The sequence below is a fragment of the Putridiphycobacter roseus genome (genome assembly GCF_003234935.1).
Taxonomy (GTDB): domain Bacteria; phylum Bacteroidota; class Bacteroidia; order Flavobacteriales_D; family Crocinitomicaceae; genus Putridiphycobacter; species Putridiphycobacter roseus.
In genome coordinates, this window is record NZ_QKSB01000002.1 from 403,701 (window position 1) to 461,371 (window position 57,671).

Genomic DNA, 57,671 nt, shown 5'->3' on the forward strand with positions numbered 1-57,671 from the left:
AATTCATTTGCGCTACGACATAAGCAATACTGTCTCTTTCCACTTTTAATTCAGCCTGCAGCAGTTTATTTTTTGCTTGTTGGAGTTTTAAATTTAATTGGCTACCCAAAGCCATTACTTGCTGATTTAATGCACTTGCTTTCTTGTCATACGCATCCGTGGTAGACTCCTTTAAAGTCAATTGATCCTGTGTTCGTGGCAACAATAGAGGGTCAAAATAATTGTCTTTTACTTCCGAGATAAAAGCAATGGTATCGCCCTTTTTTACCAAATCTCCTTCTTGTACATACCATTTTTCGATTCTTCCTGCAATGACGGTATTTATAGATTGCGGTCTCTGGTCAGGTTTTAAAGTGGTTACTTTTCCATTGGTTCTTATATTCTGTGTCCAAGGTAAAAAAGCAATAATAATCAAAAGTAATAAAACAACCAGACTGACCCTTTTTACAAGACGTTTGGAACGTTTGGACTCCACCCGTTTTAACACGTGTAAATGTTTAAAATTTTCGGCTTTAGAAACACTGTTATTTGAAATATTTAGCATGACTTAAAGATTTAAAAAGGGTTTTATATTTTTAAAAGTATCTATCTTTTCTACCTTGCCATTTTTCAGTAAAGCAGTATAATCAAAATAAGAAGCTATGTACTTATTTGAAGAGGCAATCACCAAGGTCCATTGCCTTTCCGCATCTGTTAAAAAACGAATAATTCGGTCACGCTCTACTGGTGAAATAGAAGCAAAAGCATCTTTAATCAATAAAAGTTTAGGCTTATCCGCTATGCTTCTTGCCAATAAAATTTTATCTACTATACCTTTCGAAAAACGTTGCCCTTCAGATTGAATTACTGTATTATATCCCTGAGGAAGTTGCTTTACAAATTCGTCAAGTCCCATATTGCGCATGGCCCATTGTACATTTTCAAAAGTAGCTGCTTTTCTTCCCATGGATACATTTTCCAATAGCGTTCCTTCAAAAAGCAATTCTTCTCTCAAGCAATCCCCAATCAAAGATCTAAGTGCTGGTAAATTTAAATTCCCTTGGGGTAAGTCCTGATAAGACACATAACCGCCTTTAGGACAGTAAAGTCCGGAAATTAAATACATTAAGGTCGATTTTCCAGAATCGCTATCTCCCAAAAGTAAATTACTCGAACCAGCTTCAAAAGTGATACTCAAGTCATCTATTACCGCCACTTGCATGGTTGGATAAGTAAAAGAAACAGCATTTAGTTCCACTTTTAAACCTGCTGTTACCTCCAACATAGAAAGGTCGGTACCCGCTTCGTTTTCTAAAGGCATATCCGTGACTTGACCTATTTTCTCTAAGGAAGTCAACACATCATAAATAGTTTCTAAACTCAATATGAGTTTTTCCACAGAATTTAGCACCAATAAAATAATAATTTCAGCAGCAACAAATTGACCGATATTCATTTGCTGTTCCATGACTAAGATACTACCGATAATCAATAAACCGGCAGTGATAATTACCTTAAAAATGATCATCAGTTTATACTGATAGACCAATACTTTAAAATGACTTTCCCTTGCATCAATATATTTTTCCAATGTCGTATCCATTCGTTCCAATGGTAAATTAGTATTTCCTGCCAGCTTAAAGCTTACCATGGTTCTAGCCAACTCTTCTAACCAATGTGCCACAAAATATTTATGCTTCGACTCGGCTAGGCTGGTCTCTAAACCAACCCTTGCAGTCAACTTAAAAATGACATAAGCCAGTACTACTAAAATTAAGCTAAAAGCAATAAAGAAAGGATGATAAAGTGACAGTAAAATCAATCCGAAAATGACTTGTATGGAAGCCGTAGAAAATTCGATTAGTATTTTTGACAAACCTTTTTGAACCGATACTACATCAAAAAAACGATTCATTAATTCAGGTGCATAATACTGGTACAAAGCTTCTAACTTTATTCTTGGCATACGGTATGCAAATTCAAAAGCAGCCCTGGTAAAAATTTTTTGTTGTAAATTTTCCGTAATCTTCAATTGACTAATCTGCAAAACACCATTTATGATTAAGCCACCAATTACAAAAGAGACCAATACTACCCAAGATGTATTTATATCTCCACCTTGGATCAAATTAATTATGGCCTGAATTCCTAAGGGTAAAGACAAATAAACCATCCCTTGGAAAAAGGCGTAAACATAAACATTTCTAATCTCTGACTGGTCAGGTTTTAACAACAACCAAAACCGTTTAACAGGGTTCATTTTTAAGGAATCAAAATCCATATTACTTGAGCTTTTATCTATAAAATAGAATAACAATACTATTATTGCTGACAAAGATAATAGTAATACTATCAATTAAACAAGTAATGATACCGTTATTTTTAAAAATGGCACAAGAACAGACCTTAGCTAATGCAGAAAAAGCTAGTCTAAATTATTATTAATTAAATATTTAAATGAAATTATTCTATTTCAGAAAGTTGGGTGGAAAATATAAAATTTCCAATCATTACTTTGATTTTTTTGCCATTTATTTCCTGAATGACTCCCGTTTTGTTTTGTTGTTTTAACTTTACTTGATCCCCTACTTTCCATTTTTTTACGACTTTTACAGGTTCAGGCTTATCGACACTCCCAGGTGTTTTTTCCTTAGATTTTGCAATCGGTTTTCCTAGGTCAGGCAATTTCAATTTTGCATTTAGCTCCACGGGATTAACTTTAGCCAATACTTTTGATTTTTCAATTGCCACCATTTTTTTCAGGTCTTCATACAAAGCTTTGTTGGTCTTGTGTTTTTTATATTTTTGAATCATCTCGTACACCTTTTTACCAGTGTTGACAAATTTATTTTGTTGTTCAAAAAATTGGGTTTGCTTTTGCGACTTCTCGGTTAATTGACTAAGCTTTTTCTCAAACAAATCAATCTGTTTTTTTGCTTTGGCATTTGCTGCAAACTGTTCCGTATTTATTTTTTTAAATTTCGATTTTTCTTTTTGTAGCGCAACTGTTAAACCATCAATCTTTATTTTATTATCTGAAACCTTGAGTTTCGCTTTTTCAATCAATTCTTTTTCAATGTGATTAAACTCCGCCACTTCGAAAGTAAAAGAAGAACCTGGTTGTCCCACTGAAAGTTGATATAAAGGGGATAATTTTTTAGTATCAAACAACATACAAGCATTCACTGCATGTGCTAAAGTTGCCGTTAATATTTTAATATTAGTATAATGGGTCGTGATAACCGCATAGGTTTGCTTTGCGTATAATTCCTCGTAAAAAACTTCCGCCAAAGCTCCGCCCAACTCTGGATCTGAACCACTTCCAAATTCATCCAATAAAAGCAAAGTCTCCTTGTCAGCTACTTTTAAAAAGAACGCCATTCTATTCAAGCGATAGCTATAAGTACTCAATTGATTTTCGATCGATTGGTTGTCACCTATGTCCGATAAAATCATTTTAAACTGTCCACAAGTCCCACCTGGTTCAATAGGAATAAACAAGCCACACTGTAGCATCATTTGTAATAAACCTACCGTCTTTAAGGTAATGGATTTACCACCTGCGTTTGGACCAGAAATCACTAAAAACCGTTGTTCCTCATCTAACTCAATATCCTGTCCTTCTGTAGGATAATTTAAACTATTATTTTGTCGCAACAGCAAAGGATGTTTGGCTGCTTTCCAAATAATTTTTTGCTCATTTACTATTTTCGGCTTTACCCCTTGGTAAGATTCTGCCAGCATTACTTTTGCATTGAAGACATCAAACCGGACCAACAAGCGTTGAAAAGCCTCTAAGTTCGACTTTTCACTTCTAAGCTGGTTGGTAATATTTTCAAGAATCAAATAAATCTCATGTCTTTCTTCAATTCTTAATTGATCCTGACTTTCGTTGAGAGGCATATTTTCTTTAGGCTCCACATAGGTGAAATTTCCTTTAGCTGAAATACCGTGTACTTTACCTGGAACCCTCTTTTTATATTGAGACAACACCGTTAACAATCTTCGATTATCTAGATGAGTTTCTTCGCTTTCACCTAATAATTCTTCTCCCCTATAATTTCTTAATAATCGTTCGAAGTTTTTATTTATGGCTTGAAAATTTGATTTTTGTTGTTCGCGAATAGCTTGTAACCTTTGGGTTGCGCTATCTTTTATCTGCAGCTTTTTTGGATCAAGGACTTTTGTAATAATATGCAGCACATCATCTATCCTAGTAATGTGCATACAAGCCTTAAATACCAATGGAAATTGAATTTGGTTTTGTTTGGAAAATCGCAGCAACAATTTAGTACCTTGACAAAGGTTTAACACTTTGATTAACTCGTCTAAAATCAAAACCCCATTTTCAATACGTAGCATTTTTAAGGCATCATCAATGTCCTCCGCATTAGAGTGTGGAAAGTCCAATTGATTATCGTGGTACACCAGCTGAATCTCTTCTATTAATTTTAACTCATTATCTAATGCCTGAATATCCTCAAAATACTTTAAGTTTTTAACCAATTTCTTGGCTTTTTCCGATTTGCAATACCCTGCTAAAACGTCGCATACGACATCAAATTCTAGGTCTTTTTTCGATTGTATATCTATTTCCATTAATGATTCAGCTGAATGGTATTCGGTAGACAGACGCTTTACTCCTTGTCAATATAATGGGCTTCCTGCAAGCATATTCTTGCCAATAGTCGATCCTACTAAAAAAACAAAGACGTTTACGCATCCTTTTTTATTTAAAGCAAAAATATACTTTCAAAATGATTGAAACGAATTAATTGGCATAAAAAAAGGCATTCTCTGAAGAGAATGCCTTTTTACATTATATGTTTAACTTAAGATTTAACGAATAATTTTCGACCCAATGCATTGGGTGTTTTTAATTCTAAGATATAGGTTCCATTCTCTAATTCTCCTAAATCAATTTGAATAATACCATTACTCACATCTGTTTTTAACAAAATTTCTTTCCCTTCCATTGTCAATACTTTGATAGAGGTCAACGTCATGGAATTTGGTTGAATAAACAATTCTTGACTTACCGGATTAGGGTATATTTCAACTGCATTAACCAATGCTTCTGAAAGTCCAGTATAATCTATATTATTACAAGCAGAGGTAGCAGTACAGCCATTTTGAGTAACTATTACAGCATAATTACCAGTTACACCAGGCTTAAACACACTAGAGGTTGCACCTGCTATAGCCATATTATTGTTATCACAATCTACCCATTGAAAAGTTGCCGCTGCATTTGTGGTAGTCGCCGTTATGGTATCACCGCTTACCATCACACTTGGATCAACTGTTTCAATTGACAAGTTTAAAGTCACGATACTATCACAACTATTTACACCAGTATGTACTTCGTAATATACGCCTGCAGCAGAAATATTTTGATTATTGAAGAAGTAAGTAGTCCCAGTACAAATACTTTCATTTAATTCCGTTTCTGAAGCTGGATTTACGGTTAAATTCAACGTAACCAAACTATCACATCCGCCAGCATTAGTAGTTGTAAATGAATAGACGCCTGTAGTAGTTAAATTCTGACTAACAAAATAATAACTATCCCCTTGACAAATCTCTTCGGTTAGTGTTAAAGAACTAGTTTGATTTACAGCCAAATTTAACACCACTAAACTATCGCAACCACCTACAGCACTTAACAAGGTGGAATACTGACCAGCAGTTGATATATTTTGACCATCAAAGGTATAACTTTCTCCATCACAAATTGACTCATTCATAGTTTGGGTATAATCTACCACTGCAGTCAAGGAGTCTAATCCAATAACGTAACTACAAGAATTTTTGTTTAATGCCAAATCAAATGTAGTAGTACCTGTAGCGTTAAAACTATACGTATTTACTGCCGAATTTTGAATACTTGCACCATTCAAAGAAAAATTATAATTATCGAAACCAACAGGTGAAGCAATTAAATTAACAAGAGCTCCATCACAAATAGAATCATTGGTATAGCCAGAACTTAAGGATACTACACCTGCTGTCATAACCGCATCTAACATAAAAGTTCCTAAGGTATTGTAAGAAGCCATGCCTCCACCATTCGTCTCAAACCCAAAATAAGTACTATCTTTTACGACAACAGGCGCTTGTGTTGCACAAGGAAAAAAACCTACCCCCGAAGTTTGTTGAATTTGTCTGATACCCACGTAAATGGTTTGTCCAGAATAGTCTACATTACCATTTAAAAATGTTAAACTAACAGGGTTTCCTAAATCAGCATTTGCAATGGTATATACCACAGAAGAATCTACAATTACTCCAGCACTATTTAACAAAACACCTTTGATTTTATTTCCAACATTAGCGGTACCAGTAGCCATAATCACGGTAGATTTTTTCACAAGAATAGAAACGGTTGATGCAGGCAATTCATATATATTTGCCAATATACCGGTTCCTGTATCGTATCCTACACCAAGATTGATTGGGCCATTGTTGTTATGTGAAACTGTATCACAGGAAACATACTGTGCAAAATCCATCATATCATTGGAAGGCACATTATCTGTTGGGAGGGAAGCATTGACTGTTTGTGAACCTAAATTAACGATAGGAATATTAGTGAAATGTAAGGTATCGGTTGCACCAGCAGCTAAACTAGCCAATGTTTGTACAATCGAGTATGGATTAGCACCTGTAACCGATACAGTAACCGGCGTATTCGTGACCACATTCGCAGAGTTATTTTTTATGATCACATGTGCTTCAGTACTGGTTTGAAAGAGGTTATTAATCTTACCTTTATCCGTATACAAACCTTCAACAGACAAGTCATTAGTGCCTTGTCCAAATGAAAATACTGCTGGTAGCGCAAAAGCAAAAAGCAGAAGTAAATTTTTTCTCATAACATTATAATTTATTGGTTTCAATGAAGATAGTAAAATAAGTGAAACAAATGTTAAATTTTTATAAAATAAAACAACAATGCTCATTTATTGTTAATAACAACACATACAAACCATTATAAAAAATACTCCTGTTCTTAAAACAAAATTACATGATTTGGGACTAAATCCCACTTCAGCAGAAAAAATTACGGTGTTTCGGGACTTAAAAAGTCAAATATAGACGCCAAACTAGTTAGAATGGCAGATCCTACTCCCTATAAACGAGAAACTTACAAATTACTGGAATAAAAATCAGCTTTATTTTTACCAGCTAATAGGCATATAATCTTTAAGAAATTTTCCCGACCAATGTTTTCCTGTATTAATACCATCTAATAAAGGATCGAGTACACGGGCTGCGCCATCTACAATATCCAAGGGAGGTTGAAAATCATGCATCTCCTCCTTCTTTTTAGATAATTCTATTGGATCTTCATCCGTTACCCATCCAGTATCTACCGCATTCATATAAACACCATCTTTGGCAAATTCACTGGCAGAAGTATGGGTCAACATATTTAAAGCTGCTTTGGCCATATTGGTATGGGGGTGACGTGCTATTTTTTTGAAGGAATGAAACTTCCCTTCCATAGCCGACACATTAATAATGTGTTTTTGTCCGGTATTTTCTTTACGCATCAAGACCGACAATCGGTTACAAAGCACAAAAGGCGCAATGGCATTTACCAATTGAACCTCTACCATTTCGAGCGTTTCAATTTCACCTAATTTCAATCTCCAACTGTTGGTTTTTCGTAAATCTACTTGTTGTAAGTCGGCATCCAACTTACCTTCAGGAAAGACCTCATTGGCTGCAAGAGAATTATCAAAACTATAAGGTATTTGCGACAATTGCGCAGAGGCTCTTAAACCAATACCTGGTGCTTCCCCATGCCAAGTCACCGGCATATTTGTTTTATTCACCGTTTTACCCGACAAAGATTGGAGTTCGTTTAAACAATTAAAATGCTCCTTTAATAAGGTTTGTGCAAATTCAGGTAATTCTTGAATTGGCAAATTTTCCTTGTCCATTAAATGCTTAAAAAATCCAGCAGGACGACGAACAGTTTGCGCTGCATTATTAATTAATATGTCAAGTCTTTTATATTTTAACTCTATGTAATTGCAGAATATTTCCACACTTGGAATATGTCTTAAATCCAATCCATGGATATGTAACCTATGTCCCCATTGGGTAAAATCTTCTTCTTTAGAAAAACGCAACGCAGAATCAACTGGAAAACGGGTAGTTGCAACTACAGTTGCTCCCGACCTTAACATCATTAAGGTAATATGATACCCAATTTTTAATCGAGAACCTGTCACCACCGCAACTTGATCCGTTAAGTCGGCTGTTTGAAAACGTTTGGCATAATTAAAGTCGCCACAAGACGTACACATGGTATCGTAAAAATGATGTAAAGTGGTAAATTCCGCTTTACAAACGTAGCAGTTACGTGGCGAATCTAATGTGGTATACTTTCTTTCTTTTGGTAAGTCCAAAAATTTTGGGGCAACAAAAACATTTGATTCTCTGGCACTTCGAATACCCGTTTCTTTACGGGCGTGTTTTTCTCTTTCAACTATTTTTCTTTTAGCTGCCTTTTTAGCATCTTTTCTTCGTCTATCGGACTCGGTTTTATTTGGTCGTGAGAGTTGTCCTGCCAAGGTCATCAGCTCCACTCTTTTTGATTCGGGCAATTCAAACAACTGATTCGTATCTGCCAATAAATCTTTTAACGTGTCAATACAAGCATCTACACTACTATCCTTTTCCGAAATTGAATTTCCTTCCATGCGTAAAAATAAAAGTGCAAAGTTAATTCAATTTTACCTAATGAATCCTAACCCGGCCCTATAAAATAGTAGTCTCCCCTTTTTCAACAGCCAAAGCAAAGTCTTCAATGCTTTTTTGTTGAAGATCTTTCAATAATTTCACCTTAAATGGTTGGTATAAATAATGCATGGGACAAGGCGTTTCATTACTGCAAGTATGCAAGCCCATAATACAAGCATCAATATCAGTTAAACCCTCCATGTTTTCAATGATATTGATTAAGGGGGCTGCCTTATTTTCTGCGGTTAAAAAAAAGCCGCCATTTCTTCCTTTTGTCGAAGAAATTAATCCTTTTTTACTCAGCGATTTTAAAATAGTAGCTAAATAAGCATGTGGAACATCAATTCTATCTGCAATTGTACCTGGGCTCATTTTAGAAGTCTCATCCGTATGAATAGCCAAACACAAAACAGCCCTTAATGCATATTTACTCGACTTTGATAACATGTTACAAATTTAAGTATATTTTCTAAATACCAGCCGGACTCCTCCTTCAAAAAACCGCTAAAACAATGTTTGATAAGTAGATATGGCTTTACTGATAAAAATCATATATTTACACTACAAAGGACATATTCAATAAAAGTATATTCGTATACTTTTATGCTCAAATAAAAGGATCCAGTGGCCCTTATTTAAAAATTAAGATTATGAAAAGTAAAAAAATGAAATTGTTGGCAGCCCAATTAATCTGGCTCCCCTTATTTTTCAGTTGTAACTCAAACAAAGTAGACAGCTCTTTAGAACTGGATACCGCGTTAATACCAGTTACCAAAACCATGGAAGCAGAACTTACAGCACCACCTTTTGTTCCTGCACCTGTTGGAAATAGGGCAGCCATGACCTTAAAAGTAAACATGGAAATTATAGAAAAAGAAGGAACCATGACAGACGGTGTAACCTATAATTACTGGACTTTTGGAGGAACAGTTCCTGGAAGTTTTATTAGAACAAGAGTTGGGGATGAAGTAGAATTCACATTATCCAACCACCCTGACAATAAATTACCCCACAATATAGATTTACACGCAGTAACTGGTCCAGGTGGTGGCGCAACCTCTTCTTTTGTTGCTCCTGGTCACCATAAGATGTTCAAATTTAAAACTTTGCAACCAGGAATCTATGTCTACCACTGTGCTACTGCACCAGTTGGAATGCATATTGCCAATGGCATGTATGGGTTAATTTTAGTAGAGCCAGAAGGAGGTCTTCCAAAAGTAGATAAGGAATACTATATCATGCAAGGGGATTTTTACACCGAAGGAAAATATGGTGAACCTGGATTACAAGCATTCGACATGACTAAAGCGGTGGAAGAAAGAGCAGATTACGTGGTATTTAATGGCCATGTTGGTGCATTAACTGGCGACAATGCCATTACTGCAAAAGTTGGAGAAACAGTAAGACTATATGTAGGAAATGGTGGACCAAATTTAACTTCCTCTTTCCATGTTATTGGAGAGATATTTGACAAGGTGAAAATTGAAGGTGGTAGTGAAGAAAATCATGATGTTCAGACCACATTAATTCCTGCCGGCGGTGCAACAATAGTGGAATTTAAAGTAGAAGTTCCTGGTACATTCATCCTTGTTGATCACGCCATTTTTAGAGCCTTTAATAAAGGCGCTTTAGCCATGTTAAAAGTAGAAGGAAAAGACAATTTAATTGTATATTCGGGAATGGTTCAAGAAGGAATCTATCATCCAGAAGGCGGCACCATTCAATCCATGCCTGGAGAAGGAGCACAAGCTGCTGTGGTGGATAATAAAACTAAAGCAGAAAGAATTGAATCTGGTCAACAAATTTACATGAATACTTGTTTTGCTTGTCACCAAGCAAGTGGAGAAGGCGTGCCAAATGCATTTCCACCCTTGGCCAAATCTGATTACTTAAATGCAGATATAAAAAGAGCCATTGGAATTGTTGTGCATGGTAAAACTGGTAAAATTACGGTCAACGGGAAAGCATACAATAGTGTAATGACTCGACAAACTTTAACAGATGTAGAAGTTGCAGATGTATTAACTTACGTGTACAATTCATGGGACAATAATGGTACGGAAGTCACTCCTGCCATGGTCACTGAAGTTAAAAGCGCTCATTAAATTAAATTCATGAAAACCAAACACCTCATTTTAATTATTTTAAGCACTTTTACTTGGCTTGGTTTACAAGCCCAAACAAAAATGGTTTTTATCAAAGGGGGGACTTTTGTCCCCCTTTATGGCACTGATTCATTACCAGTAAAAATTAATGATTTATATATGGATGTTTATCCAGTAACCAATATGCAATACTTAGCCTTTGTTAAGCAGCATCAAAAATGGCAAAAAAACAAAGTACTTAGAATTTTTGCAGATCAAAATTATTTAATGGGTTGGCTAAACGATACTACATTAGCCAACAACATGAACCGAATGTCCCCTGTTACAAATATTTCATGGTATGCCGCAAAAGCATATTGCGACTGTTTAGACAAGAGATTACCTACTGTAGATGAATGGGAATATGTAGGCATGGCTAACGATTCTATTCCGGATGCCAGACTTTTAAAAAATTACAATACTTATATTTTAGCTTGGTATGAAAAGCCAAGATCTTATAAAAACACCATAGGCTCCACCTTTAAAAATTATTATGGCGTATACGATATGCACGGTTTAGTTTGGGAATGGACTTCAGATTTTAATTCCATTTTAATCTCTGGAGAATCAAGAAAAGATGTAGACAATGACAAAAACCTATTCTGTGGAAGCGGTGCAGTTGGAGCAAATGACTTAATGGATTATGCCGCGTTTATGCGTTATGCCTTGCGGGGTAGTTTAAAAGCAAATTACGCCATGAGAAACTTAGGTTTTAGGTGTGTAAGTGATGTAAAATAAAAAATACTAATTATGAAAACAACCATCAAAATATTATCCTTATTATTTATTTTTCTTATTATAAGCAGTTGCAGTACAGACAACCAATTAGTGGAAAACGACATTTACACCTGCCCTATGCAATGTGAAGGAGATAAAACATATTCATCCCCTGGCCACTGCCCTGTATGCGAAATGAATTTAACACAACCTGTAGCAAAAGTATTATATGATGAAACGGACCTCCTTTCAGAAAACTCTATTTTTAATTTAACCTCAAAATGGCAAACCCAGAATAAGGAAACCATTACCTTAAAAGACTTAAAAGGAAAACCTTTAGTCGTGGTAATGATTTACACGACCTGTAAGGCTGCCTGTCCGAGACTGGTTGCAGATGTTAGAAATATAGAAAAAACATTAATTGCAGAAGATATAAAAGATGTAAAGTATATTTTTGTCAGTATTGATCCAGAAACAGATACGCCAGAACAACTCAAAGCATTTGCTGTTGAAAATGTAATGGATGATGAAAACCATGTTTTCTTGCATGGATCAGTGGATGATGTGCGAGAATTTTCTAATGTTCTTGCTGTAAAGTACAAAGAAATTTCTCCCCTAGATTTTTCTCACTCCAACATCATCAGTGTTTTTAATCCTGGCGGAGAATTAATAAATCAAGTAGAAGGACTAGGAATGGATCAAACAGCGACCATTAATGCTATAAAAAGTATCACCACTCATTAAATTAATAAACATGAAAAAAACCGCGCTTATATTTGCAATTCTATTGCTTAATAATCTGTCACTTTTCTCACAAGACTTTAAATTATCGGCTGAAATTAGACCAAGATTCGAAGCCAGACATGGCTACAAAAAACTAATGAGTAACAACCAGAAAACCGCTAGTTTTGTCTCCCAAAGAACCCGTTTAAATTTTGAATTTGAACAAGATAAAATAGCCGTTAAAGTAACTGCTCAGAATGTAAGAGTTTGGGGGGATGTTTCTACCTTAAGCGCTCAGGACATTAATGGCATTACCATGCATGAAACATGGGCCAAGTACCAATTTAATGAGATGGTCGCTTTAAAAGTAGGTCGACAAGAAATAGCATATGATGATGAGCGAATTTTTGGCGCTGTTGGCTGGGCACAACAAGCAAGAAGTCATGATGCCGCTTTGGTAAAATTAGATTTTAAGCGTAAAGGTAAATTAGACGCGGGATTTGCTTATAACAGTAATAACGAAAATATAACCGATCCTGGTTATTTTATCAATCAATACCAAAACATGCAATTTTTATGGTACCAAGTTCCCCTTGCAAAAAGTTTTAAATTAAGTTTACTTGTCTTAAACAATGGCATGCAATACAGTATAGATAATGTGACAAGAAAAACAGCCTATAGTCAAACCATGGGTGGTCGTTTGGTGTATAAAAAAAATAAAATTGCTGCCAATGCTGCTTTCTACTATCAGTTAGGTGAATTACCGCAAACCATAAGCACTGGAACAGTTATTCAAAATGCCTATTATGTAGCTGCCGATATCCAATATCGTCCAACCTCTTCCTTTACTTTTGGTGGAGGAATTGAAATATTGAGTGGCAATGACATGAGCAGTACCTCCAGTCAAAACAACGCCTTTAATCCTTACTATGGTACCAACCATAAATTTAATGGTTTAATGGATTATTTCTATGTAGGAAATCACCTAAACACAGTTGGTTTAGTGGATATTTATGTACCATTAACTTTCAAAAAAGATAAATTAAAAATAAGTACTACCGCCCATTATTTTTTAACTCAAAACAACTATGCTATAAAAGTCATTGACTATTTGGCAATTTTAGACCCTAGTTTAGGCACAGAAATAGACCTGACAGTAAATTACAAATTGAGTAATGTATTTGAAATAAGCGCAGGGTATTCACAATTTTTTGGAACCCAAAGCTTAGAAACTATTCAAGGAGGGAACGCTTCTTTAAGTAATAACTGGTCATGGCTTATGTTAACTTTTAAACCTGTTTTATTCCAAACCAATTTGAAATAATAAAATAAAATTTACTTGGAAGTTGTTTCCATAATATGCGTGTAGGCAACTTCCAAGTGTTTTAATTCTTGATAACCATTAGAGAGCATAAAAAATTCTTTCCCTTTTTTTATCACTAAAGCAGGAAAACCTTGTATCCCCATTTCTGCGGACAACTGAAAATCTGCTTTTGTTGCCAACTTTGCTTCCTCACTTTCAAAAAGGGATTCAAACTTTTCAGGATCTAAACCATGTGCTTTCGCCAAGGATAAATAAGTAGCCAAATCATTGGTGTTTTTATTATCCCGATAAAAAGCCGTCTGCACCCCTTTAAAAAAAGCCATTTCTTTTGAAGGATCCAACATTCTAACCACTACCACGGCTCTAGAAGCCGGCTCTGTGTCGTACACGAAATTAGGATCATTTAAAATAGCATCCTTAAAAGGCATACCTGTTCTTTCCCCAATTTCTACCCAATGCGACATTAAAATATCCCGCATGTCTTTTGCTTTCTGCCGGTTACCAGGTCTTAAACCTCCTTGTACTAGTCTTAATTTTAGTTCTGGATGTGCCTGTATGAAACCATCTAATTCCTTTGTGAAACCATAACACCAAGAACACATAGTATCCCCAACATATATCAACGCATTCTCGTCCTCGTTTATCCAATCTAAATTCATGTTACAAAATTAAACAATCCTATACCGCTTAAAACAGCAATTAACAAAATTTAAAAGCGGACCAAATATAAATGAATTCAGAGACAGTATGAAAATACCTTATTAGATTAGCTTACACTATATTTTAAGGTAACTTTCTTTTTGGTTTCAACTGAAAAGCCATCAGCATCAAAAATGCTGTAAAAAAAGTTCTAAAAATCATGGCACCTATTGTTTTCGTTTCGTACAAGCCGCCATTGATAACATGTATCCAAAAACCTATTAGACCAACAACAAGCATTACCAAGGCAAGTACTAAAGGCTTAACCATCCAAGACTCTCCATTATAAATAGCAAATGCTGCTAAAAGGTAAAGGACACTGGCAATAAAATTCACCCAAACGACAATGGGCACATAATTTCCTTCCATGGCTCTTATGCCAAACCAATCAAATATTACAGAACTGCTTAAAAATAGGGTCAACAATCCAAACAATACCAATACTACGGTCAATACATTTTTTTTCCATTTCATCTGTATAAAATTTTAGTTAGTAATCACTAACAAATATAATCCTATATTTTAACTTATGCCCACTTTAGCCAAAATATTAATGGGTAAGAAATTATAATAAATATTGCTTTGCTAAAAAAGAGCGCAAACTACTTACTTTGAAAGTAAGTATAAAAAGTTTGTATTTCGGCTTTAATATTAATTACTAACGCCTTACCTTCAGCTACACTGGTGGCCATCACCAGGGCATCTTTAAGCTCTAAAAAAGGCTGCAGCAATTTATGAAATTCTTGATGCGCTTGTCCTTTCATGGTGTCACTGGCGCGTATAATTTTAATTTGATCCCCTACTCGGTCACCCAACAGCTGATAATCGACTAAATCTTTACTTTGAAAGTTCGCTAGCTGATTTTTAATATTTAAAATGCCAACATGCATCTCTGTATCCACCAACCACTTTTCCCCATTATTTAACTCAAGGTCTAACGGATTAGAAACATTGCTTACCTCCTCTACTACACGTTCCACTTTTTTAAGAACGACCTGTTTCGTTTCTGCAGTAGGACTGCAACTAGCCCCCCATAAGAGTACAGCTGCTAGCAAAATTATATGTTGGTATCTATGTCTTAAAATCATTCCTATAAATATAGGAATTAAAACCAATTATTATCCTTTGCAATCATTGCAGCTTCGGTGATATTATGGCAATTCATTTTTTTTAAGATATTCTTTCTATGCGAATGAATGGTTTCAACACTTCGATTGGTTTGGTCAGCAATTTCTTTCGAGATATACCCTTTAACCACCATACTCAACACTTCCATTTCTTTTTTGGATAAATTATATTGATTTGCCGTTTTTGCAATTGGAAATATAGCCTGAAAAAGACGTTCACTCTCCCTACCTTCTCTTACTCTAGTTACTTCGCAAAAAAGTTCTTTGTTATTACAAAACTCAGATATATCGGTCATACTACCTACAATCACTAAAGGAAAACCCTCTTCTCCTAAAATGATATTGGTATAGCGATTTAACATACATTTCACCTCACCTTTTGGCGTTTTAATTCTATAATTATAAGCAAATTTCAACTCTTCTAAATCCTTATCTTTTTGTTCTTTCGCAATTTGAATTAAGATTTTTAAAGTTTTCGAATTCAATAACTTTACGTCTTCTTCTAAAAAATAATTGTAGATATACTGGGGACCATTATCCATCATTTCTTGGTATTCTATCCCAAATATTTGTTCAATATTTTTCCCTAAATGAATAAAAGTATTGTTGCGATAATCAATGGCAAATAAAACATGATTTAAAGCATCACTTAAATTATCTTCATAAAACGCTTTGTTAAGGTACTTTTTGTAGTCCTTAATAAAACTTATTCCTTTGGTATGGTTGGCTTTTTCTAAAACCTGTAACACATCTTTCATTGCAAGTTTTTCACCAAAAATAGGGATTTTTATCCGACTTAAATAGTTTTACATTTGTTAAAAATACTATTGAATCGTTTGTAAAAAGTATTTGTTGTATTTGAAATATTTTAAGGGAAAATGCTAAATACCCCCTTAAAACATTCAAAACTATTTAATAACGCCTAAATAATATATTTTATTTAGGCGTTTTTTTATGGTTAAAAATCAGACATGTTGGTCAAACAATATTGGATTTCCATCTGGGTCTTCAATACTAAAACTTGCAGGGCCCGTTGTACTTTCATCTGCTGCGTTTAATATGGTAATTTTTTGCGTTTTCAACTTTTTCTGAAGCATTCTAATGTCTTCAAAATTAGCCAAAGGACTAGCCTGGTTATCCCAACCTGGATTAAAAGTCATTATATTTCTATCAAACATGCCTTGAAACAAGCCAATAGTCACAGTTTCGTTTCTTAAGATTAACCATTTTTGTTGGATATCTCCTCCTACTTCTTCAAAACCTAATTTATGGTAAAACGCTTTAGAAACTTCAATATCTTTTACGTTTAAACTTACTGAAAATGCGCCTAACTTCATTGAATTATATTTTATAAATTTTACCGCAGTTTACAAATTATTTAAGGATTAATTAATGTCCCTTCCAATTTTTTTAATTGAATTTCTGCTATTTTAGCATTAAACATGGCAGTAGTTAGACTTACTTTTGCATTGATTAAATTCAATTGTGCTTGGCGAAAATCAATAGAAGATATTTGACCAAGGTTGTATTGTTCTTGCGTTTTCAAAAAGTTTTGATTCGCCACTTCCACATTCATTTCTTCCGTATTAATAATCACCAATTGGTTTAAATAAGAAGCCCAAGTATTGGCTAATTCATTACTTAGGTTTAGTTCAATTTGACTTTGATACAATCCTTGTGTTTCTACAGCAATTTTTGCATTTTGCACCTTAGTACTGGTAGCTCCTCCATCAAACACATCCCAACTCAAACTCAGTCCCGCGCTTAAACCGGTAGCATTTTGCGTCGCAAACAAAGAAGTTGGACCATAATTACCATTGTTTAATCCATAAGAGACAGCCGTAGAAACTTGTGGCATCCAACCAGATTGGTTTAATTTTACATCATATTTCGCTAAGTTTTTGTTAAGTTCATATTGCTTTGCTATGTTATTGTTCTCTTTCATATTACTGGTAATTAAATCAATATCTAACAATCGATTCACTTCTACCGATTCATCCACTTGAAAAGATTGATTGACGGGAAAACCCAATAAGTAATTCAAAGTCCTTTTCTCATTGTCCAACGCAATTTGCCCATTAATTAAATTAATAGAATCATTATTCACATCCACCTTAGCATTCAACACATCTAGACTTGTTTTTTGACCGTATTTCAACTGGTATTCCGTACGTTTTAACCTGTTTTTAGAAATATCAAAAGACTCTTCATAGCTATTAAGGTTAATGGTATTTTTAGCGATATTGTAATATGCTGCATAGACATTTAAAATAGTATTGTCTATTTGAATTTGCTTTTGCACTCCTGCTAGTTCATATGCCGTTTTCAATTTTTCAAAATTATGCTTACGGTACATGCCATTAAACAAAACATAGTTTACCCCAATGGAAGCATTATACGCGGTAGACTGGATCCCATCAATATTAAGTTCTTCTCCAGTTTGACGCACTACATAAGCATTGTTGTTGGAATAATTACCACCTGCGCTTACCGAAACAGTGGGCAAATAGCCAGTATTTTTGATGTCTTGATTATTGGCCGCTTGGCTTAGGTTGTTTTCATAAATTTGGATATCATAATTCTTATCCATAGCAATAGCAATTGCCTGCTCTAGCGTCAATTTCTCTTGGGTAAGCCCTACGGTATTAAAGAGTAGGACTCCTATAATTAATAAATTTTTCATGCTTATTTTTTAATGTTCTTTTTCTGCTTCTATTTCTTTCACTGCTCTTTCAACAGCTTCATGGGTTGGTCTTTTACCTTCCCAAAAATGAACCATATTCACCTTAAAGCCATTGGTATAAGACAAAAGTATTGGTAATAAAATCAAGGTCAACACCGTTGCTATTGCAATACCATAGGCAATAGAAATAGCCATTGGAATTAAGAATTGAGCTTGTAAACTTTTTTCAAAAAAGATAAGAGGAGCTAAACCAGCAATAGTAGTTATGGTAGTTAAAAAGATAGCTCTAAAACGAGACTTCCCTGCTTCCACTAAAGCTTCATCAAACTTCATCCCTTCTTTTAAATTTATATTGAATTTACTGATCAACACCAAGCCGTCATTTACCATAATACCAATCAATGCGATAATACCTAACATGGATAAAATATTAATTGGGAAATCGTGAATATAATGTCCCCAACCTACGCCAATTAAACTAAACGGCACCATTATGAGTAGAATTATAGGCTGACTATAACTTCGGAAAGTAAATGCAATAACAAAGTAAATAAGCAATAATATGATTGGAAAAACCACTTTTGCGGAATCTATCACCTTAGAAGCTTCTCTATTTTGCCCTTCATAAGTAGCAGAGACAGATGGGTGCTTGGCAAAGATACCTGGTAATATGGCCGTTTTTATATTATTCATAAAATCTGTAGCACTGGCTTTACTATTTTCCATATCTGCAGACACTTGAATTTCACGTTGTCCTTCTAGGTGATTGATTGTAATTTCACCACGTTCAATTGTATATTCTGCAATTTCACTGAAAGGAATTCGGTCGCCAGAACTTGTAAGAATACGCATGTCATCCAAGTTTTTAATGGAAGTTCTTTCGCTTTCTAAATAACGCACCCAAATTTTAATTTCATCTTGTCCCCTTTGAAAACGTTGTACTTGATTCCCAAAAAACGCGGAACGGACTTGAAACATTACGTCGTTCATGGTAAGACCTAACAAATAGGCATTCGGCTTTAAATCAATTTTGATTTCCTTAATCCCTTCTGGATCATTATCGGCAATATCCTTTAAGCCTTCCATTTGTAACATGGCCGATTTTAATTCATTTTTAGCCGATTTTAATTCCAATACATTATTTCCTAATAAAGAAATAGAGACAGGACTTCCTCCAAATTGTGACCCTGAGCCAAAAGCTAAGGCTTCTACCCCATAAAACTCACCAGAAAGGTCTTGAATTTCTTTGGTTAAATCTGGCGCGGAAAACTCTCTTAGCTCCCCTTGCAATAAATTAATATCTAATTTGGCAGTCGCTGAACCAGGCCCAATGGTTTTAATGATATTTAATATCACCGAATCCCCAGTAGACTGTATGCCTTTATATTTTTCATTTACTTCCCAAGCCTTTTCTTCAATGACAGAAATAATAGAATCTGTTGTATTTACATTGGTTCCTTGAGGCATGGTTAAACTGATAGAAATTCTATCACTGGCGATTTCTGGAAAAAAAGTTGTTCGAATGATACCACCACTGATACCGCCAACTGTGATTAAAAACAAAGCAATTAGAACCGTTAAACTGATAAATCTATTTTTCACTGTAAAGTTTAAGACCGGCACATAAAGCGTATCTCTTAAATAGACCATTACTTTTTCTGCTACACGGTTAAACCCATAGGTTTTTGCATCTCGATTTAAGGCTTTAGAGTGGGCAATGTGAGCAGGTAAAATTACCATAGCCTCAAGAAGAGATATGCCAAGCGTCAAGAGAACAATGATGGAAACCTCTCCAAAAAACTGCCCCAGTCTACCATCTAAATATAAGAAAGTAGCAAAAGCTAAGATAGTGGTAACTACTGCGGAAAAAATAGGCGGAATCACTTCAATGGTTCCATCAATCGCTGCGCGAATAGGGGTCTTTCCTTTTTCATAATGGGCGTAAATATTCTCTGCAATAACAATTCCATCATCCACCAGTATACCAATTACAATAATCATCCCGAACAGGGACAATACATTGATGGTAACATCAAATTGACCAGCAAAAGTAAACATCCCTAAAAAAGAAACAGGTATACCAAAAGCTACCCAAAAAGCCAGTCTAGGTTTTAAAAACAAAGACAAGATAATCAATACCATCAACATCCCTTGCCAAGCGTTTTTCAATAATAATTCCGTTCTTTGGTTAAGTGTAATTGAAGAATCTGATATAACAGCAAGTTCAATCTCTTCATTATTTTTGTTGTAATTAGCAATGTATTCTTTCACATTATCAGCTGTTGTAATTAAATCTTCGCTATTGGTATTATTAATAACAATACGCACAGAATTATTGCCATTAAAAGCCAAACTGTTTGGCGTATCATTAAACCTATCTCGAATTTCAGCCACATCTTTTAAGCGAATAATATTACCATTTTTATCGGCTTTCACAACAATTTCATTCAATTCAGTTGCATAATAAGCACGGTGAGAAGCACGAATTAAATACTCTTCCTCCTCGGTTTTAATAGAACCACCGGTCGTTAAAATGGCATTATTTGCTACAGCATTTGCAACTTGAGTAAAGCTTAAATTAAAAGCACGCATATCGGCTTCTCGGACTGCGATTTCAATTTCCTCATCTGGATAACCGCTTAAGGTAACCATTGAAATACCATCTATCAACCGTAATTCCTTTTCTATTTGTTGGGCTTTTTGTTTTAAGGTAATTAAATTCACATTTTTCCCGTTAACGACAAAAGAAATAGTCTCTCGTGAAGCCTCTTGAATGGCAATAATTGGCGGTTCCATTCCAGAAGGAAAACTTGGCACCTTGTCCACCGCGTTTTTAACATCTGCAAGTATAATATCTACATCATACTCTCTAAAAGTTTCGACGGTAATCACAGCAGCATTTTCACTAGATTTAGAAGTCACCCTATCAATTCCTTCCAACCCTTTTAAGTTATCTTCAATTTTAAGTACAACCCCCTCTTCCATTTCTTGCGGAGAAGCACCAGGATAATTAGTTGTTATGATAATGATATTAGATTCAGACAAGGGAAAAAAGGAGGAAGTCAATGACTTATATCCCAAGATCCCGAAAATTGCAAATGCAATAATAATGATATTAACCCCTATTGGGTATTTAATAAAATAAGAAATTATTTTTTTCATTTGAATGTAATTATCGCTTAGTTATTGAATAATAGAAACTTTCATACCTTCAAATGCTCCAGGTACGGGTTTTGACAACATTTTCGTACCATCCGCTATACCTTTTACTATGGCTGTATTGGCGTTATCGAAAATAATTTCAACCGGTAGCAAGCTTAGCTCTTGATCAATCACCACATAAATTGCTTGGTTATTTACCAATAAACTTCTGGATATTTCAATAGCATCCACCACATCTTGGGCATCAATATCCGCCTCAATAAATTCTCCCTCGCTTAAATCTTTTCCACTCACTTCTACAAAAATTTGAATGGTTTGCGTACTGGTATTTACTTGCGGATTGATACGTACCACTCTTCCTGTCCAACTCTTGGTTTTATCAATGTTATTTAACTTTACGGACTTACCAATTTGCAATAAATCTTTTAAAGTTGCATTTACATTCAACTCTAACTCATAGACACCAGGTCGGATAAACTCACCTAATTTTTGTCCTTGATTCACTAAAGAACCCACAGTAACAGCCGTTTGCACTAACACGCCTGAAAAAGGTGCTCTTATGGTATACTTTTTAAGACGCGTTTCTAAATTTTTGATATTATAATAAGTGGTACTGATATTTTTACCCGTGATATAATGCGACTCTTGTTCTGATTTTACCTTTGGTAATTCTGGTAAATCACTTTCAATATCAATTGCATTCAAATAATCATTCCACATATCAAAGGAAGCAGGATAATCAAATTGAAGGTCGGGTAAAATACCCGTAATTGCATTTTTAAATGCAGCCCTTTGAGAAATCACAGATGCTTTAAATTCATCATTATTAATTTGTATCAAAGTTGCACCTTTCGAGAATGCTGTTCCAGCTTTAAAAGCTTTATTACCTTGTTGAAAAACGCCAGTCACTTCTGCATAAATTTCCATTCTATCTTTGGCTAAAATACTACCACTAGTAGGAATTTGTAAGGGAACTAATTTATTTTCAGCAGTCTGAACGTAGACAGATGCTACAGAATTTTCAATTTTATTTTCGGGCTCTTTTTTGCTATTTGCCAGTAAACGATTCACTAAAAATCCCAATGCTAGTATGGCGATTCCGGATATGGTGATGATTATTTTTCTCATTGGTTTTTGTTTGAATTTATAAATGTATGGGTAGCGAAATCTTCGTTTACATTCGCTTGAATTCTTTTTAACATATTTATTAAAAGTTTTAATTCTTCAGCTTTGAAGCCTTTTTGGATGATTCCTGACATTTCATTAAAAACAGGAGATGTTTGATCTAAAATTTGCAACCCTGCTTTAGTAATAAATAAATGATTGACTCTTTTATCTTCTTTTGATGGAATTCTTGCCAAATAATTTTTCTTTTCCAGCACATTAATTGCTCTGGTCAAGGAAGACTTATTCCGGTTAGAAAACATGGCCAAATCATTTTGATTTACCCCATCATGCTCTTGTAACTTATGTAGCAATAAAAATTGCATTTTGGTCAAATCAAACCCCTTTGAAGTCAGCATATGATCGACACGGTGTTCCATCATTTTTACTGTCCTCCCCAAATTAGGCGCTAGTGAATCTTTAAAATCTTTTGGTAACATGGCACAAAAGTAATATAATATTAGTTGCATACACAACTATTTTAAAAAATTAATATATTTTATGAAAACACTCCAATTTATAACCAATTAGAAAACTGATACCTCAACAACAACAATGGTTGCACATACAACTAGATAACAGAAATACACGCTGATTGCACAGCCCACAAGAGCATAGACTACAAAAAACCAAAAAGGTTTAAGTCTTGTAAAAAAAAATAAAAACGGTTAAAAAGGATTAAATTAGAAATAGTAAATATCCCAAGAGAGATCCGCCCAAAATCACCCAGACAGGACTTAATTTTTTAAAAGTAAAAACCACTAAGAAAGACAAAACACAGAGTACTATCGATTTCCAATCGACTAAAGTTTGTTGTCCCATTTCAAATATCACGGCGGCCATTATGGCAACTGCAGCGACATTAACGGCATCTAAAAAACTACTCAGAAATACACTTTTTCTCATTTTTGGCACCAAAGGGTTTAAAACAAGTACAAATAAGAAGGAAGGTAAAAATATACCTACGGAAGCCATAAGCGCGCCATAAATACCATTTAACTGATACCCAATAAAGGTTGCCGTTGAAAGTACTGGTCCGGGCGTAAACTGTCCAATCGCTATGGCATCAAGCAATTGTTGCTGACTTAAAAAACCTTTTTCCACTAACTCTGCATCTAAATAAGCAAACAATACATAGCCGCTACCATACAAAACAGCACCTACTTTTAAGAAAATCCAAAATATTTTTATGGTGGAAAGGGAGATTAAAGAAGTAGCACCTATGCCTCCTTGTAAAAATAAGAACGGTGTAAATGATTTTAGTTCATTTTTCTGGTATTGTTTACTGCCATACAATATAAAAGCACCCACTAAACCAGCGCCTAATAATAAATAAATTTCATTAACCCCTAAAAAAGAAATCACCAAGACTAAACTACCGAGTGCAATTAGAAAATTAGTCTTTAAAGCTTTTTTACCTAATTTATATATTGCCATGGCGATAATAGCCAAAACCACTGGTTTAATTCCAAAAATAAAAGGCGCCACATTCGGCAATTCTCCATAGGTAACATAAAAATAAGCCAATAAACCTGTAAGGGAAATGGCGGGGATGATAAAACTTAAACCCGCTACAAACAACCCCCAAAAACCAGCCCTTTCATGTCCACAATGCATGGTCATTTCAGTGGAATTTGGTCCAGGTATTAAATTAGTAGCCCCTACCAAATCAAGAAAATGCTGCTTACTCATCCACTTCCGTTTTTCCACTACCTCAGCTTCCATCATTGCAATATGAGCAGCTGGACCGCCAAAGGCAAACAAACCTAATTTAAAAAAAACTTGTGCTACTTCTAATAATTTATTTTTCTCTTTTTCCATTTTATCGCCAGTAATGAGCTGCAAAAATAAACCATTAAACACAATTAAAATGGTCTATTTGAAATTAGAATGGTCTAATCTAAAAAATGGACAGCGTCCTAGTATTAACCTATTAAAAGAAATAATAAAAATTACGGATTACGTCGAAATTGGTTTGGCGTCATTCCTTTGGCACGCTTAAAGAATTTAATAAAATGAGACACATCTTTAAAGCCTAGTAAATGACTAATTTCAGCAATATTATTTTCAGAATAGAACAACAAGCGTATTGCTTCACTTGTGATTTCGGCTGCAATAATTTCGGCAGCTGAGCGTCCCGTCTCCTTTTTACACAATTGTGTCAAATTTTGAGGTGTGGTATTTAACCTAGTTGCATAATCTACCACTTTAATTCCCAACACTTTTTTACGCCATAATAATTTTAAAAACTGATTACACAAAGCATTTACCCCTGTCGATTTACTTTGCGCGACATTTGAATACTGGTGTAATGCAGCTAAAAAAGCCTTTAATAATCCTTCTCTAACGTGTCGATTAGAGGTGGTTTGAAAAGCATGAATGATTATTGGACATAAAGACTTTAACACCTCCACTTCATTAGGAATCAAACATGGAAATGGAGACAATTGCTGCAATAAACTTTTGATTACAGGATCCTCACAGTCGGTTAAAAAATCATCTTTTATTAAAATCACAATCCCTTCTGGTGCTGGCCCTAAGTCCCAATAATGCACCTGGTCTTTGCGTATATTAAAAGCAATTGGGCGATCAACTTGATAAGCTATTTGATCGATATAGTGAGTCCCTTTGGCTTTGAACAACACCACCACTTCCAAATAATTATGGTGTCGGTGCGGTTTTGTCTTCCTTTTTAAAGGATCAAAAATAGCGACTTTAATGCTTTGTTTTTTGGCTTTATCTACACTTTTAATACTATCCATACTGAAAAATGACTATTTTTTTTGGGTAGTCACATTTGTAACCTCCATGGTATTCGTAGCAATCATTAATAAGCCCTCTTGCTTATTGATTTCTTCTAATAACCTGGTAAACAACAAATCTCTAGTCGACCTTCTTTTGGTATAATCTACGACATATCGAATGGTAAAAGTGATACAATTTTCATCAAATGTCATGGTCACCATGGGCTCTACTTGTGCATTTTCAATCCTAAATTTGTTTTGCATTTCGTGCCAAACTTCTTTAGAGTCCTGGGCATAAGTCCCACATATTTCTTCTGTAACTGCGGTAAATACTTTTTTAGCCAAAACAAAATCACTCTGTGTCCTTAATGGTATTTCAATTTCGTCCCATAAAAAAGGGTAGTCTGCCGAGTAATTTTGAATGGGAAGTTTAAAAATAAAACTATTTGAAAGGTGTGTTATCCGTCCATTATACAAGTCGCCTTTTACCCAATCTCCCACTTCCATAATGGTTGTTTTTAAGATTTGAATATCAATAATATCTCCTTTTAAATCTCCAATTTTCACCCTATTCCCTACTTTCACCTGGTTGGTAAACAGAATGCTTATCCATCCAGCAAAACTGGTGATTACTTCCGATAAAGAAAAGGCGATTCCCGCACCTGCAAGTCCAACTGCTATGCCTACATTCCCTAATTTATCTCGATAAACAAAAAGGGCTAAAACAATAAGGAATAGATAAGATAAATAATTTGCAACTTTTTTAATTTTATATTTCTTGTTACTGTCTTCTACTTTTCTTGTAATGGTGCGTTTTAAAAAATACAGCACAATAAAAACGAGTAATGCAGCGAGTAGAAAAAAGAAAAGTTTATTAAAAGTTTCTGTCTTTAAGTAAGGACTAAAAAATGCTTCCAGTTTTTTCATAAGCTCATTATCAAACGCTATTTAAAAGTTTAATTCACTGGTGAATTTACTTTATTTAAATTGAATTTTTAATTAATCCGATAAAATTTAATGGACTTAAATCCACCATTCGATTACACTTACCTAGCTATTTTATGTTTGACCTTACTTTAAGTATAATTTAACAACAACTGCCTTCCGCAGAAGTACTTGAACTTTCTGTAAAAGGAATATTACCCCCACAACCTTCAAAAATGCCATAATGTGTATCCCAAGTCCCGTAAAAATCAAAGTATTTTTTAAATCTTGTTTCGTGCAACATGTTGTAAGTATTTCCACAAACCGTCATTATTTTTCCTTTTGGAAAATAGTGATGATCATCCAATTCAAACGCCAAATCGCCTTCAGGAATACCACCTTTATAAGCTACTGCCTGACCGTAATCTTCACAGTCAGATTCAAGTCCATCAATTTTCCATAAACGGTAAGTAACCGAATAAAATTTAATGTCCCCGATCAACGTTTCCAAGTCGGCATTTTCAACAGTAATTGGTTTGTCCTCTACTACGCGTGGATCAGTAAATCCAGCACCTTTAGCAGCATTTAAAAAATCATTCCAATACATAGCACCACTCAAGCACTCACCCCACAAAACCTTATCCTCTTGTAACGCTCTTGGCACTCTTCGATCAGCATAAACATCCGAAAAGAACATTTCTCCACCTGGCTTTAACAATTCAAAAGCATCTTTTAATACCTTGTCCTTATCGGCAGCAAGATTTATCACACAATTTGAAATAATTAAATCGAAACTTCCTTTTTCCAGGTTTAATTCATCCAATTTTTCAATATTTCCTTTGATAAACTCAACATTGGACTTTTTATAGCCAAATTTTTCACGGTGGTATTCCACATAATCATTTGCCACCTTGAGTTGCTCATCTGTCATATCTACGCCAACCACATGACCATTTTCGCCGACCAATTTGCCTGCGATATAACAATCACGTCCACTTCCAGAACCCAAGTCTAAAATGCGCAAACCTTCAATAGCCGAAGGAATGGTTAAACCACAACCGTAATATTTAGCCTGCACTTCATCAGCTACCAAACTTAACGCCTCTCTAATGTGCACGGGGGGCGGGGCTAGTGTACAACAAGCATTTGTTTTTAAATCTTCCGATTTTTGTAATTCTTGTCCGTAATAGTCTGCAACGTCTTGGTGTAGGTTTTCCATAAAAATGTTTTTAATCGTAAATATGCTTTGTCGGTAATCTGCTTTTAGACTTACAAAAATATGAAATCTATCTTCACTTCATTTTAACTATTTCAATTTAATTAAGAATAGTACTTTTGTAAACAACTTATGGGTCAATTACAACGCTTTAAAAATAATTAAAATGGCAAAAAAAATTAAAAATGGTGCGAATAAAAAGCTGCACAGTAAAATGATTAAAAATAAAAAGCAAAAAGAGGCAGACAAAAAAGTAGCCAGGGCCGAGAAACTAAAAGCCATGTATGCAAAAGCCAATGAAGAAAATTCAAAAGAATCCTAAAACCAATTCAAAACTATAAATTGACAAATTTGAGGGTTAGCGACTTTGTTTTTACAAAATAAACACCTTTTGATAAATTCCCCAAATCAACTTTATACTTCGAATCATTAATCTTTTCAACCACGACCAAGTGCGTCACATCACTACTCAGTACATTTAATATTTTAAAGCCTGTCAACTCTTCCTGCAGCCCCTCTAAATTAATACTATTGATTGTACTTGGATTAGGGTACAAATTAATTTTCCCATTGCTATTAACCTTTCTATAAAAGACACTTACAATTGGTAAATTCTCAAATGCGCCATCAAAGTCAAACTGTTGTAAACGATAATAAGACAAACCTTCACTGGGTGTTTTATGCATGTATGTGTAATCGATAGGTAATGTAGCATTACCAGCGCCTTTAACTTGACCAATTTCATGCCAATCCAATCCATTTAAAGAGTGTTTTACCATAAAGTAATCACTATTGGTTTCGCTCGCCGTTTTCCAATCCAGTTCCACCTCATTTTCAAGTTGATAAGCTTTAAAACTTAATAATTCAACAGGTAAAGTGGTACAATTCATATTTACCGTTTGGTTACTCAAACCTGGTCCCCCAATTTGCAGTGTCAACGTATAACAATTTAAAGAAGCCGGAGTTGCTGTTGTACAATCGGTTGCATTGGTATATTGGTTCCCGGTAGTTGTCGTACTTCCTGTGCCTCCTGAATTTGGTAAATTATAAAAAGTATTTGCGCCACCGCAGGACACGTTGCCTTGCAAAGTATAAAGATTGGAAGGAATATTTGTGCCGCTAAAAACAATATTATAATTTAAGTTGACATTATAATTGTAACCATTTGGACAATTAGACGGTGCAGCAATGGATACTAGGTCAATATCAATTGTCACTGTATAGCCATTACTGGAAACCACAGTTGCACTGCACTGCCCAATAACTTGGAAGTTTGCCAATAACATTGCAAAAAAAACAAATAACCTCATGTCTTTAAATTGTATGACCCCACTATTACACAAACTTACAACAAAAAACACTACAAAACCAGAACCTAAACACTTGATTAAAAGATATAATAAAAAACAACTACTCCTAAAAGAATAATATTGAAAAAATATATTCTTTCTACTACTCAAACAACTCACCCATATTCATTAAAAAAATTAAACCTTAGATGGGCATCATTTTCCACAAGCTGAGGAAAAACTAAGCCTTTTATTGGAAACCGTAATAAAATTAATAAAAATAAATTTCAAGCCAAACAAAACATGAAACACTGACTACATAGCAGTTAAGCCCACAGCCCTGTACCTATTTTAAATAATAGACAAATATTAAAAGCTTGGTACAATTATTTGACTGTATTGCTTGAACTTAATTATTAACTAAAACTCAAATTTATGAAATTGACAAAAAAAATTGTATTGTTTTCACTATTAGCCATTGCAACACCAGTATTAATGAATAGTTGTGACAACAACAGCCAACACGAAAAACATTTAAAGTCCGATCATGACCACAGTGAGATGAACGAAGCTTTTGTAAAGGATAAAAAAGAATTTAAGGCAGAGGTAAAGGGTAGAATTGCTGAATTAAAAACTGAAATGGCTGCGCTAGATGCAGAAATTGAAGCAAAATCAGCTGAGATGAATGAGGATTTAAAAGAAAACTACGCAGACTTAAGAGAAGAGATGGAAGAAGAACGCGAAGACTTGCAGGCAAGTATGAATGAAATTGACGAGCAGGCAGAGGACAACTGGGAGGCGTTTAAGAAAAACACCGAAAATACTTGGGAAAACACCAAAATGGAATACCAAAAATTAAAACTGAACCTTAAAGAAAGTTTTGATTCAAATAAATAATCAAGCCATTGGCTAGACCAAACCATTAAAAAAAACGCTCCTCAGTTTAACTGGGGAGCGTTTTTAGATTAAAACAACCTGTGGTTAAACTTAACATCCTTACCACCTTGATGTTTTTTGTTCAATTTAAACTGAATGCCACCTTCGTGATAAATTTGTTTTTCGTCAATAGAAAACATGTTCCCAATGGTATAATTCAATTTGAATCTTTTAAAATCATAGCTAATTCCTGCATTATATCCGCCATAATTATACCCCAAATTCAAACTCACTTTTTTATAAGCAATATTTAAGTTACCTTCTAATTCAGTATGTCCACCAAATTGATTTATGGTTAACATGGGCGTCAAACTAAAGTCTTTGTTATGGAATGGTTGCAATTTATAGCCCGTTCTCCATGCGAAATTTGCCACACCATGGATTGAATTTCCATAATTGATTCCAGTAAAAAACTTGTCGGCATACAACACACCTCCCACATTAAAACCTAAGTCGTAATTAAAACTTGTCTCCCCATTAAAAGCACTCCCGCTGGCTGCAAAATCAAACCCTGCACCTATTGCGTACTTCCACTTATCATTAATGCTAAATAAACGTGCATAAGACAAACCTATATTATTTCTGTTTTGCCTATACAAATCATTATAATTAGAATTAAAACCATTATAATACACCCCAAAGGAACCTTTTAACTTAGGCGCATACCTATTATATCCAATGTATTGCGAATTAAACATTTTTCCAAACTTGGAATACACATTTAACTGCGGCGTTTCATTTAGCGCAATAAATGCGGGGTTAGAAACTTGTGGTGTAGTAAATGGCATGTTGCCATAAGTTTGTGCACTGACCTGGGTGGTTATCCCAGCAAGGGCAATGATTAAAAATTTTTTCATAATTTATTTTTTGTTCGGGACAAGGATAACCCTCACTGTCCATAAATTTTGTTAAATCAATCACTTACCCTGTTCATTTAAATTTTATTAACCTAAAAAAGTATAAAATTAACTTCTTAAAAATATGCTTAACAGTACTATTATTACCTTAACATAAGCAATAAAAAAAGCTTGAAGCACACTTAGAAAATAGCAAGAAACAGGAGTGTAACAGAGCAGTAAAATACATTTAGGAATAATCAGTGACAGAATGAGCTACTGCACTTGAAGAAGTATGTAATTAGTACCAAAAGCAACCCACCAATCGGACTAAAAAAAGACCTTTTAAAAGACAATAAATCCTTAAACAGTCGTGCATCAAAATCTCAATATAAAGAAAAAGGCTTCGGGTAAAAAAAATCGTATAAAGGTGTTGTATAATTTTTATACGTAATTTATTTTCGGATAAAGAACTGAATATAAAAAGCGAGCAGACCTATGGGACCAAAAAACAAGGTCAACAACAAACATGGCAAGTAAACCCCTCGTTTAATCCCTAACTTTACACTCGTTTCCACAATATATACCCCGACAAATAAATCAAAAGCCAGATAATGAATCCAGCAAGCCAACAGTATTGTTTTTATATTTAAGAGGGCAATTAAATGAGAATAATCATAGAATATTTCCCCATCAAAATGTTTTACTAAAATGGGAATCATAAGTAAATAAGCCAAACTCAAAATACCGACAATCCAATATTTTGATATTTTTAGGACGCCCGTATAATTCGGAAAAAAAACAATAAGCAACCAGCCAACTATGGTGAATCCATTCAATACATAAAACAAGGCTTCCATTCTACAATTTTTAAAACACAAATATGCAGAGAATTACCTATTTATTTATGACACATTTGTGCCATCCTCCAACTGTAACTTCTTTCTAATTCGGGTCAAGGTTTGTCGTTCAACACCGATATAAGAAGCCAGATGCCCCAAAGAAATACGGTCCATCAAATCTGCATACTCTTCGGTAAATCGCACATACCTTTCGGTTGCAGATTGAAATAAAAAACCACTAACCCTACACTGTAACTGACCTATCAACTCTTCAGTCATTAGTCTACCGTATTGTTCCGTTTTTGGAAACGCTTTATACCCTTCGTAAATGGCTTTTTTAGGCAACCAAACACTTACGGTATCTTCAAGACATTCGAACCCATAAAAACTTTTTTCACCAGAAATGAAGCAGGGATAATCCGACACAAACTCGTTTTCCTTGACGAACCAAGCCGTTTTCTCTTCCGTGTTCCTATCGGTATAATAAGCCCTTACCAAACCAGAAGATATAAAAGCCATGTATTCGTGCTTGTCATTAAAGGAAAACAAATGTTCTTTTTTGGTATGGTTTTTCACCACTAAATTACTTTTAAAAAGATCCAGGTCTTCTCGTTTAATTTCCGGACAAAGCTCAATTATACTGCTAATGTATCTTTCAATTTCATTCATTCAAGGGATTTTTTTTATTTTGATCTTGCTCAATTTAAATAAAATAATAGAATTTTGATTAAATATTAAAAGTTTAATCGATCTAACCTTTAACCTTCACCCCTTATAGACACTGATTAACAGCAAATAATGCACTAAATAAATATAGTAGTACCTTGTTCTCTAAAATAATGCTCGTCATTTTAATTGCCCCTCTTTATTAAACGGTAATTTCCGCACAGCGCTACCAGTCAAAATGCGATCTATTTAAAAGGAATACCATTTACATTAAGACCCCTTTATTGGCTTGAATAGGTGCGGGTAAATCAGTTTCTCCCAACATTTCTCTTAAATCAATTTCAATTGTTCTGCAGAGTGAAAGCATTGGAATATCGTAAGACATCCCTTGAAATGGATTCTCAGAATAATCGCCAACCACTTCCATCATCACATACACCCAGCCAATTAATGCCGTAACAGGAATTGACATGTAAAATCCCCAATCCCCTTCAGCCATTAATTCAGGTATCATACTAAATGGTAATAAGCCAATAAAAATACCTGTAAAATATCGACTCATGTTGGCATACTGTCGCGGAAGCGGAAACTTTTTTATACGCTCTGCCTTGCCCTGCTCTTCGTAAAATTCTTTTAATACTTTCATCACCTCCACATGTCTAAAATCATCAATTAAACCAGCTTCTCGCAACATGCTTAGGTCTCTAGACTGTTCATTGATAATTTGGGTTGCTGTATTTTGATAATTGACCAAGCGCTCATATTCATCTTTAGGTAGCATTTCCGACAATTCGAGCTTGGTCACCTCATCATCTACAAGCCCTATTCCAAAACTTTTAATAATTTTTTTCGCGTACCTTGACATAATCCCAACCTGGCTAACATGTTCCCAAGGGGTTGGAATTAACAATTGACTTCTCAAGCTGTACAACCAAGCAATGTGACGGTAAATTAGACGTTTTTTAATATGCTGAATTTCTTGTTCACTTAATTTTTCCGTTGCAAATTGATTACTAATATAACCATCTATATACATGCCAAAAGCTCGACTACTGTTGACTATAGCTCCCCAAATTTTTCGTGCTTCCCACATTCTATCATAGGACTGATTATTTTTAAAACCAACATAAAAAGCTACTGCCGTACCAATTACCGAAGTCGGTAACCAAGGAATACTAAAACCTATTAAATCCAAGCGATAGCAAATGGCAATGCCGCCAAATAAAAGCAGTAGCCATAAAATGTGATGTCCTGAACGTTTGATTAAATTTCTAAGGGTAATTCCTTTGGTGATAAGCATTTTTATATTTTAGGGAAAAGATAATAAGAAATTTTAAAAGTTTAGTCGCTAAACCGAACACATGTTTGCTAACACTTATATATTAGCGACTTGACAAGGGTATAAAATTTTAATCATTAAATATCTCCCTTACCTTATCCTTAAAAGAAGTATTATCATTTTGTTTTTTACTTAGTTTATCAAAGTCAATAGTATTGTCTGTATGTTTTTCAAAAGCTTTGATAAATGCATTTTTAAATAAGTTTCCAATGGTACTTAACAAGCCAATATCCAACTTTTCAACCTTCCCATTAATAGGTACTTTAGTTGCGGACTGGTCATTTCTTTGATTTTCGGTTAGCTCTACAGATACCCCTAAGAATGCTTGCCAAAATTTATTCAACCACTTCCCTTGCTCTTTCGATTCAAAAACCGAGACGTCCTCCAAAATTGGCTTTACATACCCCAAAATCTCACCGTCCTTCATGGCTATTTCAGTCGCCATTGAAAAAACGCCCTTTTCAAAATCGAAGGCGGCGTAAGCTTCCGTAAAATCGTTTAATGCCGTTAGGTTTACATTTTCTATCAGTCCGTCTAGATCCATGTCCGGTACTTCTTTTAAGATATCCATTTTGCCAGAAATTTCAAGTCTTCCATCTTTGTATATAGCAGACTTTAAAGAAACTTCAGAAGGCAATTCCCCTGCTTGTTTTTCGGCATTGGTAAGATTAGTTGCTAAAAAATCAATATCCGTCAATGCTAAATTTACTTTCGGACTTGAGTGTTCGTTTACAAATTCCGCCTTGCCATTCACCATTTCGAATCGGTTTATTTTTAAGGGAATAAAATCTAAAATCGGCTGTACCCAAGATACATCTCCGGCCTGTTGTTGTCCTTCTTCCTCTCCATCCGAAAAGTGCATTATTGGTGCTGTTAAATAAATCTCCCCTACAATTGCCCCTTTTATCACGGCAGCCCACTCTATAGAAATATCTGCAGTTTCAACAGAAAGATAAGGCGCTGTGACTTCATTATCCGTCAACATGATTTCAAAATCTTGCAAAACCATTGCTCCTCTAATAATGGACAAGTCTACATCTGAAATGGTACAACTATAGTTTTCGACTGCATTGATGGCTGCAACCAATTTATCTTTGATAAGATAAGGCAGAAAAACTCTTAGACCAATTAATAGAAATAATACAATTAGTAGGTATTTTCGTTTTTTCAAGCTTGTTTTTAATTTTTTCATGTACTTTTTAAGTATTTTCGGTTCATTCTTGTATTCATAAAAACCAAATTCCATTCCCAATATGAAACCGTCCATTTTTTCCACCATCAAAAACGTGACTAAAATAACCTTTAACGGGTTCAGTAGTCACAGTGTGATGACCTATGCGGCGGCCATTGCATTTTACACTATTTTTTCGCTGCCGGGACTACTCATTACCATTATAGTTTTTGCTGGTTTTTTTCTGGGTCAAGATGCCGTACAAGGAGAATTAGTCGCTCAATTACAAGGCTTTATCGGGACAGCTTCTGCCGAAACGGTAGAAAATATCATTACACGGATTGAATTATCAGGTGACTTCACTTTAGGTACTATTATCGGCGTAAGTACCCTGCTTTTTTCTGCAACTACTATTTTCATCTCCTTACAAGAAGCATTAAACCGCGTTTGGGATGTGGTTGCCACACCTAAAAAAGGCTTTATTAAGTTTTTAATAAACAGAGTACTATCTTTCGGAATGATCATTTCATTAGGCTTTATTTTATTGGTTTCTTTACTCCTCGATTCCGTGTTGGCCCTCTTTTTCGATAAACTAGAAAATAGCTTAGGAAAAAAACCGAGTATGCTACTAGAGCTTACCAGCAGCTTCACTTCCTTAATCGCAGTATTTGCTGTAATACTATTGGTATTTAAAGTATTACCTGATGTGAAATTACGCTGGAAAAATGTCCTAATTTCCGCCTTAATCACAACCCTATTTTTAATGTTGGGTAATTTGTTTATTTCATGGTACATTTCAAACAGTGATTTTTCTGCCACTTATGAAGCAGCAGGATCCATTATCATTATTTTAGTTTGGGTATACTACTCCACAGTCGTGGTTTTATTTGGGGCAGAGATTACCCGAGCGGTAATGATCCATAACGGTCACCCCATACGTCCCGCAAAAGGTGCAAAAAAAGTGAAGACAGTGCAGCTGGATTATGAAAAATACCAATCCGACCTTTAAATTAAGCTAGCGTTTTTATTTTTCCTTATTGCATGTTGGTATAATTACACAGTTCGGGAAAAACATGACACAGTTAGACAACAGCTGAAAACATAAAGCACTGATATACAATAGCTATATATTTGGAATGAAATTTTCAATATACCAAGTAATTAAACAAAATACTAACTTAAAACAGAGCATTATTATGAGCGCAACAACAGACAAAATCAAAGGAAATTGGAACCAATTAAAAGGAAAAGTAAAACAAGAATTTGGCGATTTAACGGATGACGACTTGCAATACGCTGCAGGTAAGGAAGACGAACTTTTAGGAAAAATTCAAGAAAAAACCGGTAAAACTAAAGAGGAAGTAATGTCATTTATCGACCAACTATAAAACTCGACTAGGGTTAAAACAAGCATTGTTTTATCCAGTACAAAATAAAAAACACCCTACTATTTAAAATAGTAGGGTGTTTTTTTTTGCACCCCTTAAAAACCGTAACTTACGGTATTTCTGACAACTAGACGAACAACAATCCTACTGACTTTATTTTTATCTGAAAAATAATCCTATAAATTCAATTTTTAAATTACCTTTGTTAGTGATTACTAACATTACTGTATTATGAATGGGAAATACAACATAGCCATAGGCTTTATCACCATGGGGTTTTTTATGCTTTACGGTTTCTTATTAATTTATTTAAGAGATTTTGCGCCCAATGCGGTAGCATGGGCTGAATCTTACGGAAACGGGCAACACTTTGAATCTCGACTGGCCCATGTACACGGAAATTTATTTGCCTTTTTAAACATTGTCATTGGGTACCTTCTACTCCAGTTCTCGGCGCAACTTAAGTCGGTAAAACTAATTTCTACTTTAGCATTAGCAGGTCTATTGATGCCGCTTGGCATTTTAGGCGAATTATACTTAGGTCTATCGCCCATATTTGTAATCCTTGGCGCTTTATCCATCACCACCGCCGTTTTTATACTTGGCTTTTCCTTCTTTAAATTAAAAAAATAACATGAAAACTAAAATCTTAATCCTGACCACTGCTTTATTTATCTTGACCAGTTGCGGCGATAATAAACCGACCATTAATAAGCAAGAATCGCTTGAAAAAATAGCCACAGAAAATCCCTATGGTCTGGTTTTAAACCAAGGAAAGAAATGGCAGGTAAATCCTGAAATGATGCAACATGTTAAAAGCATGGAAGCTGACATTAAAAGTTATGCGGATAAAAACCTGTCTACCTATTCGGAATTAGGCAAAAAGTTAAATGGGCACATTCGCGGCTTAACTTCCAGCTGCACCATGAAAGGACAATCGCATGAAGAGTTACACAAATGGCTACTTCCTTTTATCGATTTAAAAAAAGAATTTATCCAATCTGCTTCAGCGGAAGAATACCAGGTAAACTATCAAAAAATAGTGGCAGCCATGGAAATTTTTAACCAATATTTTGCTTAAAACACCTTTATAAAATACCGATAAATCATTTTTAAATAGTCAAATGCGCCAGTTAAACCCATCATATATTTTTTTCATGAAAAAGTTAGCGATTACTAACGTTCTATTTTTATTTATCACTTTTAATGTCCACGCGCAACCATGGACATTACAACAGTGTATTGATAGTGCTTATACCAATAGCACAAAAATTAAAACGGCAAACAACAATCAAAAAATAACAGCTTTAAAACAACAAGAAGTCAAGGCTAATCTAATACCTAAATTAAGTATTCAAGGCGAATACAAATACTATTTAGCTTTACCTTATCAATTAATGCCCCTTTCAATATTTGGCGGACCAGAAGGACAATTTAAAGAGGCACAGTTTGGTGTACCACACAACATTAATGTCAATGCTTTACTACAAGGGCCTATATATTCCAACGAATTAATGGGGAATATTGAAAAATTAGCTATCCGCAACAAAATGGCATCCATTGAAACGGCAAAAAGCTACGAAGAAATTTATTTTGAAGTAAGCACCATCTATCGAAATGCACAATTACTGCATAGTCAATTACACTTTATAGACTCCATCCTTGAAAACACCAAGAAGATACAAGAAACAGTAAAGCAATTGGCTTTAGAAAAGATGGCCAATCAAAGCGACATTCAAAAGATTACCTTAAAAATTGCGACACTCACTTTGAATAAAAGTCATTTAGAAACGAATCTTCAACAATTATACAATGCCTTGCAGCTTTACACCCAGAGTACAAATGCCATTACAGTAGAAGACCATCTATTAATGGTAGCTATAAACACTTACGAATCCAAGCAAAATAAAGACATTGCCTTATTAAAACTACAAACGGAATTAATCAACCTTGACCTACAAACTTTAAAACGGTCGAAATACCTACCTGACGTTGGTTTTTTTGCTACTTATGGCACACAAGGATATGGCTATAATCAAGACCCGAATTCATTTTTAAACTTTTATCCAATTGGTTACGTTGGACTTCGTGTTGCTTACCCGATATTTAATGGCAATGCAACCAACAAAAAAATTGGTCAAGATGCATTATGGCTAGAAAACTTAAAACTCAAAGAAGAAGCTGTAAATGACCAAATGGATTTGGCAATTAAAAATGCGGTATTGACCATGAATAACGCCTTTCAAAATGTAGCTTTAAATGAAGCGCAAATGAATTTAGCAGCGACTATTTATGCACAAGAGGTAAAAAAACACGAACAAGGCGTAACCGCTGTCAATGATCTATTATTGGCACAAAATGAATGGGTGCAACAGCAACAAAATTACGTACAAAGCATAGCCCAATTTCTTGCGGCAGACCTTTCTTTAAAAAAGTTAACAAATAATATTCCAAATAATAAATAAAATGAAAAGAATCATCAGCATACTCATCATTATTGGGTTGTTTGCCTTAGTAGTTGTAAAATTAGCAGCAAACAAAACCGAAGCAAAAAGTAGAATTTACCACTACGACAAGGAAGCGTACATTCCGGTATTTGGACAAATTGTTTCTAAAAAAAGTCAAACCGAAACCAAATCGTATACGGGACTATTTGAAGCCATTGAAGAAGTTAAATTAAGTGCCGATTTACAAGGTAAAATAATTGCCATTTATGTAAAAGAAGGACAGCAAGTAAAAAAAGGGCAGGCTTTATTAAAAATAGATGACGCCATGTTAAAGCTACAATTGGCAGTTTTAAAAAGTAAAATAGCAGGCGTAAAAAAAGACGAAGCACGCTTTAAAAACCTTACTGCTTCAGATGCCGTTCCAGCCATAAATTTAGAAAAAACGCAAAACATGCTAGAGACTTTAGCGGCGGAACAAAATACAATTTTAGAGCAACTTTCAAAAACAACCTTAAAAGCACCATTTGACGGGGTTATCTCCATGAAATTTTGTGAAAAAGGAGGCTTTGCTTCTCCTGCCATTCCGCTTTTTGAAATTATCAATCTACAGGCTTTAAAATTTACCATCCATGTTCCAGAAGAGGAAATAAACTATTTCACCAAAAACAATATTTACCACATTCAAACAAGCGCAAAAAAAACCTGTCCTGGAGAATTACGCCAAGTGAGCAGTAAAGGAGGATTAGGCAATAGTTTTAAAGTGGAATTTAGCGTAGAAACAACCGATTTTATTAAACCAAATATGATTGGTGAAATTTCATTTACACCAGAAAACACCAACCAAGATGCCTTGCGTATTTCAGCTACAGCCATTATTGGCTCCGAATTAAACCCGACCATTTATGTGGTAAAAAATAGACAAGCCATCAGAACCCCCATTGTAATTACGGCAAGAAATGGCAATTTTATCTCCTTTACAGGTGAGGTTGCTGTTGGCGACACCATTATCACAGGAGGCTTTATCAATATAGACGACAACGCAAACGTACAAGTGAACCTTTAATTTATTAGTCATGAATATTACTGAAATATCCATTAAAAGACCCTCCCTCATAATCGTCATTTTTAGTGTTTTTATTCTAATGGGGTATATAGGTTTTAAAAACTTGAGTTACGAATTAATGCCCGACTTTAACCAACCAGTTGTGGTGATTAAAACCATGTATCCTGGAGCAGAACCACAAGAAGTTGAAACCTCAGTCTCCCGAAAAATTGAAGACGCTCTGTCGAACTTAGAAGGGGTAGATTATTTAGTGACCAAATCCTTACCAAATGCGTCGGTTATTATTGCCAATCTAGCATACGGAACCGACTTGGACAAAACCATGCAAGATGCCCAACGGTATATCGATAATATTCAAAAAGATTTACCGGATGATGTCCTTAGCCCATTAATGAGTAAAGTGTCGCCAAACGACCTCCCCATCATGTCGATTAGTGCTACAAGTAACTTGGAGGCTAGCGTATTTTATCAAAAAATGCAAGACGAATACCTACCTCAAATACAGCAAATAAAAGGAGTTGCGGAGTTAACAATCTTAGGTGGAGAGCAGCGAGAAGTGCAAGTATTGATGGATGAATCCAAACTGCGTTATTATAAAATTCCAATGACACAGGTAGTGGAAGCCATCAATAGATCAGGCATGGATATTCCTGCCGGCAAATTGGAAACCAATACCCAAACCAATTCCGTAAAATTCACTTCGAAATATCGCAATATTAAAGACATTGAAAATATTCAAGTTGCCATATTCCCACCTAACATTTCTGTCTACGTAAAAGATTTAGCAGTTGTAAAAGATGGCATTAAAGAAATCTCTTCCATCAGTCGGTACAATGGTAAAAACGGTATTGGAATTTTACTAAAAAAACAAGGAGACGCTAATGCTGTAGATGTATCGACCCAAGTAAAAGAAAAGCTACAATGGATAGCGGACCAAAATAAAGCGGCCAATGTTGAGTTTACAGTGGCGGACGACAGTACCGATAATACGATTGCAGCCGTAAACTCGGTAGTAGTAGATTTAATTATGGCGGTATTACTGGTATCTCTGGTAATGCTATTATTTTTAAGAAGTTTTAGAAACTCATTGATCGTTTTGGTTGCTATTCCAACCTCACTCGTCACTGCATTTGCAGTAATGTGGCTGTTAGGATATACTTTAAACTTAATGACCCTTTTGGCCATGTCCCTGATTATTGGAATTTTGGTAGATGATGCCACGGTAGTACTCGAAAACATTCAACGTCATTTAGACATGGGGAAAGACAAACGCACTGCAGCCATGGATGGTAGAATGGAAATTGGTTTCTCTGCCTTATCCATCACCTTAGTTGATATTGTGGTTTTTCTTCCCATATTATTTCTCCAAGTTTTTGTAGCCGATATGCTCAAGCAGTTTTCCGTGGTCGTTATCACCTCTACCCTTACCAGCTTACTCGTCGGTTTTACTTTAACCCCATGGATGGCTTCTAGAATTGGTAAGCAAGAAGCATTAAAACCCACTAATTTCTTTAATAAATTTTTAATTTGGTTTGAAAAACAATTGGATGGATTCACCAACGGATATGCCAAACAATTAAAATGGGTGTTAAGTCATAAATTAATATTCACCGGAATTATTATAGCCTTATTCGCTTTAACAGCAATCACTTTCAAACAAGATATTATTGGAAAAGAGCTTATTGCCACAGGTGACCAAGGTAAGTTTCGTTTTTCCTTAGAATTTGATAAAACCACCGCATTAAAACAAAACAACCTTGTTGCTTATCAAATAGAAAATTACCTATTAAACCAACCAGATGTCTTGACGGTATTTACGAATGTTGGTGGTCCAAGTACGGGTATTGGTAGTCTAGGAGTTGGGTCGGCAAACAAGACTGAGTTTACCGTGCAATTGAAACCAAAAACAGCAAGGGATAACCAACCTACAGAAACATTTATGCAAGACTTGCGGGTGGCGTTACAAAAAAAGTATCCTGGCATTAATTTTTCCATGGCAGCACTTGGTCTCATCCCTCGTTCGGCCCCTATTGAACTAACCATTAGTAGCTCCAGTTTTGAAGATGTCCAAATTTATGCCAAGCAACTAAAAAATATTATTCAAGTTATTCCTGGAGCAGACAATGTGCAACTTTCTGTAGAAAATGGCGCCCCAGAATACCGCATTATTCCAGATAGGATATGGATGCAGAAACTTGGTTTAAGTAGTGCTTATGTTGGCATGAGTATTCGCAATGCTTTGACTGGAAATGACGGGGCAGTATTTACGGAAGCAGGGACGGAATATCCGATTAGAATCTATTTTGATGAAGCCAATAGAAATACCGTAGAAGACTTAAAAAACATGACCATCATTAACCCAAAGGGAATTCCTATTCAAGTTTCTCAATTTGCCCAAGTCATACAAGAAGAGTCGCCATCCCTGTTGGAAAGAAAGGACCGTCAACCTGCGGTTACTTTAACCGCTGATGCCCTGGGTCGCCCCTCTGGTAGCGTAGCAGATGATGTTTTGGCTTACTTGCAAGAAAACCCTTTGCCAGAAGGCATGCAAATGACCTGGGGAAGTGATATTAAGCGGCAAAATGATAGTTTTGGTGCATTAGGTACAGTGTTACTCATCTCTTTTATTCTCATCTACCTCATCATGGTGGCTTTGTATGATAGTTTTATTTACCCTTTTGTGGTTTTATTTTCCATTCCTGTAGCGGTAATTGGTGCCTTACTGGCCTTAAATCTCTCCCAAAGTAATTTGAGTTTATTTGCCCTTTTAGGCATGATCATGTTGATGGGACTAGTGGTTAAAAATGCCATTTTAATTGTCGATTTCACCAATCAATTGAAAGCCCAAGGTATGTATTATAAAGATGCTTTAATAGTGGCAGGAAAAGGTCGATTACGTCCCATTTTAATGACCAGTATTTCCATGATTGTGGGTATGCTACCCATAGCCTTGGCACAAGGTACAGCAAGTGAATGGAAAAACGGATTGGCCTGGGTTATTATTGGTGGCGTCACCTCTTCCTTAATCCTTACCGTATACTTGGTTCCCGTAGTATATTATGTCGTGGACCGTATAAAAGAAAGCTTGAATAAAAATAAAACAATAAAAAAAGTAGCCTAAATAAGTGGTTCTCTTTTAACTTTACAACATGGATTACACCAAGCGCCAAATAGAAATAATTAATGCAGCTACTACTTTGATAGATGAAGGAGGTATTCAGCAATTAACGACAAAAGCTTTGGCTGAAAAAATGAACTTTTCAGAGCCGGCACTTTACCGTCATTTTAAAAATAAAACCGCCATTCTTTATTCTGTACTCGACTATTATGGGCTGGGATTAAAATACAAAATGCAAGACCTGATTGTAGAAGAGCATTCCGGGATTGAAAAACTGAAAAGCATCATAGAATTTCAGTTTGAACATTTTTCTAAACACCCCGCTATTGTAATGGTCATTTTTGCAGAAACCAGTTTTCAGCATGAAGAAATATTGTCCAAAGCGGTATTGAACATCATGACGAATAAGAAAAAGAAAGTGAAAAGTATTATCGAATTGGGACAAGCTGACGGTTCGATTAGAAAAGACATCAAAGCGGATCAATTGGCGGTAATTTTTATGGGGGCCATGCGATTTACCATTTTACAATGGCGTTTAAATGAATACAAAGCCGACCTTAATAAAGAGGGAGAATTATTGTGGGAAACCCAACGTACCATTTTTTCTAGAACCTAATACTTGACAGCATACGATATCCCTTTCCCTTATTTCAACCTTTCGTAGAAACGCAAGACAACGCTAGTGAATGCTATCCTTGTGGATTAAATAAACCGTAATTCATGCGCTCGGCACTATAGAGACAAAGGTCGGATTTATCCTTCAGCATATTCCTTTAAACTGACCAAAGCCGCATCCCATGCTTTAATTACATTTTTGGCTATGATTCCTTTCATTAATTTAAAGATCCCTTTTGGCTCATAACCGCCCTTGTAAATTACTTCGGTAGTATTGGCATCAACGGCTTTAAAATACAACATTTCAGTAATACTTTTAAAAGCACCTGAATTGGATTCAATCATGGTAAAGCCCCACTTTTTGTATTTTTCGTAGGCAATTACCTCTTCGTAATAATTAAAATTCTTGGTCTCGGCAATTCGTCTTGCCCCCAATCCTTTATTGGAAGGGTCTACCATTTTCCCCATTAATAACCCTGGAAACCATTTGGTAAAATTAGGGGTATCGTCTATAATATCCCATATTTTTTCTACAGGTGCATGAATAAGAATAGACTGGGTAAAAAAGACTGGTGCTTCCTCGACAAAGACCTCTCCTTTTGGGACCATTTTCTTTTTATAAAATACCGTTTCTTTTTGTTGACTTTCTACCATGGCTTCTTCGGATTGCGCTTTAACTTGTGTACTAATAAATAAGCAAATAATAAGTGTTGTAATGACTTTCATAAATTATACCTCTTGCATTTTTCTAATCTGTTTTAATAACATCTTCTTCGGCAACAAAGGTATCATTTTAAATAGTATTTTTTGACTAAAACTTACGCCAGCAATTACATCTAGTTTTCCTTTTAGCATCCCTTCATAACCTGCTTCTGCTACTGATCTTGCTGTAGAAGTTTTACGGAATAAAGCTGTTTTATCCATACCCGAAGTTTTGGCAAATTCCGATTCCGTAGCACCAGGCATTAGGTTGGTAACTGTTATCTTGGTATTTCTTAATTCTTCGGCCAAAGCATTGTTTAAAAAAGCAACATACGCTTTACTGGCAAAATATACCGCTTGCAACGGACCAGGCATTAGGGAAGCAGTGGAAGAAACGTTCAATATTTTTCCCTTGTTCCTTTTTACAAAATCATTTACAAATAAATAAGTCATTTCCGACAAAGCAATCATGTTTAATTGCATCATTTGATGTTGTTGCTCCCAAGGCAATTCCACAAAGTTTCCGCGTAACCCAAAGCCCGCATTGTTTATCAAAAAATCAATTTGTATGCCTTCTGCTTTTAACTCCTCATAAATAGATTTAACGGCATCTGGTTCCGTTAAATCTTTCACTATGACTTTAACTTTAACCTCTTTTTCTTCCAATTCACTTTTCAAGGTAAGCAGCAATTCTTCTCTTCTGGCAACAATTACGATATCCCCACCATTTTCGGCATGAATATGCGCAAATTCTCGTCCTATGCCACTACTGGCTCCTGTAATTAAAAGGGTATTTTCCATGCTTTAGGTTTTATGTTTCTTACTGGTCGTTATCTAATCCAATTCCTTACCAAACCCATTCATCAGCTTAGCAATTAGTATTGTCAACATTAAAACGCAAATATATGCCAAAAACGAGCATGAATTCAAACCCTATTGAAGATTAGCCAATGGCTATATGCATATAGAATTCATACTTAAAAATAATAGTTGTAAATTTCTCAAGTACAGAAAATTTTCAGAAATAAGGATTAAATTCGTTTTATGAAATTATTGCTAATTGAAGATGAAAATGATTTGAGTACCATAATTGCCAATTATTTTAAAAAAATGGGAGAACTGGTCATTATCGCTCAAAATAAATTTGAAGCCGAAGACCGGTTGGTATCTCATCAATTTGATGTAATAATTTTAGATATCACTTTGCCTGACGGAAATGGTATTGACATACTACCTACTATAAAAAAAACACAAGAAAACGCTGGAATACTTATACTTTCTGCTAAAAATTCATTGGATGATAAAATTAAAGGACTTGATTTAGGTGCGGATGACTACCTTACCAAACCGTTTCATTTGGCTGAACTCAATTCAAGAATTAAAGCACTGGTTAGGCGTAAAATTTTTAAAGGTGCTGATGTTATTCATTTTAATGAAATAAATATCAGTCTGACTGAAAAGCAGGCTTATATTAACCGTGAATTACTTGTATTGACTAAAAAAGAATTTATGCTATTGTTATATTTTATCAATAATACAAATCGCATTCTTACTAAAGAATCAATTGCTGAACATTTGTGGGGAGAGGATCTTGATTTTATTGAAAATTATGATTTTATATATACGCATATTAAAAACCTAAGAAAAAAAATTCTGGCTATGGGTGGAACCGATTACTTAAATACAGTGCATGGAATCGGTTATAAATATTGTAATGTATGAAGTTGATAACAAAAACAAATCAAAATTATATTTTCACTATTTTAATTGTACTGCCAATAGCTTGCTTCCTACTCTTTTTTTCATTGAAAAATTTTTTCTCTGAAGAGGTTGATGAAAAATTAAAAGTTGATGAGTTAAGGATTATCGAAAAATTAAGAACAAATCCTGAAATTATTTCCCTTGCTCCTATTATTGAAGTTTACAAACTTGACAATCCAATTAAAGCTGAACCAGAAATAAAAAATGTTTTGATTTACGATCCCGTAGAAAATGAAAATGAACCTTATAGAGAATTAACGTCAACCAAACAAATAAATGGAAATTGGTACCTCATAAAAGTAAGACATTCAATTATTGAAAATAAGGACTTTTTGATTGCAATTGGAATTACAATGGGTTTTATTATGCTTCTTGTCTTTGGTTTTTTATTATTTTTAAACAACAAATTGACATTAAAACTTTGGCAACCTTTTTATTACAACCTTGACAAATTAAATTCATTTTCCTTAAATGCTCCCCAAGAGTTGGTATTAATTGATTCAAAGATTGAAGAATTTCAAGACCTTAAAAAGGCATTAATTACGCTTACCAATAAACTACAAAAAGACTTTAAAACGCTCAGGGAATTTACAGAAAATGCCTCTCATGAAATTCAAACACCACTGTCTATCATATCCATTCATCTTGACGAGGTATTGCAAGAAGAACATACAACAAAAACATATAAAAAATTATATACCTGTTATCAATCAGTACAACGGTTATCAAAATTGAATAAAAAACTACTCTTACTCGCCAAACTTGATAACAATCAATTTACTGCCAAAACAAATGTCATTATCAACACTTTATTTTCAGAAAAAATAGACGAATTAATGCCTCTTATTGCTGAAAAAAAATTAGCTATTCATACCATCAATAAAAGTGATTTTATATTTGATACAGACCCATTTTTGGCCAACATCCTTCTTTCAAATCTCCTTTCAAACGCCATCAAACATTCGATTCCCGAAACGCTAATTGAAATTAAAATTACAAGTACTTCTTTTTTTATCACCAATCAATCTCATTCAACTTTATCAGCAGACTTGATTTTTGATCGGTTTAAAAAAGGAAATGACAGCAATAATTCAACAGGGTTAGGATTATCAATAGTTAAAAAAATTGCAGTACTCTCCAATTTAACTATTCAAGTATCCACTGATGGGCCTTCTTTTAAAATAACCTTAACAAAGGTATAAAATGCAACTACCTCAATATTGAATCAAAAAGCTGTGAAATTCAAAAATACTTGTTTTTATTAACATTTTAAGTCGAAATAATACGATTTTATTCGAGTAAGAATGTGATACAAAGCACGAATTTTAATGAATGTCCTATTCAATTTATACCCTGTATTCATTTGTACAGAAAAAAAACAGTTCTCAAACGTAATTTTACAAAAAATACGTATGAAAAGTATCGTAATTATACTCCTATTCATGCTTTATACAGTGAATTCACTGTCGCAAAGCACACTAAATGACTTTATTGTAAAATCGAAGTGGAATAGTCCTGCTATTAGTGAAATTAAAAATTTAATTAAAATAAAGGAAATTCAATCAAAATTAATTGATGTTCAAAACAAGGCCAGTACAGTAAGTTTTACCTCTGATCTCTATTTTTCGCCCTACTTTAACAATAAAGAACAACTAATTTCTATCAGCAATTCTCCAGACCAAACTGCAGTAGGCTATGATATTAACGTATCCAATGGTGGCTTATATAGTACCCAATTAAATATCACAAAAAATTTATTAAACAATAGATTGGTAGAAAATTTACAGTTTCAAAACTACTTGCAAATAGGCGGTGACAAACTGAATCACAAACTCGTTCAACACAACTTAGAAAAGCAAATTACAGATAGCTATATTCTTGCATACCAAATTCAGATGCAGGATGAATTTTTAAGCAATGAATTACTTGAAATACAAAAAAGAATTGATTTAGTAGAAATTTTAACGCAAAAAGGAATTGTTCAAGAAAGTGATTTATTACTGCTTCAATTAGAACAATCATCCAAACAAACGGCAAGGTTACAAATTAAAGCGAACTTTAACAATGCCCTCAACCAACTATACAATTTAAGCAATTTAGCATATGCTGACTCAACCTATTTAGTCACGCCGATTATACCATTGAATTCAATAAAAGACACCCTATATCTGGATGAGAAGTACAAAAATGATTCACTTTTAATTGAGGCTAACACTCACGTATTTAACAATCAGTACAAACCTCAATTGAATTTATATGCCAATACAGGGGTGAATTCGGCCGACATTAAACATATTAATCATCATTTTGGGATAAGTGGAGGAATACGATTATCGATCCCCATTTATGATGGGGGACAGAAAAATATTTTCAGCCAACAACAACACCTCTATCAAGAAAACTTAATGAGAGCTAAAAAGAGCGATAAAATAAAATTAAACAACAACTTAAATAGTCTACAAAATCAAATTGATCAAACAAAAAAAAACATTGAGGCCTTAGATGCACAATTAGTTATTCAGCAGAAAATACGCAACCTGTATCAAATTAAACTGACAAAAGGACAAGTTTCAATTGTTGATTTTTTAAACATTTCAAGAGACTTTAGACAAACTCAATTTTTGAAAATACAGATTCAAACAAACCTTTGGTTATTGTATAGCCAATTTAATTATATCAACTGGTAATGAAAAAAACAACTAAAAAATTTTATGTATTCGCAGTATTGAATGTAATCACTTTCGCTCAATGTTCAGAAAAAATTGAAATGGATAGTGCTCAAATTATAGCCATACCAGTTGAACATGCAATGGTTACAAAAACGGACATGCAAGAATACATTACCTTTAACGGAATTAGCAAATACACCAAAAAGGAAATCATAAGGGCAAATATTACGGGATTTGTTTCTAAAATAAATTTCAATTTAGGTGACAAAACTTATAAAAATCAACCCTTTGCTAGTATAAGAACAAAAGAACAAGATGCATTAAAAACCTTTTCTAAAATAGACACCACATTTAAGCAAACATTGGAAGCTAGCAATGTAAAAACTAATGAAAATGGAATTGTCACCCTTTTAAATGTGAACAAAAACGATTACGTTTCAGAAGGAGATGTTTTGGCTACCATTTCTCAACCCAGTTCGTTAATCATTCAAGTAAACATCCCTTTTCAATACCATGATTTTATTCAAATAGGAACAGTTTGTGAAATCCAATTGCCGACTAAAAATACCATTCAAGCAAAAATTTCGGGTGAACTTCCCACAATCGACCCTATTGCTCAAGCACAAGCTTTTTTAATAGCCCTTCCCAATGAAAACCTCCCTGAAAACCTAAAGGTTAACATTCGCTTTATTTTAAAGGAAAATAAAAATGCCCTAGTGGTACCCCGCAATGCCATTCAAACAAATGAATTACTGTCAAATTTTTGGGTCATGAAATTAATTGCCGACACCTTAGCTGTTAAAACACCTGTAAATATTTTAATTCAAAATGACAGTCTCGTTGAAATCAGCTCACAATTAATTTCCCTTGGCGACAAAGTAATTACAAAGGGGAGTTACCAATTACAAGATTCAACTTTTGTAAAAATTAAGTAAGATGAAAAATTTTCAAACCCGTTATAAACAACCTCTTTTAATTATAGCATTATTGTTGCTCATTGGTGGTGTTTTTACCTACAAAAATTTAAAAACTGGCTTATTTCCCGATATCACTTTCCCTAAAATTAAAATTATTGCGGATGCAGGACAGCAGCCCGTTGACAAAATGATGGCTTCAGTGACCATTCCACTTGAAAATATAGTACGTGCAACCGAAGGACTCGAGAACATTCGAAGCACTACTTCTAGGGGTAGTTGCGAAATTTCCGTATTTCTAAGTTGGGATGTTGACATCAATACTGCAAAGGCTCAAATAGAATCTTTTATTAACCAAGCCCAAGGGAATTTATTACCCAACACAGCCATTTCTGTCCAAAAAATGAATCCTTCTATTCTACCCATCATGGGGTATTCCTTAGAAGGAAACTTGTCGCAAGTTGAATTAAAAAAAATAGCACAATACACTGTTAAACCTTACTTATCAAGCAGTAAAGGAGTTTCCAGTATCGCAGTCATTGGCGGTAAAGAAAAGGAATATCAGGTGGTGCTTAAGCCTGATATTATTAACGCCTTGGGGGTAACCTTACCACAGATTCAAAATGCAATCGTTAATTCTAACTTACTACAATCTACCGGATATATAGCAGATTATGATCGACTTTATTTAACAATAATAGACAATGCAGTAAATAAAATAAATGACTTAGAAGACTTAGTAATTATAAATACAGCAGCACGTTTAATACGATTAAAGGACGTAGCAAACATTCAACTTGCTGAAGCCAAATCCTATGTAAGTGTTGTCGCAAACGGAAAAAATGTACCCCTTATTGCAATCATAAAGCAACCAAATGCCAACTTAATGGATGTAAATACAATTATAGAAAAAAAAGTAGCTGCATTAAGTTTCATTTTACCCAAGGGTGTCCGTTTAGTTCCATTTTACCAACAAGCTGATTTTGTCAAAAACAGCATTAAAAGTATTGAAGATGTATTGTGGATTGGTTTGGCATTGGCCTTAGTAATAGTCGTTTTATTTTTAAGAGCTTTTAATGCCAGTATGGTTGTGTTATTTACCATTCCAATCACCTTATCCCTTACCCTAATTATATTGCAGTATTTTGGTTACACCCTTAATATTATGACCCTTGGTGCAATAGCCGCAGCAATAGGCTTAATGATTGATGATGTTGTTATAGTAATTGAACAAATTCATAAAATAAAAGAAGAACATCCCGACAAAAGCATGACTTGGTGTATTGTGAATGCCATTTCGCATTTGTTTCCTGCTATGGTGGGTTCGTCACTCAGTACTTTGGTCATATTTATTCCTTTTGTATTAATGACAGGAGTAGCAGGGGCTTATTTTCAAGTCATGGCTTTTACAATGATAATTGCTTTAACAGCTTCATTTTTTATTAGCTGGATAATTGTCCCGGTATTGTATCTCCTTTTTTCTAAAACTAAAATTAAAGCAGTAGTGAAAATAAAACCTGCGCGTACAACATGGATACATCAAATATTAAACAGACCAATTTTGGGTCTATCATTCGTACTAATTTGTATAGTAATACTCATTATAATCCCTTCAAAATTACCTTCTGGTTTTTTGCCAGAAATGGATGAAGGAAGTATTGTATTAGACTTTAATAGCGATCCAGGTACCAGTTTAAAAGAAACAGATAGGATGCTTTCCATTGTAAATAATATTCTCGATCATCAACCAGAAGTAGCAGCATATTCTTCACGACTGGGAACACAAATGGGTTTTTTTATCACGGAACCAAACAGAGGTGATTTTTTGATTAAACTAAATGCAAACAGAAAGAAAACCACAGAGGAAGTTGCAGCTGAAATAAGAACAAAAATAGAAGCCGTTGTTCCTCAACTAACCGTGGATTTTGGTCAGGTAATTGGTGATATGTTAGGTGACTTAATGAGCTCTGTTCAACCCATAGAAATAAAATTATATGGGGATGACATTGAAAAAATACATGAATTGTCTCAAAAAATTGCCCAAGTCACTAGAAAAACAGCTGGAACAGCAGATGTAAATGACGGAATAATAATCGCAGGGCCGGAATTAACCATTCAACCAAATGTACAAAAGCTTGCACAAATGAATATGACACCTGCAGATTTTCAAATGATAATTCAAACACAAATTAAAGGTGTAATTGTAAGTAATATGATTGATCAAGAGCGCATTATTAATATTCGTATGATTTATCCAAATGCAACTAAAACAAGCATTGAAACACTAAAAAACAGCAATGTGCTAACTCCAAGTGGGGCCTTAGTTCCGTTGACAACCCTAGCCAATATTGTTCTAAAAAAGGGAGTTGCTCAAATGAATAGAGAAAATCAAAAATCAATGGGTGTAATTACTGCAAGACTCAATAACCGTGATTTGGGTTCTACACTAAATGAATTGCGGAAAAATATACAAAACCAACTAAATTTACCTACTGGTTATCATATTGAATATGGAGGAGAATACCAACAACAACAACAAGCATTTAAAGAATTGTTAACCATTCTCATTTCCGCATTTTTACTCGTATTTATTGTTATCTTATTTTTATTTAAAAAAATTAAAATTGCACTAAGTATCCTCTGTCTTTCTTTATTGGGAATTGCTGGCTGTTTATTTAGTTTATACATTACCCATACCGCCCTGAACGTAGGCAGTTATATGGGAATTATTATGATTGTTGGAATAATCGGTGAAAATGCAATATTTACGTATCAACAATATTTGGATTGTCCAAATGAATTCACGCATATAGAAAAAATTGAATTTTCGATTGCAGCCAGATTAAGACCCAAATTAATGACTGCTTTTGCGGCCATAACAGCTTTAATTCCTTTAGCATTAGGTATAGGCGCAGGAGCACAATTGCATCAACCCCTTGCCATTACAGTTATTGGTGGGTTAATTTTTGCTCTTCCTTTATTGTTACTCGTATTTCCTACCCTTCTGAAAATTATTAAATCCTAATTATTATTTTTAAATACTGAACACTGTGTTCCTAGATGCTCGATTTTTGGAATTTGTTTTTCACTTTCCATTCCTCTGATAGAAATTAATGGAAACAGCTATGCGCCAACCTCCATTTTTACAAAATTATTCTTAAATTGTCCTGCATTAAAGATTTAAAAATATGGGATTATTTAGTCGAATAGGTAAAGGTTGGCGATTAGGAATAGCGAGCTTAAAGGTGATTAAGAAAAATAAACAACTTGTTTTATTCCCCATCATTTCCACTTTATTTCTACTATTCGTAATTGGCAGTTTTATGGGCTTAGCCTATGCCAAGTGGGGATACGACTACCCTGAAATGGTACAAGAAGGATCTTTAATCGACTACGTATTTGCCTTTATTACTTATTTGATTTCTTATTTTGTAATTGTCTTTTTCAATGTCGGTTTGGTACACTGTACCCGCATGTATTTACAAGGAGAAAAGCCAACTTTTAAAGCAGGTGTACAATTTAGTATGACTAGAATTCCAGCTATTCTCGGTTGGGCCACTTTGTCTGCTACGGTTGGACTAATCATTAAGGCTATTCAAGAAAATTCTGGAACAGTAGGTGGGATTATTGCCAGTATAATTGGTATTGTATGGTCAATCGCTACCTTTTTTGTAGTACCTGTATTGGCTTACGAAAACGTGGGACCGGTAGAAGCATTAAAAAAATCGGGTAAAATCATGAAAGAAAAATGGGGAGAATCGATTGGTGCTACTTTTAGCTTTGGCATTTTAAGCTTTTTAGGGATGTTATTATTTGCCATTCCTATTGGCTTTTTGTTGTTTTTAGTGCACCCCGTACTCGGCATCACCGTTGGTATATTAATTGTTTTTTTTATTCAAAGTATTGTTTCTGCTTCCGAAATGGTTTTTATTACCACCATCTACCAACAATTAACGGGCGACTCGGCATTAGATGAAGAAGACTGGGATGCGAATACGATTGATGATTTATTTATTCAAAAAAAGAAAAAAGGAATTTTCAGCTAAACAATAACTCGTTTTACCGATAGCAACCAGACGCTAAGGGGTAGAAAAAGTAGTCCATACGAAACCTTCTTCCTTGGTAAATCTTAGGGTAAAAACAACCGCGCATTAACGCCCTGTTACTTTCTAATTTAATATACTTATATGTCAAATTTAAAGTGCGTCAATTCTTCGGAGACGGTCCATAATTTAGCAGCCACTTCTTTGTCGTACGCCCTTGGTTTTGCCATCACTTTGGCTGGAGGACCTTTCATTTCTTTAAAACCAATTGGACCAAAATAATCTCCCCCTTGCACCTCATTGTCCAGTGCGGCCATAATTGTAGGCAAAGCGCCCTTTGCCGGTTTATGCGTCATGAAAACAAAAATAGGCATGAGTAAATAATAGGGTATTTTAGGAATATGTCTGCCCAAATCCGTAGTGGAAACACCTGGATGAGCCCCAACAGAAATGGTGCTTTTATGGGCCTTTTTTAATCGCCTATTCAATTCTTGTGTAAATAATAAACAAGCCAATTTACTTTGCCCGTAAGCTACAAATTTGGAATATGATTTTTCACTATTCAAGTTATCAAAATCAATAACCCCAGTTTCATGTGCCTTACTGCTTAAAGTTACCACCCGAGCATTAGGGGTATTATTCAGCACCTCCATTAATAAGCCGGTAAGTAAGAAATGACTCAAATAATTTACCCCCATTTGACTTTCAAATCCGTCCTTGGTTTTTTGAAAGGGAGGAATCATGATACCTGCATTATTAATCAGTAGGTCTAAACGTTGATATTCTTTTAAAAAGGTAGCTGCAAATTTACGTACCGAAGACAAATCCATTAAATCTATGGCAATAAACTCCAATTTCGCATGGGGCACTTCTTTTTTAATTTTGGCCATGGCCGCTTTTGCTTTCTGCTCATTTCTGCAAGCCATTATTACTTTGATTTCCTTTTTCGCAAACGTCAATGACGTTTGAAAGCCTAAACCAGTATTGGCGCCAGTAACAATAGCAATTTTTCCTTTTTGGCTGGGAATGGATGCTACATTAAAAGTGGTAGTATGCATAATATTTAAAGTTGGTGAGAAGATAGTAAAACATGACATATTATATGTCAAAACAAAATACTTTTTGATATTGGTATTTACAATATTTTAAAAAACGATATCCCTATATCTCTCCACAAAACTATCGAGAATACTGGTTTTAGATTTTTTTAAATCGGCTTTTACTTCCCCTTCACTTTTTTTCTGAATCACCGCCACATCTTGTGGTGCTACGCCTTGATCATGTGCTAAATTTAAGGCCAAGGCCGATTCTTTTGGCAAGTGTTTCATCACTACATCCAGGTGAGAATTAATTTCTTTTTCCGCTATTTGATTCCGAATGGTTTCTAGATGTTGCCGTTCATTGTCCGACTTAAAAATAGCCGCCAATACTTTTTTACCTGAATCTGAAATTGCTGTTGTATTGCCATTCAAAGTCACTTTTCCTGTTTTATCCGCGGCAGCCACTTTTTGTTCCAATTCCGTCCATTCTTTTTTTGAATAATTACCAAAATCACGAAAGAAAAAATCATCATAATCTTCCTCTGCAACTTGGTCTTCAATTAATTCATCTATTTTTATATACAACCAATTTGTAAAATCTCTTGCCGAATTAAATTTCGAAAAATTATCGTATGCTGCCACAAACAATGCATTGGTAAAATCACTCACCTCATATTTGCCATCTGGCAAAGTCTCTCTATGGTGCGCCAATCGCAGACGACTCGCCACATATTTTTCCAATTCTGGCATAGCATCCAGCATTAAGTTATTAAAACTTTTCTGATCATTGCTTGCTTTAAACTTTAACAATTGTACCCAAACGTTACTCGACCATGCGTGCATGGTATTTGAAGATTGATTTGATGCCGTTGTGCTCATTTTTTGAATTTTTATAACCCTAAATTACCCTAAAGTAAACGGTAGTGAAATGACTTGTATCAGTAGCGGAAATGATTTTTAGATACTATGGGAAAATAGCCAGTATTAATAAAACTAACCTTCACTTGGCTCAATGATCTTATTGATTTCCGTTTCTGTTCTGTCTAGTTTTTCTCGACAAAATTCGACTAAGGTTTTCGCTTCTTTTACCTTATCCGCCAAGTCGTCAATTTTAATTTCTTTGCGTTCTAAAAGCGATACAATTTCTTGCAGTCTCTCTAAGGCCTCTTCGTATTTTAAATCCTTTTCTAATTTCATTTTAATCCTTTTTAATCGTTTTAATCTCACTGGTCAGCACACCTAAAGATGTGGTAGTCTGCATGGTTTTACCCAATAAATCTCCTGTCATTTCACTGACATCTACCCCATCAATGGTAGAAATACTATAACCAACGTCCAATAGCCTTTCCGGATCTAACATTTTTAATAAATCATTTAACCCATTCAATTGGGTACTGCGTTGCGACAATACATTTTCACTTCCCAATTTTAAACGCTCTAGTTGGTTGGGTAAATCGGAACTTAGTGAAATTTGAATTTTATGGATACTCTGAGATTTTACTTTATCTAATTTTAAATCTAAATCCGACTTTTCGGATTGGACCAATTGAATAAAGTTTTTTTGAATTTTATGGGCTTCTGCATTTAACTCCCATTGATATTCTAACAACAATTGGTTGCTATGGTGTATTAAATACTTTTGCAAATAATTAAACTCATCTTTCAATCCTGCCACCATCTCTCGAGAATGATTCAAAACGGCATCAAAGCCTTGTCTTAACTGAGCGGAAAAGGTACCGATTTGAATGTATAAGAACTCTGCCGCTGCGGTAGGTGTAATGCACATTTTTCGACAAACCAAATCGGAAACTACCTCATCATGCTCGTGACCAATACCGGTGATGACTGGTATTTTACTCAAACAAATATGCTTACTCAATTCATAATCGTTGAAAACATTCAAATCCATCTTGCTCCCGCCACCCCGCAGTATCACAATGGCATCTACATCATAAGTTTGCGCTTCCTTCAACGCCTCTATCAATTCTTTTGCCGCCTTATCGCCTTGTACCGAAGTGGCAAATTCTTTGATGGTGAAATTGGTATAAATAGCATTCGATTCCAACTTACTCCTAAAATCGCGGTGACCTGCAGTGCCCGGAGAACCAATTAAAGCAATTCTTTTGGCAATGACCGGTAAATACAAGGCTTTTTGCAAGTCGAATAAACCTTCGGTTTTCAAACGTTCAATGGTCGCTTGTTTTCTGCGTTCCACCTCGCCATAAGAATACGCTGGGTCGACATCCACCACATTTAATTTTAGACCGTATACCTTGTGAAACTCAATGCGCATAGAAAATAAAACCTTATTTCCAGGCTTTAAAATTTCAGCAACATCATTCCCTATATTCGCCCTTATATTTTTATAAGTCCCCGCCCAAATGGTAGCCGTCATTAATGCCGAAGTTCGATTATCGACCGTATCTACTAACTCCAAATAATGGTGTCCGTTTTTTTCGTTCGCCTTTGCAATTTCGGCTACCACCCAATAATTCACTGAACCAAAATGCTTTAAAACAAAGTTTTCTAGCGAGGTGGTCAGCTGCGTTAGGGTAAATATTTTTTTTTCAGTTGCGATAAGGTGAAATTAATGAATTTGATTGATTTTAAGAGGAGATTGAATGGTGATTTTGTCAACAATTCGCCCCATACGAATAACAGTTGTTGGGGTGTGACTTTGTGTTACCTGAAGTATACTTTTGCACAACTAGAATCAGCTTGCACCTGAAATACAATTGCCCCTATTTAACGATTTCTACCCCTCGCTTATGAATAGAAAGCATCAGCATAAGTGACAAGAGGCTACAGCACAAAAAACCAAGAAAAACTGGCAAGGCAGAAGTAGTAATAAAAGAACCGATAAAAATGGCGATTGGCACAGACATTAAGGTGGACATAAAACCATTAATTGCTGCTCCTACCCCCGCAATGTGACCGATTGGCTCCATGGCTAAGGATCTTACGTTTCCAAAAATAAAACCTAAAGCCAAAAATTGAATGGCGAAAAACACCATAATCACCCATAAGTTGGGGTTGATGCCATTAAAGAAAAGTAAGGAATAAGTAGCAGATGACAAACTGAACAACACTAAAAAGTAAGTTGCCAATTTTTTCATACCAAAACGCAATACCAAGGAACTGTTTAAAAAACTGGCCACACCCATTGAAAATGCCAAAGCGCCAAACACGTAGCCAAAACCGTTGGTTAGTCCATATTGGTCTTGAAAAATTTGTTTAGATGCGCTTAAATACACAAAAAAAGCTCCTCCCATTAATCCTGAAATGAGTGTGTAAATCACCGTATTTTTGATGCCAAAAAATGTACGCGCTCCTTGCATAAAAAGTGACCTAGAAAACCGTTTTTTATCTTCCTTTTTTAAGGTCTCCTCTTGCCTTAAAGAAAACCAAAGCATCACCAATAAAATAAAAACAATTTGAAAGCCAAAGATGTATTCCCAAGTGTAATAATCTA

At 34.8% G+C, this 57,671-nt stretch carries 52 protein-coding genes (2 of these 52 cut by a window edge); 20 read left to right on the forward strand and 32 right to left on the reverse strand.

Going from position 1 to position 57,671, the window contains the following annotated elements; translation table 11 throughout:
• The 6 genes from DNU06_RS05575 to DNU06_RS05600 form a co-directional block, all read right to left on the reverse strand.
• On the reverse strand, positions 1-544 hold the 5' end (the start) of the coding sequence (locus DNU06_RS05575; RefSeq protein WP_111062238.1) for an HlyD family secretion protein. It extends 803 nt beyond the left edge of the window; 544 of the gene's 1,347 nt are visible here — the first part of the coding sequence; its start codon is at positions 542-544; its stop codon lies beyond the left edge, outside the window.
• Positions 545-547: 3 nt separating this feature from the next.
• The gene (locus tag DNU06_RS05580; RefSeq protein WP_199398990.1) at positions 548-2,314 is read right to left on the reverse strand and encodes a peptidase domain-containing ABC transporter; all 1,767 of its coding nucleotides are present in this window, start codon (positions 2,312-2,314) and stop codon (positions 548-550) included.
• A 128-nt stretch (positions 2,315-2,442) separates the two neighbouring features.
• Positions 2,443-4,578: an endonuclease MutS2 gene (locus DNU06_RS05585; protein WP_111062240.1), complete on the reverse strand. Its 2,136-nt coding sequence runs from the start codon at positions 4,576-4,578 to the stop codon at positions 2,443-2,445.
• Between the two features lie 233 nt (positions 4,579-4,811).
• The gene (locus DNU06_RS05590; RefSeq protein ID WP_158526825.1) at positions 4,812-6,854 is read right to left on the reverse strand and encodes a T9SS type A sorting domain-containing protein; all 2,043 of its coding nucleotides are present in this window, start codon (positions 6,852-6,854) and stop codon (positions 4,812-4,814) included.
• Positions 6,855-7,160: 306 nt separating this feature from the next.
• Positions 7,161-8,693 carry an SDR family oxidoreductase gene (locus DNU06_RS05595; protein ID WP_111062242.1) on the reverse strand — a complete coding sequence of 511 codons (1,533 nt, stop codon included), beginning with the start codon at positions 8,691-8,693 and terminating at the stop codon, positions 7,161-7,163.
• A 58-nt stretch (positions 8,694-8,751) separates the two neighbouring features.
• A complete protein-coding gene (locus tag DNU06_RS05600) occupies positions 8,752-9,180 on the reverse strand; it encodes an RrF2 family transcriptional regulator (protein ID WP_111062243.1) in 429 nt (142 codons plus the stop codon).
• Between the two features lie 203 nt (positions 9,181-9,383).
• Here DNU06_RS05600 and nirK point away from each other — a divergent pair, with 203 nt between their 5' ends.
• Genes nirK through DNU06_RS05620 form a run of 4 tightly spaced genes read left to right on the forward strand, consistent with a single transcriptional unit; the run spans position 9,384 to position 13,641 of the window.
• A complete protein-coding gene (gene nirK / locus DNU06_RS05605) occupies positions 9,384-10,838 on the forward strand; it encodes a copper-containing nitrite reductase (RefSeq protein WP_111062244.1) in 1,455 nt (484 codons plus the stop codon).
• A 9-nt stretch (positions 10,839-10,847) separates the two neighbouring features.
• A complete protein-coding gene (locus DNU06_RS05610; RefSeq protein ID WP_111062245.1) occupies positions 10,848-11,615 on the forward strand; it encodes a formylglycine-generating enzyme family protein in 768 nt (255 codons plus the stop codon).
• Positions 11,616-11,627: 12 nt separating this feature from the next.
• The gene (locus tag DNU06_RS05615; protein WP_111062246.1) at positions 11,628-12,338 is read left to right on the forward strand and encodes an SCO family protein; all 711 of its coding nucleotides are present in this window, start codon (positions 11,628-11,630) and stop codon (positions 12,336-12,338) included.
• Positions 12,339-12,348: 10 nt separating this feature from the next.
• Positions 12,349-13,641 carry an alginate export family protein gene (locus DNU06_RS05620; RefSeq protein ID WP_111062247.1) on the forward strand — a complete coding sequence of 431 codons (1,293 nt, stop codon included), beginning with the start codon at positions 12,349-12,351 and terminating at the stop codon, positions 13,639-13,641.
• Between the two features lie 11 nt (positions 13,642-13,652).
• Here DNU06_RS05620 and DNU06_RS05625 read toward each other — a convergent pair whose 3' ends face one another.
• The 13 genes from DNU06_RS05625 to DNU06_RS05685 form a co-directional block, all read right to left on the reverse strand.
• Complete coding sequence (locus DNU06_RS05625) at positions 13,653-14,300, reverse strand: DsbA family protein (RefSeq protein WP_111062248.1); 648 nt, start codon at positions 14,298-14,300, stop codon at positions 13,653-13,655.
• Between the two features lie 124 nt (positions 14,301-14,424).
• Positions 14,425-14,814: a hypothetical protein gene (locus DNU06_RS05630; protein ID WP_111062249.1), complete on the reverse strand. Its 390-nt coding sequence runs from the start codon at positions 14,812-14,814 to the stop codon at positions 14,425-14,427.
• A 128-nt stretch (positions 14,815-14,942) separates the two neighbouring features.
• Positions 14,943-15,395: a hypothetical protein gene (locus tag DNU06_RS05635; RefSeq protein WP_158526826.1), complete on the reverse strand. Its 453-nt coding sequence runs from the start codon at positions 15,393-15,395 to the stop codon at positions 14,943-14,945.
• A 50-nt stretch (positions 15,396-15,445) separates the two neighbouring features.
• On the reverse strand, positions 15,446-16,225 hold the full coding sequence (locus DNU06_RS05640; protein ID WP_111062251.1) for a LuxR C-terminal-related transcriptional regulator: 780 nt from the start codon (positions 16,223-16,225) through the stop codon (positions 15,446-15,448).
• A gap of 207 nt (positions 16,226-16,432) precedes the next feature.
• Positions 16,433-16,804: a VOC family protein gene (locus DNU06_RS05645; protein ID WP_111062252.1), complete on the reverse strand. Its 372-nt coding sequence runs from the start codon at positions 16,802-16,804 to the stop codon at positions 16,433-16,435.
• Positions 16,805-16,845: 41 nt separating this feature from the next.
• Entirely contained in the window at positions 16,846-18,150 is a 1,305-nt protein-coding gene (locus tag DNU06_RS05650) for a TolC family protein (RefSeq protein ID WP_111062253.1), read from the reverse strand.
• Positions 18,151-18,159: 9 nt separating this feature from the next.
• A complete protein-coding gene (locus tag DNU06_RS05655) occupies positions 18,160-21,312 on the reverse strand; it encodes an efflux RND transporter permease subunit (RefSeq protein WP_111062254.1) in 3,153 nt (1,050 codons plus the stop codon).
• A gap of 21 nt (positions 21,313-21,333) precedes the next feature.
• Positions 21,334-22,440: an efflux RND transporter periplasmic adaptor subunit gene (locus DNU06_RS05660; RefSeq protein ID WP_111062255.1), complete on the reverse strand. Its 1,107-nt coding sequence runs from the start codon at positions 22,438-22,440 to the stop codon at positions 21,334-21,336.
• Positions 22,437-22,946 (reverse strand): MarR family winged helix-turn-helix transcriptional regulator, encoded by a 510-nt coding sequence (locus DNU06_RS05665; protein ID WP_111062256.1) that lies wholly within the window; start codon positions 22,944-22,946, stop codon positions 22,437-22,439. The genes DNU06_RS05660 and DNU06_RS05665 overlap by 4 nt, the downstream gene beginning before the upstream one ends.
• A 208-nt stretch (positions 22,947-23,154) precedes the next feature.
• On the reverse strand, positions 23,155-24,297 hold the full coding sequence (gene chrA, locus DNU06_RS05670; RefSeq protein WP_111062257.1) for a chromate efflux transporter: 1,143 nt from the start codon (positions 24,295-24,297) through the stop codon (positions 23,155-23,157).
• Positions 24,298-24,428: 131 nt separating this feature from the next.
• Positions 24,429-25,238, reverse strand: a complete 810-nt coding sequence (locus tag DNU06_RS05675) for a helix-turn-helix domain-containing protein (protein WP_111062258.1) — start codon at positions 25,236-25,238, stop codon at positions 24,429-24,431.
• A 12-nt stretch (positions 25,239-25,250) separates the two neighbouring features.
• Positions 25,251-26,147 (reverse strand): mechanosensitive ion channel domain-containing protein, encoded by an 897-nt coding sequence (locus tag DNU06_RS05680; protein WP_111062259.1) that lies wholly within the window; start codon positions 26,145-26,147, stop codon positions 25,251-25,253.
• Positions 26,148-26,307: 160 nt separating this feature from the next.
• Positions 26,308-27,363, reverse strand: coding sequence for a methyltransferase domain-containing protein (locus tag DNU06_RS05685; RefSeq protein WP_111062260.1), 1,056 nt, complete (start codon positions 27,361-27,363; stop codon positions 26,308-26,310).
• 163 nt (positions 27,364-27,526) lie between these two features.
• On the opposite strand from DNU06_RS05685, the gene DNU06_RS17940 reads away from it, so the two are divergent.
• Positions 27,527-27,682, forward strand: a complete 156-nt coding sequence (locus DNU06_RS17940; protein WP_199398991.1) for a hypothetical protein — start codon at positions 27,527-27,529, stop codon at positions 27,680-27,682.
• A 13-nt stretch (positions 27,683-27,695) separates the two neighbouring features.
• On the opposite strand, the gene DNU06_RS05690 is transcribed toward DNU06_RS17940, so the two are convergent.
• The gene (locus tag DNU06_RS05690) at positions 27,696-28,670 is read right to left on the reverse strand and encodes a T9SS type A sorting domain-containing protein (protein WP_111062261.1); all 975 of its coding nucleotides are present in this window, start codon (positions 28,668-28,670) and stop codon (positions 27,696-27,698) included.
• A gap of 414 nt (positions 28,671-29,084) precedes the next feature.
• On the opposite strand from DNU06_RS05690, the gene DNU06_RS05695 reads away from it, so the two are divergent.
• Positions 29,085-29,546 (forward strand): sll1863 family stress response protein, encoded by a 462-nt coding sequence (locus DNU06_RS05695; RefSeq protein WP_111062262.1) that lies wholly within the window; start codon positions 29,085-29,087, stop codon positions 29,544-29,546.
• Positions 29,547-29,614: 68 nt separating this feature from the next.
• Here DNU06_RS05695 and DNU06_RS05700 read toward each other — a convergent pair whose 3' ends face one another.
• The 5 genes from DNU06_RS05700 to DNU06_RS05720 all read right to left on the reverse strand — a co-directional run bounded on the left by DNU06_RS05700 (position 29,615) and on the right by DNU06_RS05720 (position 34,535).
• A complete protein-coding gene (locus DNU06_RS05700; RefSeq protein WP_111062263.1) occupies positions 29,615-30,442 on the reverse strand; it encodes a hypothetical protein in 828 nt (275 codons plus the stop codon).
• Between the two features lie 434 nt (positions 30,443-30,876).
• A complete protein-coding gene (locus DNU06_RS05705; RefSeq protein WP_111062264.1) occupies positions 30,877-31,281 on the reverse strand; it encodes an ABA4-like family protein in 405 nt (134 codons plus the stop codon).
• A gap of 45 nt (positions 31,282-31,326) precedes the next feature.
• The gene (locus DNU06_RS05710) at positions 31,327-31,932 is read right to left on the reverse strand and encodes a Crp/Fnr family transcriptional regulator (protein WP_111062265.1); all 606 of its coding nucleotides are present in this window, start codon (positions 31,930-31,932) and stop codon (positions 31,327-31,329) included.
• 262 nt (positions 31,933-32,194) lie between these two features.
• The gene (locus DNU06_RS05715; protein WP_111062266.1) at positions 32,195-33,229 is read right to left on the reverse strand and encodes a bestrophin family protein; all 1,035 of its coding nucleotides are present in this window, start codon (positions 33,227-33,229) and stop codon (positions 32,195-32,197) included.
• Positions 33,230-33,338: 109 nt separating this feature from the next.
• Positions 33,339-34,535: a DUF748 domain-containing protein gene (locus DNU06_RS05720; protein ID WP_158526827.1), complete on the reverse strand. Its 1,197-nt coding sequence runs from the start codon at positions 34,533-34,535 to the stop codon at positions 33,339-33,341.
• A 19-nt stretch (positions 34,536-34,554) separates the two neighbouring features.
• Here DNU06_RS05720 and DNU06_RS05725 point away from each other — a divergent pair, with 19 nt between their 5' ends.
• From DNU06_RS05725 to DNU06_RS05760, 8 genes are all read left to right on the forward strand, one after another.
• Entirely contained in the window at positions 34,555-35,448 is an 894-nt protein-coding gene (locus DNU06_RS05725; RefSeq protein WP_158526828.1) for a YihY/virulence factor BrkB family protein, read from the forward strand.
• Positions 35,449-35,635: 187 nt separating this feature from the next.
• Positions 35,636-35,827, forward strand: coding sequence for a CsbD family protein (locus DNU06_RS05730; protein ID WP_111062399.1), 192 nt, complete (start codon positions 35,636-35,638; stop codon positions 35,825-35,827).
• A gap of 231 nt (positions 35,828-36,058) precedes the next feature.
• The gene (locus DNU06_RS05735) at positions 36,059-36,460 is read left to right on the forward strand and encodes a hypothetical protein (protein WP_111062269.1); all 402 of its coding nucleotides are present in this window, start codon (positions 36,059-36,061) and stop codon (positions 36,458-36,460) included.
• Position 36,461: 1 nt separating this feature from the next.
• Positions 36,462-36,908 (forward strand): hypothetical protein, encoded by a 447-nt coding sequence (locus DNU06_RS05740; RefSeq protein WP_111062270.1) that lies wholly within the window; start codon positions 36,462-36,464, stop codon positions 36,906-36,908.
• A 76-nt stretch (positions 36,909-36,984) separates the two neighbouring features.
• Positions 36,985-38,292, forward strand: coding sequence for a TolC family protein (locus tag DNU06_RS05745; RefSeq protein ID WP_158526829.1), 1,308 nt, complete (start codon positions 36,985-36,987; stop codon positions 38,290-38,292).
• A 1-nt stretch (position 38,293) separates the two neighbouring features.
• Positions 38,294-39,337 carry an efflux RND transporter periplasmic adaptor subunit gene (locus DNU06_RS05750; protein WP_111062272.1) on the forward strand — a complete coding sequence of 348 codons (1,044 nt, stop codon included), beginning with the start codon at positions 38,294-38,296 and terminating at the stop codon, positions 39,335-39,337.
• A gap of 10 nt (positions 39,338-39,347) precedes the next feature.
• Positions 39,348-42,458, forward strand: a complete 3,111-nt coding sequence (locus tag DNU06_RS05755; protein WP_111062273.1) for an efflux RND transporter permease subunit — start codon at positions 39,348-39,350, stop codon at positions 42,456-42,458.
• A gap of 28 nt (positions 42,459-42,486) precedes the next feature.
• Positions 42,487-43,071, forward strand: coding sequence for a TetR/AcrR family transcriptional regulator (locus DNU06_RS05760; RefSeq protein ID WP_111062274.1), 585 nt, complete (start codon positions 42,487-42,489; stop codon positions 43,069-43,071).
• Positions 43,072-43,208: 137 nt separating this feature from the next.
• Here the strand turns inward: DNU06_RS05760 and DNU06_RS05765 are convergent, their stop codons facing one another.
• Entirely contained in the window at positions 43,209-43,796 is a 588-nt protein-coding gene (locus tag DNU06_RS05765) for an SRPBCC family protein (RefSeq protein WP_111062275.1), read from the reverse strand.
• Positions 43,797-43,799: 3 nt separating this feature from the next.
• Entirely contained in the window at positions 43,800-44,573 is a 774-nt protein-coding gene (locus tag DNU06_RS05770; protein ID WP_111062276.1) for an SDR family NAD(P)-dependent oxidoreductase, read from the reverse strand.
• 243 nt (positions 44,574-44,816) lie between these two features.
• Here DNU06_RS05770 and DNU06_RS05775 point away from each other — a divergent pair, with 243 nt between their 5' ends.
• The 6 genes from DNU06_RS05775 (at position 44,817) to DNU06_RS05800 (ending at position 53,162) form a co-directional block, all read left to right on the forward strand.
• Positions 44,817-45,494 (forward strand): response regulator transcription factor, encoded by a 678-nt coding sequence (locus DNU06_RS05775; protein ID WP_111062277.1) that lies wholly within the window; start codon positions 44,817-44,819, stop codon positions 45,492-45,494.
• Positions 45,491-46,735: a sensor histidine kinase gene (locus DNU06_RS05780; RefSeq protein WP_111062278.1), complete on the forward strand. Its 1,245-nt coding sequence runs from the start codon at positions 45,491-45,493 to the stop codon at positions 46,733-46,735. Before DNU06_RS05775 ends, DNU06_RS05780 begins: the two co-directional genes overlap by 4 nt.
• Before the next feature lie 210 nt (positions 46,736-46,945).
• Complete coding sequence (locus DNU06_RS05785; protein ID WP_158526830.1) at positions 46,946-48,220, forward strand: TolC family protein; 1,275 nt, start codon at positions 46,946-46,948, stop codon at positions 48,218-48,220.
• The gene (locus DNU06_RS05790) at positions 48,220-49,137 is read left to right on the forward strand and encodes an efflux RND transporter periplasmic adaptor subunit (protein ID WP_111062280.1); all 918 of its coding nucleotides are present in this window, start codon (positions 48,220-48,222) and stop codon (positions 49,135-49,137) included. Before DNU06_RS05785 ends, DNU06_RS05790 begins: the two co-directional genes overlap by 1 nt.
• A 1-nt stretch (position 49,138) precedes the next feature.
• A complete protein-coding gene (locus DNU06_RS05795; protein WP_111062281.1) occupies positions 49,139-52,141 on the forward strand; it encodes an efflux RND transporter permease subunit in 3,003 nt (1,000 codons plus the stop codon).
• Between the two features lie 163 nt (positions 52,142-52,304).
• Complete coding sequence (locus DNU06_RS05800) at positions 52,305-53,162, forward strand: DUF6159 family protein (RefSeq protein WP_111062282.1); 858 nt, start codon at positions 52,305-52,307, stop codon at positions 53,160-53,162.
• 137 nt (positions 53,163-53,299) lie between these two features.
• Here the strand turns inward: DNU06_RS05800 and DNU06_RS05805 are convergent, their stop codons facing one another.
• The 5 genes from DNU06_RS05805 to DNU06_RS05825 form a co-directional block, all read right to left on the reverse strand.
• Positions 53,300-54,217, reverse strand: a complete 918-nt coding sequence (locus tag DNU06_RS05805; protein ID WP_111062283.1) for an oxidoreductase — start codon at positions 54,215-54,217, stop codon at positions 53,300-53,302.
• An 87-nt stretch (positions 54,218-54,304) separates the two neighbouring features.
• On the reverse strand, positions 54,305-55,078 hold the full coding sequence (locus tag DNU06_RS05810) for a hypothetical protein (RefSeq protein ID WP_111062284.1): 774 nt from the start codon (positions 55,076-55,078) through the stop codon (positions 54,305-54,307).
• Between the two features lie 114 nt (positions 55,079-55,192).
• Entirely contained in the window at positions 55,193-55,396 is a 204-nt protein-coding gene (gene xseB, locus DNU06_RS05815) for an exodeoxyribonuclease VII small subunit (protein ID WP_111062285.1), read from the reverse strand.
• Between the two features lies 1 nt (position 55,397).
• On the reverse strand, positions 55,398-56,777 hold the full coding sequence (xseA, locus tag DNU06_RS05820; RefSeq protein WP_111062286.1) for an exodeoxyribonuclease VII large subunit: 1,380 nt from the start codon (positions 56,775-56,777) through the stop codon (positions 55,398-55,400).
• A gap of 163 nt (positions 56,778-56,940) precedes the next feature.
• A protein-coding gene (locus tag DNU06_RS05825) for a multidrug effflux MFS transporter (protein ID WP_111062287.1) crosses the window boundary here: on the reverse strand, positions 56,941-57,671 show its 3' portion. The gene runs 475 nt beyond the window's last position; only the last 731 of its 1,206 coding nucleotides appear in the window; the start codon falls outside the window, past its right edge — the gene reads right to left on this strand; it ends in the stop codon at positions 56,941-56,943.

Bases quoted from the DNA above. Each gene is read 5' to 3' on its own strand.
- DNU06_RS05750 (WP_111062272.1), top strand. From the start codon at position 38,294: ATGAAAAGAATCATCAGCATACTCATCATTATTGGGTTGTTTGCCTTA.
- DNU06_RS05745 (WP_158526829.1), top strand. From the start codon at position 36,985: ATGAAAAAGTTAGCGATTACTAACGTTCTATTTTTATTTATCACTTTT.
- DNU06_RS05705 (WP_111062264.1), bottom strand. From the start codon at position 31,281: ATGGAAGCCTTGTTTTATGTATTGAATGGATTCACCATAGTTGGCTGG.
- DNU06_RS05680 (WP_111062259.1), bottom strand. From the start codon at position 26,147: ATGAAAAAACTGGAAGCATTTTTTAGTCCTTACTTAAAGACAGAAACT.
- DNU06_RS05800 (WP_111062282.1), top strand. From the start codon at position 52,305: ATGGGATTATTTAGTCGAATAGGTAAAGGTTGGCGATTAGGAATAGCG.
- DNU06_RS05675 (WP_111062258.1), bottom strand. From the start codon at position 25,238: ATGGATAGTATTAAAAGTGTAGATAAAGCCAAAAAACAAAGCATTAAA.
- DNU06_RS05600 (WP_111062243.1), bottom strand. From the start codon at position 9,180: ATGTTATCAAAGTCGAGTAAATATGCATTAAGGGCTGTTTTGTGTTTG.
- DNU06_RS05760 (WP_111062274.1), top strand. From the start codon at position 42,487: ATGGATTACACCAAGCGCCAAATAGAAATAATTAATGCAGCTACTACT.
- DNU06_RS05755 (WP_111062273.1), top strand. From the start codon at position 39,348: ATGAATATTACTGAAATATCCATTAAAAGACCCTCCCTCATAATCGTC.
- DNU06_RS05685 (WP_111062260.1), bottom strand. From the start codon at position 27,363: ATGGAAAACCTACACCAAGACGTTGCAGACTATTACGGACAAGAATTA.
- DNU06_RS05660 (WP_111062255.1), bottom strand. From the start codon at position 22,440: ATGAGAAAAATAATCATCACCATATCCGGAATCGCCATACTAGCATTG.
- DNU06_RS05655 (WP_111062254.1), bottom strand. From the start codon at position 21,312: ATGAAAAAAATAATTTCTTATTTTATTAAATACCCAATAGGGGTTAAT.
- DNU06_RS05645 (WP_111062252.1), bottom strand. From the start codon at position 16,804: ATGAAGTTAGGCGCATTTTCAGTAAGTTTAAACGTAAAAGATATTGAA.
- DNU06_RS05695 (WP_111062262.1), top strand. From the start codon at position 29,085: ATGAAATTGACAAAAAAAATTGTATTGTTTTCACTATTAGCCATTGCA.
- nirK (WP_111062244.1), top strand. From the start codon at position 9,384: ATGAAAAGTAAAAAAATGAAATTGTTGGCAGCCCAATTAATCTGGCTC.
- DNU06_RS05785 (WP_158526830.1), top strand. From the start codon at position 46,946: ATGAAAAGTATCGTAATTATACTCCTATTCATGCTTTATACAGTGAAT.
- DNU06_RS05730 (WP_111062399.1), top strand. From the start codon at position 35,636: ATGAGCGCAACAACAGACAAAATCAAAGGAAATTGGAACCAATTAAAA.
- DNU06_RS05810 (WP_111062284.1), bottom strand. From the start codon at position 55,078: ATGAGCACAACGGCATCAAATCAATCTTCAAATACCATGCACGCATGG.
- DNU06_RS05780 (WP_111062278.1), top strand. From the start codon at position 45,491: ATGAAGTTGATAACAAAAACAAATCAAAATTATATTTTCACTATTTTA.
- DNU06_RS05790 (WP_111062280.1), top strand. From the start codon at position 48,220: ATGAAAAAAACAACTAAAAAATTTTATGTATTCGCAGTATTGAATGTA.
- xseB (WP_111062285.1), bottom strand. From the start codon at position 55,396: ATGAAATTAGAAAAGGATTTAAAATACGAAGAGGCCTTAGAGAGACTG.
- DNU06_RS05740 (WP_111062270.1), top strand. From the start codon at position 36,462: ATGAAAACTAAAATCTTAATCCTGACCACTGCTTTATTTATCTTGACC.
- DNU06_RS05720 (WP_158526827.1), bottom strand. From the start codon at position 34,535: ATGGACGGTTTCATATTGGGAATGGAATTTGGTTTTTATGAATACAAG.
- DNU06_RS05640 (WP_111062251.1), bottom strand. From the start codon at position 16,225: ATGAAAGATGTGTTACAGGTTTTAGAAAAAGCCAACCATACCAAAGGA.
- chrA (WP_111062257.1), bottom strand. From the start codon at position 24,297: ATGGAAAAAGAGAAAAATAAATTATTAGAAGTAGCACAAGTTTTTTTT.
- DNU06_RS05690 (WP_111062261.1), bottom strand. From the start codon at position 28,670: ATGAGGTTATTTGTTTTTTTTGCAATGTTATTGGCAAACTTCCAAGTT.
- DNU06_RS05585 (WP_111062240.1), bottom strand. From the start codon at position 4,578: ATGGAAATAGATATACAATCGAAAAAAGACCTAGAATTTGATGTCGTA.
- DNU06_RS05710 (WP_111062265.1), bottom strand. From the start codon at position 31,932: ATGAATGAAATTGAAAGATACATTAGCAGTATAATTGAGCTTTGTCCG.
- DNU06_RS05630 (WP_111062249.1), bottom strand. From the start codon at position 14,814: ATGAAATGGAAAAAAAATGTATTGACCGTAGTATTGGTATTGTTTGGA.
- DNU06_RS05770 (WP_111062276.1), bottom strand. From the start codon at position 44,573: ATGGAAAATACCCTTTTAATTACAGGAGCCAGTAGTGGCATAGGACGA.
- DNU06_RS05765 (WP_111062275.1), bottom strand. From the start codon at position 43,796: ATGAAAGTCATTACAACACTTATTATTTGCTTATTTATTAGTACACAA.
- DNU06_RS05795 (WP_111062281.1), top strand. From the start codon at position 49,139: ATGAAAAATTTTCAAACCCGTTATAAACAACCTCTTTTAATTATAGCA.
- DNU06_RS05735 (WP_111062269.1), top strand. From the start codon at position 36,059: ATGAATGGGAAATACAACATAGCCATAGGCTTTATCACCATGGGGTTT.
- DNU06_RS05610 (WP_111062245.1), top strand. From the start codon at position 10,848: ATGAAAACCAAACACCTCATTTTAATTATTTTAAGCACTTTTACTTGG.
- DNU06_RS05775 (WP_111062277.1), top strand. From the start codon at position 44,817: ATGAAATTATTGCTAATTGAAGATGAAAATGATTTGAGTACCATAATT.
- DNU06_RS05700 (WP_111062263.1), bottom strand. From the start codon at position 30,442: ATGAAAAAATTTTTAATCATTGCCCTTGCTGGGATAACCACCCAGGTC.
- DNU06_RS05805 (WP_111062283.1), bottom strand. From the start codon at position 54,217: ATGCATACTACCACTTTTAATGTAGCATCCATTCCCAGCCAAAAAGGA.
- DNU06_RS05590 (WP_158526825.1), bottom strand. From the start codon at position 6,854: ATGAGAAAAAATTTACTTCTGCTTTTTGCTTTTGCGCTACCAGCAGTA.
- DNU06_RS05650 (WP_111062253.1), bottom strand. From the start codon at position 18,150: ATGAAAAATTTATTAATTATAGGAGTCCTACTCTTTAATACCGTAGGG.
- DNU06_RS05665 (WP_111062256.1), bottom strand. From the start codon at position 22,946: ATGCAACTAATATTATATTACTTTTGTGCCATGTTACCAAAAGATTTT.
- DNU06_RS05715 (WP_111062266.1), bottom strand. From the start codon at position 33,229: ATGCTTATCACCAAAGGAATTACCCTTAGAAATTTAATCAAACGTTCA.
- DNU06_RS05615 (WP_111062246.1), top strand. From the start codon at position 11,628: ATGAAAACAACCATCAAAATATTATCCTTATTATTTATTTTTCTTATT.
- DNU06_RS05595 (WP_111062242.1), bottom strand. From the start codon at position 8,693: ATGGAAGGAAATTCAATTTCGGAAAAGGATAGTAGTGTAGATGCTTGT.
- DNU06_RS05625 (WP_111062248.1), bottom strand. From the start codon at position 14,300: ATGAATTTAGATTGGATAAACGAGGACGAGAATGCGTTGATATATGTT.
- DNU06_RS05620 (WP_111062247.1), top strand. From the start codon at position 12,349: ATGAAAAAAACCGCGCTTATATTTGCAATTCTATTGCTTAATAATCTG.
- DNU06_RS17940 (WP_199398991.1), top strand. From the start codon at position 27,527: ATGGCAAAAAAAATTAAAAATGGTGCGAATAAAAAGCTGCACAGTAAA.